Raw genomic sequence first — 47,509 nt, 5'->3', positions numbered from 1 at the left:
ACATTCTTCTACCGCTGTAAGTCGTTCATGTTTTGTAGAGATTATACTCTTCTGTACGATAACTAGGGAAGTTTCGTTCCTCTTAGTAAGTAACGCTTTTTGATTAGATCTTTCTACTTGAAACGTTACTTACTAAGGTGACACCCACATCACCGGCACGGCGGATTATCACGGTATCGCCAACCATCACACCCAGGCGCTCAACTTCATCAGCATTATGAAGCGTTGCATTGCTCACCGTTACACCGCCGACAAATACTGGCTCCAGCTTGGCAACCGGGGTAATTGCGCCGGTACGGCCAACCTGAAACTCAACATTGTTCAGCAAGGTCATTTCTTCCTGAGCAGGAAACTTATAGGCAATGGCCCAGCGAGGAGCCCGGGCAACAAAACCTAATTGCTCCTGAAGCTCGACATCGTCAATCTTGATCACCACGCCATCTATCTCATAAGGTAGTGCCTGACGCTTTTCGCCGATCGCCTGGTAATAGGCAATGACTTTGCTCAGGCTGTCCAGCCGCTGGATCTCCGGACACATTGGCAGGCCCCAGCCTTTCAGTTGCACCAGACGATCATACTGGCTCGGGGCCAGTTCAGCCCCTTCGACAACCCCGACAGAGTAGGCATAGAAGCTTAACGGGCGAGTAGCCGTAATTTTCGAGTCAAGCTGGCGCAAACTACCGGCTGCGGCATTTCTCGGATTGGCAAATGTCTTCTCGCCTTTCTTTAATGCCCTTTCATTCAGATCGTCAAAGCCTTTCTTCGGCATAAACACTTCGCCGCGTACTTCCAGGCGCGCTGGCCAGTTATCACCTTGAAGCTTTAGGGGGATAGAACGAATAGTTCGGACATTGGCTGTAATATTCTCGCCGGTGGTACCGTCACCGCGCGTGGCAGCCTGTACCAAGACACCGTTTTGGTACATCAGGCTCACCGCCAGGCCATCAAGCTTGGGTTCACAGCAATAGCTCAGTGACGGAGCAGAAAGCAGACGATCCAGCATGCGTTTTTCAAATGCCTGAAGATCTTCGTCGTTAAACGCATTATCCAGCGACAGCATCGGCAGTTCATGGGTTACCTGGGTAAAGCCATCCAACGGCGCTCCGCCTACACGCTGGCTCGGAGAATCAACTGTCATCAGCTCAGGATGCTCAGCTTCCAGAGCCAGCAACTGCTGCATCAAACGGTCATATTCGGCATCAGGGATTTCTGGGTTATCTTCGACATAATAGCGATAGCCATGATATGCAAGTTGTTCGCGCAACTCTGTCAGTTGCTGCTGAATGTCGTGACTCATTGTTCTTCCTATCGTATAAAAATCAGGCCCCTCGAAAGGGGCCTGATTATCTCTATTCATTACCCGTATTAAGCCCGAGTATAAAGCTTGGCTTTCTCTCGATATTCATTAATGCGGTGCGGGGTGATCATCGCTCGTTCATGATCAAGCACATCAGCCCCTAACTCGTCAGCAACACGCTGAACGGTCTGTAGCATCTGGTTAAAGTTATAATCCGGACGGCCAGGGCAAGGCAGCATCAAGTAAAAGGCTATTCCTGGTGTTTCAAAGCTCTCGCTACCACCTTCAGGGAAATGCGCCGGGTGAACCATGTTGGTTACCGAGAAAATGATCGGTCCGGTACCGGCAACATCGGCATGGCGGTGATACACCGAGTTTTCGCCATAATACAAATCGTTTTGCTCCAGGCTGTTAAACAGCTTGGTTCCGCGCAGGGTATCACCATTACGGGCATGGATATTCAATACCAGATAGTCAGGCTTAAGTTCTGGCTCTGGCTCTGGCTCTGGCTCTGGCTCTGGCTCAATAATGATTTGCTCTTCAACAACTGGCTCAACATTAACTGTCGGCTCTGCCACTTCTGGCTCTTGAGGGACGATCTCATCAACGGTTTGCTCGTGAAGAGGTTGCTCACTCGGCTGCACAACCGTCATTTCTTCCGGGTCGATCAAAGCCTGCTTAGGTAGCTCTGGTTCAGCCGTCGCCTGAACGTGCACCGGCGAAGCGGGCTGCGGCTGCAGAATCTCCGGCTCAGGGCTAACTGCCGGCTGAGGAGCAACGACAGGTTCCACGGGCTGTGACTCAGGCTCTCCGGTCAACGGGCGGTGATCAGCCTCCGGCCTTGTCGCTGCAGGCTGTACCTCAGGCTTGGCCGACATTTTGGGCAAGTCTAGAGCGGGTTCAGACGAGAAGTCACTGGTCGTCGACTCCATCAGCGGATCGGCTTCGATTTTAGCGCCAAAATGCAGTTCCGGCTCTTTCCGGCTTGCCTTTTCTGGTGCTTCACTATTCACAACCCGTACGCTACCGACACCATCTTGATCAAACCCGTCGGAATCAACATTGCTAGCATCATCTAGCTTGCCCAACGGCTTCTCACCAAACTTCGCGGGTTTTTCCTTACGACTACTCCACAAGCCATGCAACAGTAACGCTGCAATAGCTAGCGCGCCGACAATAATAAGAACCAGACGCAATTCCTGCATATGAATACTCTGAATTTACTCGTTACCCATAACGGGGCAAATGACAACCAATGTTTCATCAAGCCAATCTGGACACACAAGTCACACTAACTAACCTGATCACGCTAAACCAATTCCTTTAATTATCTTGCTTCGACAAGGCAGATAATTAAAGGAATTACTAGTAATGTACCAAATCTCAATTCAGAAAGAGAAGATGATTATCGTGATTCGTGCAAGATAGTGCTGCTGAGCACAAAATCGAGCAAAATACAGTCAGTTCCATGGCATTTTTCCACTTTACCGCCTAGGCAGGCCGCAAGGAAATTTGATTCCTTGCACCACACACCGTTAACATGCACCAACTATTCTTTTCCCGGTCAGTCGATCCCCCGAAAAAAGAAGCTCATGAAGGAGAGTAAGATGCAACAACCACCAGCCATTCAAAACCCTGCCAGTGGGGCCGGGTATTTCTTTAAGGGAATGTCGCTAGCGATGCAACCAGGTACCCGCCGCTTCGTCATTTTGCCGCTGCTGGTGAATATTATTCTATTCGGCAGCGCATTTAGTTTTGTGTTGAGCCAACTGAGTGACTGGATCAACGGTTGGATGGCCTATCTGCCGCAATGGCTCGACTGGCTGTCTTATTTGCTATGGCCACTACTTGCCGTTGCCGCTTTAGTCACCTTCTCCTATTTTTTCAGTACCATTGCCAACTGGATAGCCGCCCCATTCAACGGACTTCTGGCCGAACACCTCGAGGCCAAGTTGACCGGCGAGCCTGCCCCGGATGCCGGTTTAAAAGATATTCTCAAAGATCTGCCACGGATCATGAACCGAGAATGGATCAAATTGAAATACTACCTACCAAAAGCTATCGGCCTATTTATCCTGCTATGGATCCCCGCCATCGGCCAGACTGTCGGCCCGGTATTATGGTTCCTGTTCAGCGCCTGGATGATGAGCATCCAGTATGCCGACTATCCGTTTGACAATCACAAGGTGCCGTTCACCACGATGCGCGACGCGCTGAAAGAAAAACGCGGAAAATCCATCAGCTTTGGTAGCCTGGTCATGCTCTTTACCATGACACCGCTGCTCAACCTTGTGGTGATGCCTATTGCTGTTTGCGGTGCCACCGCCATGTGGGTTGATAACTACCGCACACAATACAAACTTCACTAATAGCTCGAAGAGCAAGGTTCGAAAACCGAGAAAGGCGAAAGGTGTTTACCTTTCGCTTTTTTATAGAGTCCTGATTTTATTAGCCCCTGTTTTCCCCGCTCTTCCCATTAACTTGATTCTCGCCCTCTTATATAACAATAAGATATAACAATTAATTACTTTCCAAATGCCAATCACGGTTTATGCTTTATCTGTCATTTGTTGAAACGTGTCACGAAGGAACGACAAGCATGAGCAAGATTTACGAAGATAATTCACTAACGATCGGAAACACCCCGCTAGTTCGTCTTAACCGTGTAAGTAAAGGTAACGTTCTGGCTAAAATTGAGGCTCGTAACCCTAGCTTCAGCGTAAAATGCCGTATCGGCGCAAACATGATTTGGGATGCCGAGAAGAAAGGCCTCTTAAAAGAAGGTGTAGAGCTAGTTGAACCAACTAGCGGTAATACAGGTATTGCCCTTGCTTTTGTTGCATCAGCTCGTGGCTACAAGCTGACTCTGACCATGCCAGAGAGCATGAGTCTGGAACGTCGCAAACTGCTTAAGGCGCTGGGTGCCAACCTAGTACTGACTGAAGCGCCGAAAGGTATGAAAGGTGCGATCGAAAAAGCAGAAGAGATTGTTGCTTCTGATCCGTCCAAGTACCTACTGCTTCAGCAGTTCAACAACCCGGCTAACCCGGAAATCCATGAAAAGACCACAGGTCCGGAAGTATGGGATGCCACTGATGGTGAAATTGATGTCTTTGTTTCGGGTGTGGGTACCGGTGGTACGCTTACCGGTGTTAGCCGCTACATCAAACAGCAGAAAGGCAAGGCCATCACGACGGTTGCAGTAGAGCCTTCCGAGTCTCCGGTTATTACCCAGACGCTGAGCGGCGATGAGGTACAACCGGCTCCGCACAAGATTCAGGGTATCGGTGCCGGCTTCATTCCAGGCAACCTGGATCTCGCTCTGATTGACGAAGTCGAACGCGTAAGTTCCGAGGATGCCATTGAAATGGCTCGCCGTCTGATGGAAGAAGAAGGCATTCTTGCCGGTATTTCTTCAGGTGCCGCCATTGTGGCCGCCAACCGCATCGCCGAGCGCCCGGAATTTGCAGAAAAAAACATTGTTGCAGTGCTACCAAGCTCAGGTGAGCGTTACCTGTCAACAGCACTCTTTGCAGGTATCTTTACGGATAAAGAAACCCAACAGTGATCACATTTTATAATGATAGATTGATAATTGCTGCCTAAAAGCCCCCCTTGAGGGGGCTTTTTTGTTGCATTTTGAACTTAGCTTTAATATAAATCCGTTGCGTTTTATTTTTAGCGTCGAAATAAAAGGTCAAAAAATCGACCTTTTTGGGGCTTGTAAACCAATAATGTCACAAAAAATTGACTTGGATTAAGCTAAAACGCCGAACTGTTGGGTAGTTTATACTCCCAGTTAGCAAGCATACGTTATCCACGTTAAGCTTACTTTCAGTTACGTTAATATTAAATAAATACTATATCTACATCGGGGTGAAAAAATGTATCAGAAGCAAGTTGAAATCACTGCAGAAAACGGTCTACACACTCGTCCGGCAGCTCAGTTCGTAAAAGAAGCAAAAACTTTCGATGCTGACATCACAGTGACTTCTAACGGTAAAAGCGCAAGCGCTAAGAGCCTGTTCAAACTACAAACTCTAGGTCTGGTTAAAGGCACAGTTGTGACAATCTCTGCAGAAGGTGCTCAGGCACAAGCAGCTGTTGATCACCTTGTAGCACTAATGGACACACTGCACTAATCTGCAGTTGTTTATTACTACTTCCCCTAGTTTTTAGTCAATTTAAGGTAAGGCTATGATTTCAGGTATCCTGGCATCTCCTGGTATTGCGTTTGGTAAAGCACTACTGCTGCAGGAAGAAGAGATTGTTCTCAACAAAGCTCCAATCGCTGCAGACCAAGTCGAAAATGAAATTCAGTGTTTCTTCGACGCTCGAAAAAAATCTTCTGAGCAACTAGAAGTAATCAAAGAAAAAGCACTTGCAACCTTCGGTGAAGAGAAGGAAGCCATCTTTGAAGGCCACATCATGTTGCTGGAAGATGAAGAGCTTGAAGAAGAAATCATAGCCTTCATTAAAGAAAACAATGCTTGTGCCGCTCTGGCTATCCATTCTGTGATCGAAGAGCAGGCTGCGACACTCGAATCTCTCGATGATGAGTACCTGAAAGAACGTGCGACGGATATCCGTGATATCGGTAGCCGTTTCGTTAAAAACGCACTGGGTATCAACATCGTTAACCTAAGCGCTATCAACGAAGAAGTCATCCTGGTTGCCAACGACCTGACACCTTCTGAAACTGCGCAAATCAACCTGGATTACGTACTGGGCTTCATTACTGATATCGGTGGCCGTACTTCGCACACCTCTATCATGGCACGTTCTCTGGAGCTACCTGCTATCGTAGGTACCAACGATATTACCGCTCAGGTGAAGAACGGCGACATGCTGATTCTTGATGCAATCAACAACCAGGTTGTTATCAATCCTAGCGAAGAAGAGCTAACCAAATTCAAAGCGATCCGTGACGCGCATATTGCAGAGAAAGAAGAGCTGGCGAAACTGAAAGATCTTCCGGCAATCACGCTTGACGGCAAGCAGGTTGAAGTCTGCGGCAACATCGGCACAGTGAAAGACTGTGACGGCATAAACCGCAACGGCGGTGAAGGCGTTGGTCTGTACCGTACTGAATTCCTGTTCATGGATCGCGATGCCCTTCCGACTGAAGAAGAGCAGTACCAGGCATATAAAGAAGTTGCCGAAGCCATGCACGGCGAGCCAGTGATCATCCGTACTATGGATATCGGTGGTGACAAAGATCTGCCGTACCTGGATCTACCAAAAGAAATGAACCCATTCCTGGGCTGGCGTGCCGTTCGCATCAGCCTGGATCGCCGTGAAATTCTACGTGACCAGCTACGCGGTATCCTGCGTGCCTCTGCTCACGGCAAGATCCGCATCATGTTCCCGATGATTATCTCTGTTGAGGAAATTCGTGAACTGAAAGCGGCAATCGAAGAATACAAAGCAGAGCTTCGTGCTGAAGGCCTGGCATTCGATGAAAATATTGAAATCGGTGTAATGGTTGAAACACCAGCTGCAGCAGCGATTGCTCACCACCTGGCCAAAGAAGTTGCCTTCTTTAGTATTGGTACTAACGACTTAACCCAGTATACTCTTGCAGTTGACCGTGGTAATGAGCTGATTTCTCACTTGTATAACCCGCTATCACCCGCTGTACTGAATGTGATTAAGCAAGTAATTGATGCTTCTCACAAAGAAGGTAAGTGGACAGGTATGTGTGGCGAGCTTGCTGGTGACGAACGTGCTACCCTATTGCTACTAGGTATGGGGCTGGACGAATTCAGCATGAGCGGGATTTCAATTCCACGCATTAAGAAAGTTATCCGAAACGCTAACTTTGCTGATGTTAAAGCTATGGCAGAACAAGCGCTTGCGATGCCAACAGCAGCTGAAATCGAAGCACACGTAGAAAAATTCATCGCAGAAAAGACCATCTGCTAATATAGCTGCAGATAGAATAACAACGCTTAGGAGCAACGATATGGGTCTGTTTGACAAATTGAAGAAGCTGGTTTCTGATGACAACAACGAAGCTGGTGCAATCGAGATTATTGCGCCACTTTCTGGTGAAATCGTAAACATCGAAGATGTGCCAGATGTTGTTTTCGCAGAGAAAATCGTTGGTGATGGTATCGCTATCAAACCTGCTGGCAACAAAATGGTTGCACCAGTAAACGGTACTATCGGCAAGATCTTTGAAACTAACCACGCTTTCTCTATTGAGTCCGACGATGGTATCGAACTATTCGTTCACTTCGGTATCGACACAGTTGAACTGAAAGGTGAAGGATTCACTCGTATCGCCGAGGAAGGCCAAACTGTTAAAGCTGGCGACACAGTCATCGAATTCGACCTAGCTCTTCTAGAAGAGAAAGCGAAATCAACTCTGACTCCTGTTGTTATCTCTAACATGGACGAAATCAAAGAGCTGAACAAACTTTCTGGCGCAACGACTGTGGGTGAAACTCCAGTACTACGCATCAAAAAGTAAGGCTATTTGGTCTTTGTAAAAAACGCAGCCCTTGGGCTGCGTTTTTTTATGTGTTAATCCTAGATAATCGTTCATAGTTCCTAGAAACTAGGATCTCGTCCCTTCTACAAACTTTCCAGCATCTCGGCCGACGGGGCGAAGAAATAAGCACCAGACACGGCTTTCGTAAACCGTAGCATCGTATCTGTCTTACCGTCCGTTTCGCCGTACATGCTCTCCAGCATCGCGTTAAAGTTGTGCTGAGTGTGGCAATAGGCAATAAACAACAGACCGTGATCACCGGTCACCGTACCATACGGCAGGCTGTGACGTACAATCTTCAGACCCTTGCCCTCTTCCTTGATGTCGACACGACCGACGTGAGAGTTGGCCGGTACATCGTCCAGCTCAATGGAGTCAGGCTTGGTACGGCCAATCACCTTTTCCTGAGCCTCGACGCCAAGACGGTGCCACGCCGGTAGATTGTGGACAAAGCGCTGGACCATCACAAAGCTACCGCCGGCAAAATCACCCTCTTTGATCAGTGCAACATCACTGCGCGACTCCAGGGTTTTCGGGTTTTCCGTGCCATCAATAAAGTCAGTCATGTCACGGGAATCCAGGTACTTGTAACCATAGGTCTCATCAAGCACTTCGACATCGCCAGCAATCGGCTGCAAAAACTGGCGCAGTACATAGAAATTCAAGTCATGGCGGCTGGAATTCACATGCAGAAGAAGATCGCCCCCGGTCGCCGGAGCCGTTACCTCACCCTCACCCAAGGGACGAAAATCGTCAAACTCAGCAGGAGTTCCCTTATCGAGGGATTGCCAGAAGGATTTGCCAAAAGCGACACTTGCACGCAAGTTTGCGTCTGCCTGCTGTTCATTCAACGTTGCCAGTCTCTGGTGAAGGCTCTGACACTGCTGAATAACCGCTCGCTTATCTCCTACAATCTTCATAACGACATACAGGGCAAAAGGGCCGGCTTCCGGCAAGATTGCAGGTTGTGCGATAGCCATATTATTCTCCTAATTAGCCAATATTCAAAAAACATTTGATTTTATCGCGCTTCTATAGCCCGAAATTGATCGTGGTCATTGCTCTCAATAAATCACATCCCCTCTTTACTTCACCACGTTAGTTCACCAAAATTGGCTCCGGACAAATAAACCAGCAGTTGCATATTGTGAAAAAGATTCTATCTCTGCTTATCTCCATATACCTGATGATACTGGCGATGCCTGCAGCGGCACTCGAAAGTGTCTCACTGCAATTGCGCTGGTTGCATCAGGCACAGTTTGCCGGGTTTTATATGGCAAAAGAAAAAGGCTTCTATCACGATGCCGGGCTGGATGTATCCATTAAAGCTGGCGGCAACAACAAAGTCCCTATCAAGGAAGTGCTAGAGAAAAAAGCGGATTTTGGTGTCGGCAATACCGAGGTGCTCGTCGCCTACGGTCACGGCTTTCCTCTCACAGCGCTTGCGGCCATTTTCCAGAACTCCCCGTCAGTTCTCGTCGCCAAAGCCAACCGTGATATTCAAACTATTCATGATTTAGTCGGTAAACGAGTGATGATGTTCTCGGGAACCGAGGATGCAGAGCTAATTGTACTACTATCTCGCAATAACATCGCGCTGTCTGATCTTGAACAGGTAACAACTTCCGCCAATATCGATGATTTACTCAACGATCAGGTTGACGTATTTAACGGCTACCTCACCAACGAACCGTTCTATTTGCAGGAACATGGTGAACAAGCACTGATATTCAGCCCAGCTGAATACGGGGTTAATTTTTATAGCGATGTGATCTTTACCCACCAGGACTTTGCCGACAGCAACCCCGAAACCGTTGAGCGCTTTCTCAACGCCAGCCTGCAGGGCTGGTATTATGCGCTCACCCATCTTGAGGAGACCCTCGATGTTATAGAGCAGCAATACCACCCTCAGAAATCCCGGGCAAACCTGGCTTACGAGCTGGAAACGGCAGCACAGCTGATCATGCCCGAGCTGATCGAAATTGGCCATATGAACCCCAACCGCTGGCAAACTATCGCCGACGAGCTGGCCAGGCTCAATATCATCCCCAGCACCACCATAGACAGCCACTTCCTCTATCCACTCCGAACTGAACTTACCTGGCAAGACATTAAACTGTGGATACAGCTGGGAGCACTGCTGCTGTTCGTCACATCACTGGCAACCGGGTACTTCTCTTATGTCAACCGCCAACTCAAACTGGAAATTTCTCGGCGGATAGAGGCAGAAAAGAAAGCCGAGGAGATGGCCAGAAAAGATACCCTGACCGGCATCGCCAACCGTTATGCCCTGATCGAAGAGCTACATCGCGTCGTCAACGGGATCAAACCGCGGCAAGCCAACCCGGCCCTGTTATTCATCGATCTTGATGATTTCAAGCGGGTCAATGATACCTACGGGCATCATGCCGGCGACCGGGTGCTGCAGCAGTTTTGTTTTCGAATTGGCGCTTTGCTCACTGACGAGCAAAGCTTTTTTGCCCGGCTCGCGGGTGATGAGTTTGTGATTTTGCTCAATACGACTTCCGAGAGCGATGCCAGAGAGCTGGTGAAAGAGATTTCATCGGTTGCCCGCAAAATATTTACCGTTGGCCCCCACAAAATCCAAATCGGTGCCAGCGTAGGCATCACCTTCTACCGCCAGGGTGATACCCCCGACTACTTCCTGTCCCGCGCAGACAATATTATGTACCAAAATAAAAGACGCTCCCAGAAGGAGCGCTTTGAAACTGTGTAGTTCAAACAGCCAGCAGCCGTCAAACCGATGTGACTTCTACCTGAAGCTTAACCTGTTCGTCGGCATCACCGTCAACCGTTTCAAACGATGCCGGTGAATTCAAACCAGTAGACAACGTCGGCGAGATCAGCGTCCGCCAAGCACCGTCATCGAGTCGCTCCTGCACCTTAAAGGCTATCTTGACTTCGTCAGCCGAGACTTCGAGCAACTCGGCACTGCCCACTAATTCACGCGGAGCACTGCTTTCATCCGTTGTGCCAAAAAAGACGGTTTCTTCGCCAGGCAACAAAGACAATGAGGTATTCACTGTTTGCGTATTGCCAGCGGTTGAGAATTCAAAGTTCACATCCAATAGCCAGTCAGCCATCGCCAAAGGGCTCAAGAAGGCGCTGAAAAGCACCAGGCCTTTGCTCCAATCATTCATTTGCTTTACCTCTCCAAGGGCTTATCCGCAAATGTATTCCTGACCCGGGTGCTCCGAGCTATATAAGCGCCTAACCACAGTGTCAGTAATAAGTTGACTGCCTGGGTCCAGCTGAAAGCACCATCACTAAGAGAAAGTTGATACACTTGCAAAGCACAATCTGTCATGTAGGCAGCGAGCAAGATGGTCTTACCGTACTGCCATAGTCTATTTATTAGTTTTTTATTTTTGTATCGTTGTCCGGTTAACCACATTAGCAGTAATGCCGGTAACCCTGTTGCCATTGCGAAATATAAGTTCTCCCGCAACGGATATAAAACCTCAAGGATTTGCGCCCCTTGCTCCCGGCTAGCACCTGCCATAATAAACACGACCCACGCCTTGGCGCTAAATGCCAGTGTCAGCCAGAGCATAGCTGAAGGTTTTAACAAACCGTGCTTGTCATATGCATCAATCGGATAGAGCAAACTGTTTCCCCATTCGCCTGTTATTTATATGCAATGGAGGCTCAGTCGATTGATTTCAACCATCAACAAAGTAGCACGTCATAATATTATGCAGACACGATAATTCATCTCGCCCCAATCACAACCCTACAGTGTTTAATTCTGTGCTTTAACGCACTTATCAATTGTTCATCTTGTAGCCAAGATCACGATTTTGGTAATAAAAGTCGTCGTTTCCTACACTTTATGACACTACCCCTAAGGTATTAGGATGAGGATGAGAACTATAAAAAGCCTTATCAAATATATAATTATCAACCTCTTATGGGTGTAAATACATTATTACAGAAAAAACACCACGTTATTCACATGTTGAAATATTCCTACATTATTAATATTTTTTTATATTTCTCCGGCTCTTTCAACCCCACACTAGCAAGGTATAATCACTTATAACCGACTGATTATCAGCCCCTCTACGGAACGACTATGAGCAAAACCACACAGCAAGCAGCACCGTCGCCGGAAACGCAGGCCGAGGCACTGAAGATTGCCCGCGCCACGCAAAAACCCGGTCAGACCAAAGAGCAGACCAAACTTATCGCCCAGGGGATCCAAAAGGGTATTGAGCAGTATAAAAAGCAACAGAAGGCAAAAGCCCGGGAAAGAGATAAACTGCGCAAAAAACAAGTGAAAAGCAAACAGGCCCAGCCAGAGCAAGAAGTAACGACGACTGTCGAATCCCAGGTTGTCTATAAACAGCATTGGCTACCTTGGGTGCTGCTTGTTCTCTCATGGGGAGGCTTCGCCGCTTACTTAATGCGATAAACCCAAGGAATACTGATAACTTCCGCTAGTCGGCGGTACACGCCTCAGACAAAGGACTGCAAGATGACTAAGTCACTACTCTTATTATTACCAAGCTTAATGCTCGCCGGATGCTCTAATGCCGGCAATGAGGCGCTGGTATTCTCAGACCGGAGTCTTGAGCCCTGCGGGGAAAAGCCAAACTGCGTATCGACCATCGAGACTCGGCCTGATTTCAATCTGTCCGTGTTCAGGCTTAACCGACAAGGGCAGAATAACTGGGAAGCTATCCAGCATATTGCACTGTCTCTTCCCGGCGCTAGCCTGGGAGAACAACGCGAGCACTACATCCGGGTAGAATGCCGCAGCAAAATCTTTGGTTTTGTCGATGATTTCGAAGTCAGGCTAAACGGTGAAGAGCTTATTGTTCGCTCAGAGTCCCGCACCGGCTATTCCGATTTCGGTGTCAACCGCGAACGGGCTGATCTATTTCGGACCCGACTGGCAGACGCAAAGTACCTAAAAAACTAGACCCAAGTAATATACCGGGCAATTAATCACAACTCGCACTTGATAATGGTTATCATTTAGATCTATATTAGAAATATTACTCTGAAGGAGATCTCATGGATAGGCCATCGTTTCTGGTATTTAGCTTTCTAGGCTCAATTAGCATGGTCACCTTACACCTGATTGATATCTGGCTGCTGGAATATAGCGACTCTCTTCTCTGGCACTTTCTGGTTGAATGGTTACCGCTGTATCTGGTTTGGATGGGTATGATGCTTATTGGCCTGGTCAGACGGACATCCCCCCCAACGCGCGGGTAATAAAAAGCCATGTCCTTCGACATGGCTTTTCAGTTAGTTAGCACTGACTTAAGCGTTCTTATCTTTACCTAAAGCCAGAATCCCTACAGACACTGCAGCAACTGCTGCAAATCCCGCCAGGATGATCACTGGCATTGCGGCATAACCCAGCGTGTGCCAGATAAGCGATTCTAATGCACTCATCGTATACCTACCTTTCTATTATTGCCGGATAATCAGGCCTTACTGCCAGCCTTCAACATCTTTCATGTCAGGAAGCTTGTGCGCAATCCCTTTATGACAATCTACACACGTCTTTTCACCTGAAGCCAGTGCCGTCGAGTGTTGTTTCACACTACGAGGCCCCTGCTCCGAAAAGTCCATGTATTCAAAGTTATGACAGTTACGGCATTCCTGAGAATCATTTTCTTTCATCCGGTGCCATTCTCGGTTCGCCAGATAGCCCCGGCGCTCCTTGAACTTCTCTTCGGTACTAATGGTCCCCATCGCAAATGCCACCAGCTCTTTTGAAGCCTGTACCTTGCGAACAATCTTATCGGTCCAGTTGTGTGGTACGTGACAGTCAGAACAGATTGCACGAACGCCAGAACGGTTGGCAAAGTGCACCGTCTCACGAATTTCTTTGACAATCGGCGCGTGACAGCCCGAACAAAACTCTTCGGTATTAGTCGCTTCCATCCCGGTGTTGAATGCACCCCAGAACAGTAGACCGCCCATAAAGCCCATGAACAGGACCAGACCAACTGCCACCTTGCTCGGTGATGTTAACCTGCGCCAAAATGCTTTTAATATATTCATCTATAGCCTCTCTTTAATTAATGGCTATAACTAGCGCAACGCATCAACACGTTGGAATTCATTTTCAACAAGTGGCTTGGCATCAGCCTGAGGCACATGGCACTGAAGACAGAAGTAACGGCGAGGCGACACATCTGATAGCACCTGCCCTTCACGAGTCTGATAGTGGGTCACACTGATCTTGGTCGCCCCCATTTCATTGGCATTTTTCCAGCTGTGACAAGCCAGACACTTGTTCGCATTCAGTGATACTTCGTAGTTACGAATGGTGTGCGGTACCAGCGGTGGCTGATAAACATAGTCGCTATCAATCGTACCCTGATCGCGCGGGAAGCGTTTCATCGCATCAGCAGCACGGGTCGCTTCGAGCTCACTGGCACCGCGCAGAGATTCCACTCCGCCAATACCGCCCGGGTTATGAAGTTCTTCTGCACTCTGAACGGCGCCGGCTACCAACATACCTACAGCCATGACCGCTAAAACTAGTCGTTTCATTGTATTCTCCGCCTAATGGCTAAATTCGAGTCAAGAGAGTGACTACCCATGAACCTGTCACGGGCAATCACGCTGATTTCATTCGATTATTTATATTTTGGTGATCTTGATTGGACACTTCTTGAAGTCGGTCTGCTTAGACAGCGGATCCGTGGCATCCAAAATCAGCTTGTTAATCAAAATACGAGCATCGAAGAAAGGTACGAATACCAGGCCAACAGGCGGACGGTTTCGACCTCGGGTCTCTACTCGACAACGAACTTCACCACGACGGTTTTGCAGCAGTACTTCGTCGCCACGACGCAGACCGCGAGCCTGGGCATCATCCGGGTGGATATAACACACGGCATCAGGCGCTGCTTTATACAATTCAGGAACACGGCGGGTCATCGTACCGGTGTGCCAGTGCTCCAGCACTCGGCCCGTACATAGCCACATGTCGTATTCTTTGTCCGGCACTTCCGGTGCAGGCTCAAACGGGGCAAAGATAATATTTGCCTTGCCGTCTGGCTTACCGTAGAAACGGTAGCCTTCGCCGGCAGGTACATACGGGTCAGAACCTTCGACAAAACGCCACTTGGTTTCCTTGCCATCGACAACCGGCCAGCGCAGACCACGCACCTCGTGGTATACATCATACGGTGCCAAATCGTGCCCATGATCGCGGCCGAAGGCTGCGTACTCTTCAAACAGGCCTTTCTGCAGATAGTAACCTTGTGCTTTGGCATCATCGTTTAGTTCCTGTGCTTCGGACAGCGGGAACTTGTCGACCTGACCATTGCGGAACAGCACTTCATACATGGTTTTGCCACGGTACTGTGGTGCTTTGGCCAGCAGCTCTTCACCCCACACTTCTTCAATCGTGAAGCGCTTGGAGAACTCCATCAGCTGCCACAGGTCAGATTTCGAATCACCCTGTGCTTCAACCTGCTGGTACCAAGCCTGAGTACGACGCTCGGCGTTACCGTAGGCACCTTCTTTCTCTACCCACATTGCTGTCGGCAGGATCAAATCAGCCGCCTGGGCCGTTGCCGTTGGGTACGGATCAGAACACACAATGAAGTTTTCCGGATTACGGTAGCCCGGCAGACGCTCTTCATTAATATTCGGACCAGCCTGCATGTTGTTGTTACACATCACCCAGTACGCGTTCATCTTGCCGTCTTTCAGCATACGGTCCTGCAGCACTGCGTGGTAACCCGGTTTTGGCGGAATGGTGCCTTCAGGCAGCTTCCAGATTTTCTCGGCGTAAGCACGGTGCTTAGGATTTTTTACTACCATGTCAGCTGGCAGACGGTGAGCAAACGTACCCACTTCACGCGCCGTACCACATGCCGATGGCTGGCCTGTCAACGAGAATGGGCCACAACCCGGTTTGGAGATCTTGCCGGTCAGCAGGTGAATGTTATAAACCAGGCTGTTCATCCAGACACCACGGGTGTGCTGGTTCATACCCATGGTCCATAGTGACATCACCTTGACATTAGGATCGGCATACTGCTTGGCCATTTCCAGCAGCTTCTCTTTTGAAACACCTGACATTTCAGAGGCTTTTTCAACGGTGTACTCGGCAACAGAGGCTTTGTACTCATCGAACGTCATTGGGTGCAGCTTGCCAGAGTTGGCGTTCTTGGCTTTCTGCTGCAGCGGGTGCTCGTCACGCAGGCCGTAGCCGATATCGGTCGTCGCACGCTTGAAGTGAGTGTGCTTGTTAACGAAATCCCAGTTCACGGCATCATTCTGAATGATGTAGTTGGCAATGAAGTTGGCAATCGCAAGGTCACTCTGCGGCTCGAAGATCATGCCGTTGTCTGCCAGTTCGAACGAACGGTGGTAGTAAGTGGACAGCACGTTTACTTTAACATGAGGATGGCTTAAACGGCGGTCAGTCAAACGCGTCCACAGTACCGGGTGCATTTCGGCCATATTCGAGCCCCAAAGCACGAACGCATCGGCATGCTCGAAATCATCGTAACAACCCATCGGCTCATCGATACCGAAGGTACGCATAAAGGCACCAACAGCAGAGGCCATACAGTGACGGGCATTCGGGTCAATGTTGTTTGAACGGAAACCGGCTTTCATCATTTTGGCAGCGGCGTAACCTTCCATTACCGTCCACTGGCCTGAACCGAACATACCTACACCTGACGGGCCATGCTTTTTCAGTGCCGCTTTCCATTTGTCAGCCATCACATCGAATGCCTGATCCCATGAAACTGGCTGGAAATCACCGTCTTTGTCGAACTTGCCGTTCTTCATTCGCAGCATCGGCGTCTGCAGACGGTCTTTACCGTACATGATCTTCGACAGGAAGTAGCCCTTGATACAGTTCAGACCCTTGTTGACCGGCGCTTCAGGATCACCCTGGGTAGCGACGACACGACCGTTCTGGGTACCAACCAGTACCGAACAACCTGTACCACAAAAACGACAAGGCGCTTTGTCCCATTTGATTTTGGTTTCATCAGAACTAACGATTAAGTTAGTTGCTGATGCTGGCAACGTAATACCAGCTACAGCTGCTGCCGAAGCAGCGGCGTTTGCCTTAACAAACGCACGTCTTGTCATTTTCATGAATCATCCTCAGATTGCGAATCAAAGTGTTCAATTTGGTGATACACTAAAAAAGTTGTTAATACATGTTCTAAGTTATTGATCTTATCGATGGTATCCGTCACGTATCCCTGGTTGGCGGTTTCCAGAACTACGATGACTTTTCCCTCTTCGCTTTCGCCGTGAATTTCGGTGTTTGGCAATTCAAGTATTTGAGCTTTTACGACTTCCAGGTATTCAGGCTTGACGTGAACCACCAAGCTCGAAATATGTACTTCTTCTTGCGCCATAAGCTATTTCTCTTCTCGTTCTTTTGTGAACATACTGATGGCTGACGCCGGACAGACCGGCAGACAGGCACCGCACCCATTACACACATCCGTATCAAGTTCCGGTATAGCCACGCCGCCGGCCTGGAGCTTGAATCGAATGGCCTGTACCTCGCACACATCACCGCAGCTTCTGCATTCAATTTTGTGTTGGGCCAGACAATCGGGAGTAATTTGCGCCCTGAGACCCCAGGGTTGTTCCGTTGTAGGGTGGAACAATGGCTCGGGACATGCATCGGCACACCGGGTACAGAACGTACATTCACCGCGTGTAAAGTCGACGGTAGGAAACCCGCCGTCGCCTTTGACAATAATCTGTGTTTCGCATGCGCTGATACATTTATTGCAGCGAGTACAGCTATCCACAAATGTATCTTCGTCAACAACCCATGGCATTCGCTGTAATGCAGGTGTGCGACGCCGAGAAAGTAAATTTCGGCGGGAACGATCAAACATTCGCTTTACCTTTCGTGAAGTAATATGAATAAAATACACATTACGGGTTGTTCTTCGACGCCGACAAACAGTCTTAACCCCTCAAAAACTGTTCACAAGTCGTCATCTTTTTACACAGCAAGTGTAAATCCCGTAAGAAATGCTTAAATACCTAGTTAGGGCTAAATAGGGGGTAAAATTGTCTTGGATCAAGAAACAGAAATGACAACCCTCACAATATTTACTACGACCATTACAACTATAGTTCAATAAACAACCTAACCAATTGATTTACAGTCAGCTGTCATTGGTAATAAATTAGAAAGGAATTTCAGTGCGAAATCGGCCGCTCAAGCCCGTCACCACCACCATTGCCCGTGCCATGCTGGCGATCCTGCTGCTGTCTGTAATGACCACCAGCTTTGCCCTCTTGACGCTGGCATCCAGCCTCAACGATGCCGAGGCCGTCAACGTATCCGGTTCACTCCGGATGCAGAGCTACCGTCTGGCCTATGACATCCAGACCGGCTCCTCGCAGTTCTCGGAACATCTCGACCAGTTCGAACAGTCACTGTTCTCGCCCTCGATGGCTGCCCTGGAGCATTGGACCGTCCCGACCGATATCAAAGTCCACTACTACAATCTCATCGGTCGCTGGGAAAACCTGCACCCCTTGCTCAATGATGGCGAAAAGCACCTTTTTCTCGACGAAGTTGCCAATTTTGTCGACAGGATCGACCGATTTGTCTTCGAGCTACAAGAATTTTCTGTTATCAAACTTCAGGTACTGTCCATCGCTGGCGGGATAGGACTCAGCCTGATCCTGATTGTCGCGCTGTTTACTATTCACTTCACCCAGCGAAAAGTCGTCTCACCGCTCAACCAGCTGGTCGGTGCCAGCAAACAAATTCAAAACGGCCACTTTGATATCAGCCTGGACGTAAAAAGTGATAACGAACTCGGCATTCTGGCGGGTACCTTTTCCAAAATGGCCGCCGATCTCGGCAAGCTGTACCGGGGACTTGAAAAGTCGGTGGATGAGAAAACCCGTCGCCTGCGCCATGCCAACGAATCGTTGCAGGTGCTCTATAACTGTTCCCAGGAACTCTCTGTCAGCCGCCTGTCATCACAGAATTTCTCGGCGATGCTCGATACCCTGATTGAAATCGAAGGGCTGACGGCAACCAAGCTGGTCATCGACGAAAACAACGGCATCAATACCGAGATAACAACGGGCAAACCATCAGAGCAACAGCAGTGGCACTACCAGGATCTGGAGCTGGACGGCCAAGTGCTCGGCCAGCTGTGGTGGCAATATACCCTGCCCTGCCCGGATAAAAACCTGATCGACAACATCGCCCGCACCCTTGCCCGGGGGATTTACTACAACCGGGCCCAGAAACAGGCTGAACAATTATTGCTAATGGAAGAACGGGCAACCATTGCCCGCGAGCTTCACGATTCACTGGCCCAGTCATTGTCTTATCTTAAAATTCAGATCACACTGCTTAAAAGGCAGCTAGGCAAGAACGAGACCGAGAGTGCCATGCAGATCATATCGGATATTGATAGCGGCCTGTCTGGTGCCTATACCCAGTTGCGGGAGTTACTCAGCACGTTCAGGCTGACAATCAAAGAAGCAAATTTTGGAGAAGCATTAGTTGAGATGCTCAAGCCGCTTGATGAGCAAACAGATGCTATGCTCATTGTAGACAACAACTTATCGTCGTTGAATTTGGATGCACACCATCAGGTACACTTGCTGCAGTTAATCAGGGAAGCTGTACTCAACGCAATCAAGCATGCACAAGCAGACGAGATCATCGTTTCCTGTAATCAGGACGGCGAACACGTTAACATCAAGATCAACGACGACGGAGAGGGCTTTGACCCTGCCAACGAAAAACTCAATCACTATGGTCTGGCGATAATGACAGAGCGGGCATCACGCCTGAATGGTGAACTGACAATTAATACAACCCAAGGCTCCGGCTGTGAGGTCGCCTTGAGCTTTTCGCTTGAGTCTTAAGGATTATAACTATGACATGTTGGAAGATAATGATTGTGGACGATCACCCGCTAATGCGACGGGGGATCAGCCAGTTACTTAGTTTTGAACCAGATTTTGAAATTGTAGGTGAAGCCAGCAACGGGGCCGATGCTGTTTTGCTAGCCAGCGAAAAAGAGCCCGATCTTATTCTGCTCGACCTGAACATGAAGGGGATGTCAGGGCTCGATACACTGAACGCCATGCGTGCCGAGGGGATCCACGCCAGCATTGTCGTTCTCACCGTGTCCGACAGCCGCTCGGATGTCAAGGCGCTGATCCAGGCCGGTGCCGACGGCTACCTGCTCAAAGATACCGAGCCAGAGCAGCTGATTGAACTGCTAAAACAAGCGCTGTGCGGCGGCAAGGCCTACAGTGATCTGGTACGAGAATACCTGGAAGACAACTCAGAGCAAGACTCGTTGTTAAACTCACTTACAGATCGGGAAATGCAAATATTGAAAGAAGTGGCAAAAGGGTATCGCAACAAGCAGATCGCCGACTCGTTGTATATTTCGGAAGCGACAGTCAAAGTGCATATGAAGAGCCTGCTGAAAAAGCTGCAAGTAAAATCACGTACGGCTGCCACAGTGCTGTACCTTGAGTATCAGGGCCAATAATGCTATTTCGGCGTGGTGTCGGACTTATCCTGTTACTGCTAGCAGGTTGTGAGACTACGCGCCCTCATGCCCATAGCGAGAGTATACGTATACGCTGGAATGCATCAGAACAGCTCGAGACTTGCACCGATAAGGGAACGGTAATCGGCTCAGAAGGGCATTGGTATTCATATTGGTTTATCAGCAACCGGGCACTGACAAAGGGTGCCCTGAACGATCTGAAAAACCAGGCCGTGCAGCGTGGTGCCAATACTGTGGATCTTTATCACCCACAAGCTTTCGGCACCTCGGTTACACTATTGGGCAATGCCTACGATTGCCCCTAGCCATAGCCAGCGGTTTCAGATTGTTAACTGAAAGTAAGACATGATAATAATCCGCAGAATAGCGGTTTATTATTAGCTGGAAACGGATGTAATGATGTCCTGCTCTCTCGCTTCAACCCATTGCAAGTCAAACGGTCCCCAGTCACTTAATTGGTAATAGCCATCATTATGGCGCTTACCATCTTGTACAAATGCTAACTCAATGCCAAAACCCGGCAGGGCTTTTAATACATCCTGAATAGTACGACGCGGCCAGCCAGTAATTTCAATGAGTTTAGGAACATTAGGGCGTTCAAGCTGTTCAACAAGAAGCGCTAAGTAAAGACGACGGGCAAAAACCGGATTCAATTCCATTGAGACCTCCATAATTTTGAGGCTTCATTATTCCGACTTTGGCGAATTGGATGTTGAGTTTGATCAAGGAGCTATTAGATTTATGGTCACTACAAGTACAATTCAGTGACCAAGTTCTCAAATATTGCGTAATTCCAGCCAGAAAACGGCGCCTTTGATTTGCTAACAAACTTTTTATTTTCAACAAGTTGTAACAAAATTGTTCCGACTTGGTTCGATTCATCCCGAACATAGCAGGAACGGCAAAGGCGCCATGGCTGTATCCCTATCCCACTAGAAGGAATATCCGGCCGACACCATAATGATCCAAGGATCGATGTCAGTTTTCACAGACTGCTGCGCACCGTCCGCCTTGAAGTTCACATCGGTACCGATATCGGCATACCAGACAGAGACGCCCAGGAACCAATCATCTTTTAGCTGATAATCAATACCGACGTTTGCCGCCAGGCCCCAGGAATCATCCAGTGACAAATCGCTCAGCTTGGCACTCTTGCCAGTCGAGTTGAATTCTTCGTTAAAGAAAGTCGTGTAGTTAAGACCTGCACCGACGTAAGGACGCCACTTGCTGGTGCTCTCCATAAAGTAATACTGAAGCATCAGCGTTGGCGGCAGGTGCTCGACTTCGGCAATATCGCCGATACCGTTCAGAGACACCTTATGACTAAACGGTGTCGCCGCAAGAAGTTCGACACTGATGTTGTCGGTAACCATATAACCAAATGTCAGGCCAAGCTGAATATTTGAATCAATACCAAACTCGCCCAGCGAACCCAGTACGTTATCACTGCTTTCATTAGGCATTACAGAGGCAGCACCTGCACGCACCAGAAAATCACCTTTCTTGTGGGCCAGCGCCTGAGGGGCAACAGATAAAGTAGCGAGTACAGCTAAAGCACAAACAGTCTTTTTCATTATTATTGACTCCATTCCTTTTGAATCCCGGCTGAGGGATATTGGGCTTTCTGTTAAGAACGGAGCAGAATGTAACCACTTTGAAACAACGGGTTATTGATTGAAATCAATTTACAAAAATTAACAACAACAATTAACTTTTGATACAGATCAATAACCCCAAAGAGGGATTTTTCCTAACACATTTTTCTCCGCAAAATGTTACTTTTGTGACACGTTATATGCATCATGCCTCGCAAAACCGCCACTGAATTAATGTATTCACAAGCATTCACAGCATCGATAAAACACTTATTTTTCAATAACAAATATCCATGAGCAGCTTAGTCTTATCGGCTCATGCGTTCTACACTCAATACCATCAACGCATTTGGTAATTGCCGCCTTAACTAATCGGTATTTGTTATGACCCAGGCATTTTGGTGCATCGTGATCTCAATTCTTTTTATTACTTTCTGTTGATACGCCAAAATCATCCATAGCTAGTTGCCATTGATACCTGTAACAAGGCCAGTCTTTAGATTTATCTGCTCTGCACGCGAGATGAATTCGTAACGCCTTAAAATTACCGTTACGTATAGAAGACAGCAACTTGGAGTCATCACGTAGGAACGTGACTAGCTGTGTATGATTGGGGCGAGTTTGAAGAGCAGGTTCGCAATGACGTACGGAAGTTTACCTTGAATGAATCAAGATAGGCAGTGAACGATATCCAATAGATGAAATAATACTAGAAAAACAGATCTCAATTGTGCATAGTTCTGCTTGATGAAACGATTTAAAGCCTCAGTCGCACACGCTGCGACACACAATAACCTATTGAACGTACCTTGGTAGCGGTCTAATCAAAGACCAAGTTATATCAAAATTTCATACATTCAATAAGTTAGAGGTTAAAATGACCCTTTCAGTATTCGCGTCACTTTTCATCGTGACGTTACTCGGTACAATGACGCCGGGACAATCCGTTATCATGGTATCACGCAACACACTAGCTGGTGGCAGGCTACATGGTGTAATAACCGCTTGCTCTCACGCTGTTGGGGTGGGGATATACGCGGCACTCTCACTAGCGGGGCTTGCACTAACCCTAAAGAGCTCTCCGGTATTCTTTAACTTAATATCATATGCTGGCGCAGGCTACCTAGCGTATTTAGGGTACTGTTCTTTACGTTCTATGGGTGGACTGTCTGATAGAATTACAGCAGGTAAGGAATGTACCCTATTTGAGTCAGCTCGTGACGGCTTCCTTATCTCTTTACTAAACCCAAAGATTATCATCTTCTTTTTAGCACTGTTCAGTCAATTCGTTGGATACGCTGACAACTTCACGGGACGTTTGATCATTGTCCTGTTGCCGGTAATCCTTGATGCTGTTTGGTATTCATTGATTGCTTGTTTCCTATCACTCCCTAACACAATGGAACGCTTACGCAAACACGCGGTACTCATTGATCGCTTGTCGGGTGTTGTGTTGATTGGTCTAGCTGTAAAAATTCTAACGGTTTAGGAGAGCAGTTATGTTTGCGAAAATCTGTTTTTACCTTGGCTGCCTATGTTTTTTGATTGGTATCGATATAGCAATATACAAATTGTAATTCACCGGACAATAATTAATTAATAGATACCGATAACCTACCCAAGGTTATCGGTGTTTTTCTAATGCCAAACCAGCTTTTGATATCTTCGTTTTGTGTTGCTGTGGCATGTTCACTAAATAGTTTTCACCAATCTTCATCTGACTGCTCACCGCCTGTAGACATTTGACCTACATCACGGTTATCTTCATGTTTAAAAGTCAGAACAACATTAGGATTATTTTAAGATGTCAAACTGTACAGTTACATACGGCATTAAGAACTGCGATACCATCAAAAAAATGAAAAAATGGTTGGAAGCAGAAAACATCGAATACCGCTTTCACGACTACCGCACAGACGGCCTGGACCAAGCGATGCTAGAAGCATTTGAGGCCCAGCTTGGCTGGGAGGCGATGGTGAACAAACGCGGTACAACCTACCGCCAGCTCAGTGACGAGCAAAAGGCCGGACTGAACCGTGAAACTGCTCTTACCCTGATGCTGGAGTACCCGGCGATGATCAAGCGCCCGCTGCTTGTTCACAATGAATCCTACCATCTGGGATTCAAGCCAGCCCAGTATCAGGAAATTTTCCAATCTTCACTTGCAGAAAAATAGTTAAGGATACAAGGATGTCAGATAGCCCGGTTATCGCCCTGGCGAAAGACTTTATCAGCCGAATTTCGGTCACCCCGGAAGATGCAGGCTGCCAGGACGTGATGATTGCACGTCTTGAAAAACTCGGCTTCAAGATCGAAACCATGGTCTTCGAAGACACCACCAACCTGTGGGCACGCCGAGGCACGGAAGCGCCACTGTTCGTCTTTGCCGGTCATACTGATGTTGTACCTGCCGGGCCGTCGGATCTCTGGCATACCCCGCCTTTCGAGCCGACAATCATTGATGGCTACCTTCACGGCCGCGGTGCTGCTGATATGAAGGGCTCACTGGCATGCATCGTCGTTGCGATCGAGCGGTTTCTTGCCGACAACCCGGACCACAAAGGGTCAATTGCCCTGCTGATCACCTCCGATGAGGAAGGGCCGTTTATCAACGGCACCACCCGGGTGATCGATACACTGGAAGCCCGCAACGAGAAAATAGACATGTGCATTGTCGGCGAGCCCTCCAGTACCCATGCCGTGGGTGACGTGGTCAAAAACGGCCGCCGAGGCTCGATCACCGGCGATGTGACACTCAAAGGTACCCAGGGCCATGTTGCCTATCCGCACCTTGCCGACAACCCGGTTCACCGTGCGATGCCGGCGCTGGCGGAGCTGGCTGCCACAACCTGGGACAACGGCAATGCCTATTTCCCGCCGACCAGCTTCCAGATCGCCAACCTGCATGCGGGTACCGGTGCCTCGAATGTCATTCCCGGCGAGTTTCACGTTCAGTTCAACTTCCGCTTCAGTACCGAGCTGACGGCAGACGACATCAAGCGCAAAGTGCACTCGGTGCTCGATGCCCACGGATTGGACTATGATCTGAAGTGGACTTTCAGCGGCCACCCATTCCTGACTGATCACGGTACGTTGCTGGAGGCAGTTGTCGACGCCATCGAAGAAGTTAACCACAAGAAACCAGAATTGCTTACCACCGGCGGCACCTCAGACGGACGATTTATCGCCCGGACAGGCGCGCAGGTTATCGAGCTTGGGCCATGCAATGCCACCATTCATAAAGTGAATGAGTGTGTCAAAGTGGCCGATCTCGAAAAGCTCACCGATATGTACCAAAAAGTGTTGGAAAAAGTACTTTAATGACTAACCCAACCCCAGCCCGGCCGCTTAGCGCCGGGCAACTTACCGGACAGGCCGACTCGCACCTTGTCGACCACCAGCAGCACTTGCTGCACCGGGATATGCTGCCGGCATTTCTCCGACTCCAGCAGGCGGCTAATCAGGCAGGCTTTGACTTGCAGATTGCCAGTGCCTTTCGCTCCTTTGAGCGTCAGCTGCTGATTTGGAACAACAAATTCAGTGGCTCCCGTCCTCTATTGGATAGCAACAGCCAGCCCCTTGATGCCAGCCAGCTTTCGGAGCTGGAGAAAATCCATGCCATCATGCGCTGGTCGGCCCTGCCCGGTGCCAGCCGTCATCATTGGGGAACCGATATCGATATCTATGCGGCGAACTGCCTGCCCGAGGGAACCCGGCTTCAGCTTGAGCCGTGGGAATACAACCAGGGCGGACATCAGGCGGCATTCAGTACCTGGCTTAATGAACACATTGCCCAATTCGGCTTCTATCTGCCCTATGCCGAAGACCGTAACGGGGTAGCCGTCGAGCCCTGGCACATCAGCTACTACCCCGTTAGCCGGCACTTGCTGCAACAGCTGACGCCAGAATTGCTTTACCACACACTTAACGCAAACCAAATAGCTGGAAAGTCGCAGATTTTGGCAAACCTTGGTAATCTTTATAGTAAGTACATAGAGAATATCTGTGAGGTCTAAATGGTGGAATGGCTACTCAACCCCTGGGTTATCAGCATCATCATCGTCAGCGTAATTGTCAGCAACATTGCGGCCTTGAAATACACCGCAAACATGAAGTTTGGCTACCGCGACAAAATCAAATACCTGCACGAGAAGCAAAAGCGCGAAGAGGCGCAGAAGGACGAAGAGAAAAAGGACGAGCAATCGTAAAGCCAGGCCGGTAAGAAATGAAATAGCTGAGCTGAGCAAAAGAAAGCTCCTCCCACTTTTAAAGGGGGAGGCCGGGAGGGGGTTCGTGTAACCCCACCCTAACCATCCCCTTAAAAAAGGGAGGGAACAAATTGCTAGGAACGAACCAGGTAGTCGGCGACACCCACCCACTTATAGCTGGTCAGCTCTTCCAGCCCCATCGGGCCACGAGCATGAAGCTTCTGGGTCGATACAGCAACCTCGGCCCCCAGACCAAACTGAGCACCATCGGTAAAGCGCGTCGAGGCATTAACATATACCGCGGCCGAGCCCGCCGCATTGACAAACCGTTCTGCCGCATTGATGTCATTGGTCAGGATCGCATCTGAGTGGCTGGCATTATGCTTGCGCATATGAGCAATGGCCTCATCAACGTCTTTGACTACTTTCACCCCGAGGGTAAAGCTCAGCCACTCGGTATCAAAGTCACCGTCCGCCACCTTACGCAGCTCTGCCGCCTTGCCTTCCAGTAATGCAAAGCTGGCTTCGTCGGCCACCAAAGCGACCTTATTGTGGTTCATACGCTCGGCAAGACGAGGTAGAAACGCCTCGGCAATGTCTTCGCTGACCAGCAGCGTATCCAGCGCATTACAGGCTGAAGGACGCTGTACTTTTGAGTTTTCCACCACATCCAGTGCCCGGGCCAAATCTGCTGTCTTGTCGACAAAGACATGGCTGATCCCGAAGCCACCGATGATCACGGGGATAGTGCTGTTTTCCTTGCACATCTTGTGCAGCCCGGCACCACCACGCGGGATAATCATATCGACATACTGATCGAGTTTGAGCAGCTTTGATACCAGCTCGCGATCCGGTTTTTCAATATACTGCACCGATGCCGCCGGCAGGCCTGCTTTCTCGAGGGCTACCTGGATCACTTTCACCAACTCCATATTAGAATGGAAGGTTTCTCGGCCGCCACGCAAGATACTGGCATTACCGGTTTTCAGACACAGCGCCGCAATATCAATCGTCACGTTCGGGCGCGCTTCGTAAATGACACCCACCACGCCCAGCGGTACACGGCGACGGCTCAGGCGCATGCCATTTTCCAGCACCCTGCTATCAAGCTCTGCACCTACCGGATCATCTAAGCTGATCACATTGCGCACATCACCGGCAATACCGGCCAGGCGCTCTGTGTTTAGCAGCAGGCGATCAACCAAGGCATCAGACATACCCGCTTCACGTGCCGCAGCAATATCCTTGGCATTTGCTGCCAGTATTGCATCACTATTGGCTTCCAGTTCGTCGGCAATGATCGCCAGCGCCTGATTTTTCTGCTTTGTCGCTGCAGTAGCAAGTTCGAAAGCTGCCTGTTGGGCAGCTTTACCCATAATCTCAAGATCCACACTCTTCCCCTATCATCAAAATATTGTCAGTACGTCGCCATACGCGATCAGATCACCACCAGATCATCGCGGTGTACGGCAACCGGACCGTATTCGTAGCCCAGGACCTGATAAATATCCTGACTGTGCTTTCCGGCAATTTTCGCCATATCTTTGCTTGAGTAACGACAGATACCACGTGCCAACAACACACCCTTGGTATTAAAAATCCGGGTAACTTCCCCGCGCTCAAACTGCCCTTTGACTTCCGTGATACCTTTAGACAGCAAGCTACTGCCACGCTGTTGTACTGCAATGGCTGCGCCGTCATCGATCACAATGTCCCCGGCCGGCGGAGGCCCTGCCAGGATCCAGCGCTTCCGGCTCTCCAGCGGCGATTCCAGCGGCAGAAAACGGGTTCCTACCGATTCCCCCCTGACCAGATCCGCGATCACATCAGGCCGGCTGCCTGCAGCAATAATCACTTCGATACCGGCCCGGCGGGCAACGTCGGCCGCCTGCAGCTTGGTCGCCATTCCGCCGGTACCCAGGCCACCCACACTACCGCCAGCTAACTTGTGCAGTGTTTCATCGATAGTATGGACTTCACGGATCAGCTCCGCATCCGGATTGTTGCGCGGATCGGCGGTAAACAGCCCCGGTTGATCGGTCAGCAGCAGCAACTTGTCTGCACTGGCCAGAATACCAACCAATGCCGACAGGTTGTCGTTATCACCGACTTTGATTTCAGTGGTTGCAACCGCATCATTTTCGTTGACGACAGGAATAATACCGTTATCCAGCAGCGCCACGATCATATCGCGGGCATTGAGGTAGCGCTCCCGGTCATCAAGATCGGCCCGTGTCAGCAGCATCTGCCCGACATGCAGGCCATAGATACCAAACAGACTCTCCCACTCCTGAATCAAACGACTCTGACCGACCGCCGCCAGCAGCTGCTTGCTCGCCATCGTTTTGGGGAGCTCGGGATACCCCAGGTGCTCACGCCCTGCTGCAATTGCACCAGACGTCACCATGATGACCTTGTGCCCCTGGCGGCGCAGCGATGCGCACTGTCGAACCAGTTCCACCATATGGGCCCGATCAAGCTGCAACGTTCCGCCGGTCAGTACGCTGGTGCCCAGCTTGACGACGATGGTCTGAGATTGTCTAACCGCCGGGGTCTCTGTTGAAGAGTGAGCACCCGCGAGGTTCTGCTCTGTAGCGTTCGAATGTTTAGTATCTGCCATTGGGATTAAACAATTGTGATGAATAAATTTATATTCAGATGTTTTATCAATCCCCTTGCTAGATCACAAGAAAAATGCGCTATAAAAGCGCATTATTCTTTCATCTGGCTACAGATAATCTGTTTGATGCACAATCAGGCAACCGTGCCCAGCTCTGCTTCTTCAAGCTCGCTAGCTGCAGTTACTGTCAGTTTGAACTCATCTTGCAGCAAACCTGTTAATTTCGGATAAAAGTCGTCGAGAGTCTGGAGTACGGCCTGCTCATGCTTGGCAGGTACGTTTTCTCTCTGCCATTCACCGCGACTGTCATAGCGGCCAAAGAAATAGTGGTATTCAAAACCTGTCTCAGTGGCCGTCAGGATCAGCCACCAGCCCCAGAACTCGCGCTCTTCCGGCTCTTTCTTGGCACTGATACAACTGGCAAGGCAGTCAAAAAAGAACTGGCCCTCAGAAGACTGTTGCTGGCGCAGATAGGGGCCCAGTGCAGTAAGCTTCGTCATCAAGCGCCCATGTGGCGGAAATGTTGTTGTAGTCGTCATAGCGTATCTCCATCCATAGTCAATAACACAATAACAGCATCCATCGGGTGCCAGACAGAAGCCTGGGCTCATCACGACCCAGCTTCTGCCACTCGTTATTCCATTTAAGCCATAAAGCCAAGAGATAGCAACATTTTATTTACAATAGCACGACTGAGAACGCAGTCCTCAGGCGAGTTTCTCTTTCAACCAGTCCACCACGGTTTCCAAGGCTCGGTGATAGCCGTCGTGAAGGGGTTTTTCCGGAAGCGTTATCGCCTTGCCGCCCCGGCTGGACATCGCAATAAGCTGGTTATCGAAGTCGGTACAAACAGGATCATTTTTCAGGCTGATCCCCAGCATCGGCACTTCAGTCTTACGGCGCCCCAGCAAACCCTGCTGCTTGAGCGACCAGGCGGGAAGGTGAGAAGTCAGGCTGGTCCGGGATACTCCCCTTTTACCCATTCGCGAGGCAATCATGTCGAGGTACATCCGCGGCATCGCATCTAGCCGCTTGGGATCAGCCAATACACTGTGTATTGCCCCGCCAAGGCTGATGCAGGTTTTCAATCGGGTTGGTTCAATAAACCCAAGGCGGATAGCAGCATTGCCCCCGAAGCGCAACCCCAGCATGGCAACACGGTTATGGTCGACCCAAGGCACATCGCGAATTTGCTGTAACAATGCCTGATGTAATCGACTGGTATCTTCCGTCAGTGCCCAGGCCGCGCTGTGACCGACAGACGGCATGTCCAAAGTAACCATCGCAAAGCCGGCCGGTCCGAGATAATCATGGTAGAGGCGCCACAAGTCTGACTGAAGGGTGTCCAGCCCGCCGCTGACAATCACGGTTGGCAGCAGTTTATCGGTGCAAGGCAGATGAATGAATGCCTGGAACGTCTTGCCTTCGTATTTGACATCGATCGTTTTCATTTTATGAGGCATATACTCCATGGCTTCACGATAGGTCTGGTTCGCCTGGAGCTCTGCCTGCGCCGCAAGTGTATCCCCTTTCAGGTGAGGGTAAGCCGCGATACTGTAGTACATACTGGCAGTCAGCAGCACCTGTCCCGCTTTGTCTTTCTTATCCGCCTTAACCAGCTCCCGGGCAGTCTTATGGTACATGGCGCCAGACTGACTCCACTCATAAATCCAGTTACCGGGCTTGTAGCCAACCACGGTATCGAGCAGCTCGTCATCGGTTCGCTGGGCCTCGGAGTTTGCCATCCGCGCAAGAATCGCCTCCATTTCTATCGGGTCGATTCCCTGCCATGCCCATTGCGGACGCCTTAAGATCCGATACCACCCTGCCTCACTGTCACCATCGATCGCGTTATGCATTGGCTTAGAGGCGACATGAGCCAGCTTAACCAGGCTAGAGGTCTCTTTCGAGGTTTGCCGTGGTGCAAACAGCTTTTCGGATAAGTTAGTTTTAGAGGGTTCAGACACGGTAAGCTCCATTGTTCGAATTCTTTCTATGCGCAACGACTCATTTGGCGCTCCTTTTCCTCAGGAGAAAACGCCTCCACCGAGAAGCAATCATCGGCATACGCAATGACATTGATACCCAAAGTATACCACCCATCAGTCAATTGCAGTGTGCGCGCAAAAACAAAAAGATGGCAAAACCTCCTCCAACCATTTACCTGCAAGTATCTGGCTCGGATGACAAAATCATGAATGCTACATTGAATTAATTCGCTTACTTTGACGCAACAATGAGAATAAATAAGGTGGAAACGTCACTTTTTGCCAGATCTCCGGCTGATTTCCTATCCTGAGCTATGCTGATAATACTGTTAGTATTTTATACGGTGGTTGGTGTATGAAAAAAATACTCGGTATAAGTCTGTTACTTCTTTCCAGCTCAGTACTTGCTTCAAACGGTGGTGGTAACGGCGGGTCTTTAGGCGGTAATCCTGGAGCAGCGTCCGGTGCCGTCAATGCCAAAATAGCCGTCTGTCTCGATGGCTCAGGCGAACAAATCCCAGGCTCTTACCAAACCAAACTAGACAGAAAGTGTAAGTTGACCGGTCACGATATGATCGACCTTATCAACTACAATAATTTCTATCGCAACAAGCCCAACGGCGAGTCTCTTTCTGACATAAGAGCTATGCGTTAACCGTCTTTCCATCAGGGCTGAATGCCCACGGTTGCGATCGCAAACAAAAAAGGAGCCTCCGCGGCTCCTTTTAGTCATTCATCGACCGGCAACTATTGCTTGGCAATCGGGTCTACAAACGTAACGGCCATGTCCCATGGCTGCTCAATCCATGTGTCCTGAGCAATATCCACTACGTAGTCATCAACCAGGTGCTTACCGGCAGGCTTGGCACAAACAGTGACAAACTTGGCTTTCGGATACATTGCGCGGATCATCTCGGCAGTACCGCCTGTATCTACCAGGTCATCCACAACAATGAAGCCTTCACCATCACCTTCGGCCTGCTTCAACACTTTCATTTCACGCTGGTGATCGTGGTCGTAGCTCGAGATACATACCGTATCAACGTGACGGATGCCAAGCTCACGGGCCAAAATCGCTGAAGGAACCAAACCACCGCGGCTAACAGCAATAATACCTTTCCACTGATCAGCAGGAAGCAGTTTCTCTGCCAGCTGACGAGTGTACATTTGCATGTTATCCCAGGTGATGATGAACTTATTACTCATATCCGATGAACCTCTGAATCAGCGATATTGTCGCTGGATATATTTATAAACTGTTATAAGAAGATAATTTTAGCGAGAAACAGGGCAGCAATAACCCATACGCTAATATTTACATCTCTTCCCTTGCCACTCATAACCTTAACAGCAGCATAAGTGATAAAGCCAAGGCCGATACCTTCAGCGATGGAGTATGTTAACGGCATTAACAGGCAAACGACAACCACAGGTGCCGCTTCTGTTAAGTCGCGCCAATCTACGCTGACCAAACCTGACATCATCAGAATGGCTACATAGAACAACGCACCGGCAGTCGCATAAGCTGGAACCATACCTGCCAATGGCGAAAAGAACAACGCCAGGAAGAACAATACGCCGACAGTCACTGCAGTTAACCCGGTACGGCCGCCCACAGCCACTCCTGACACGCTCTCGACAAATGATGTCGTATTCGACGTACCCAATACCGCGCCCACCGATGTTGCCGTACTATCAGCCAACAACGCGCGATTCAGACGCGGCAGTTTGCCGTCTTTATCCATCAGTTCTGCTTTGGTCGCCACGCCTACCAAGGTACCTGCGGTATCGAACAGGTCGACAAACAGGAAGGCAAACACAACAGAAATCAGGCCCACTTCAAGTGCACCGCTGAAATCCATCTGCATAAAGGTCGGTGCTATGCTTGGGGGTGCCGACACGACGCCACCATAGCTGATGTCACCAAACAGCACGCCCAGAGCCGTTACCGAAAGAATGGCAATCAGTACGGCAGCTTTATAACCTCGGTGTACAAGCGCAATGGTCAGGAAAAAGCCCAGAGAAGCCATCACAGCCGGGAAACTTGTCAGATCGCCAACATGAACCAGCGTCGCCGGGTTATCGACCACAATGCCCGAGCTCTGTAGGGCAATGAACGCCAGGAACAAACCAATACCCGCCGAGATACCGGTCCGCAAAGCCATTGGAATCGCATTGATGATCCACTCACGTACACGCAGCACACTCAGGGCAATAAAACACAGACCCGACAGGAATACCGCCGCCAGTGCAACCTGCCACGTGTGTCCCATGCCAAGAACTACCCCATAGGTAAAGAATGCATTCAAGCCCATCCCCGGAGCCTGAGCAACCGGATAGTTGGCGACAAAGCCCATAATGAAACAGCCGACCATTGCTGCCAGACAAGTAGCAACAAAGACTGCCCCCTGGTCCATCCCCGTGGTGGCCAGCATTGTCGGGTTTACAAAAATAATGTAGGCCATTGTCAGGAAGGTCGTCAGACCCGCCAACAGTTCGGTGCGAACATCCGTACCGTGCTCTGTCAGTTTGAATAGTTTCTCAAGCATTGCTCTCGGTTCCTTGGAGATAATATGCGCTAGTTAAAGTTAAAATAGAAAACGTTTGCGTGGTCTATTTTTGGGGGGCGATTATATGTCGCTTGGCAAGCAATTTCCAGAAAATAACGCAACTATCAGTAGCACACGGGTCTAACCGAATAAAAAAACAACCCATCCGACACCTTAAAACACAAAAATCATTATGATTCATTGGTTTAACATTATTGTATCATGTTGATCTTTTAACCGTTTCAATTTTTTCACTGGCACGCAAACGATAATATGCATCAAGATAATGATGAATTTCTTACCTAAGATGCAATGTAATCGAATACACCGCTATAACATTAAAAACTGCAAGGTTTGACGGCAAAAGATAAGGGATTTGATAGATAAAAAAACGCCACCCCAATAAGGAGTGGCGGAAGAATGTCTTGAATAGCCGAAAAGCGGATATTCCAAATTCTCAATAAAGGGGGGTGAACAATACTTGCTCGGGACACCATGCCTGAACCATTAGGACTCAGACACAACATCATAAATTAATAGCCGAAAGAGCTCGGGTACTGGAAGTTACCAGTGAACACAGAACGGTTATTCCAAAAGTTTGCAATTGAATCGAATGCTTTCATCTTTATCACCATAAATATTAAGTTATCAAAACACATAAAACGTTTAGTGCTCAGCCATCAGGGCTTTACTTAATCTCAGTTCCTTGGAGGCGATACCTCGGGCTCATCCTAGAGCGGTTTACTGTGTTATCTCGTCTTCACCAGAAGATGGGTAAACTATACTCTTACCGTAATAAACTTACAAGCATTTTCTTTAACTTCGTCACACTTTTTTATTTTGTGTGCGCAACGCCTCCTTTTTCTGTAATTTTATTACAGAATCGAACTGCACAATTTAAGCAATTCGCGACTAAAGTGTTACGACCGAGTTCTTGATTTGTTATGCCGCCGCAAAATACCCTAAGGGTTCTGGGGAAATAATAACGACAATAAAACAGGGACAGGTTATGGGCATCATACATAAGCTAAGAGCATTATCTATCAGCCGGCGACTTTATCTACTGGGGATCACCATCACGGTACTGTCCCTCATCCCTCTGCTTCTTTTCGCTTCCAATTACCAGTCAAGCATGCTGGAGCAGAAACGCCTTAAAACCCGCCACCTCGTCGAGTCTGCCCACAGTCTGTTTCACTATTATTACCAACAGGAACAACAAGGCGTGTTAAGTCGTGCCGATGCCCAACAGCAAGCCAAGCAGGCAATCGCCTCTCTCCGGTATGAAGAAAAAGACTATTTCTGGATCAACGACATGACACCTAACATGGTCATGCACCCCTTCAAGCCCTCATTGGACGGCAAGAACCTCTCAGGTTTTAAAGACCCGCACGGTAACCCGCTGTTTTTGAACATGGTCGCTGTGGTCAAGCAACAGGATGCCGGTTTTGTTGACTACTACTGGGAAAAACCCGGATCAGAAGTCCCGGTAGAGAAGATTTCCTATGTCAAAGGATTCCAGCCATGGGGATGGGTTATCGGCTCGGGCATCTATGTCGACGACGTCCAGGCCCAGTTTTATGCCGAAATGAAACAGCTCGGGCTGATCCTGCTGGGCTCGTTATCCATTATGTTTGTGATGGCATGGTCGATTGGCCGCTCCATCACCGCCCCTTGTGAAGAGACTCTCTCGGCCATGCAGGATATTGCCGAAGGCGATGGCGACCTGACACTCCGCCTTCCCAGCCATGGTAATGACGAGCTTAGCCGCCTTGCCCGAGCCTACAACACCTTCGCCGGCAGGATCAGCATTATGCTGAAGGACATCTCCCCTGTCAGCGAACAAATCAGCTCTACCTCCACCCAGCTCAATGCCGTCGCGACCCACACAGTCAACAGCGCAACAGAGTCGCATAAAGGCGTCGACAGCGTGACCGCCGCCATGCTTCAGCTTCATACCAGTAACCAGCAGGTATCGCAGTCGGCACGTCAGGCAGCAGAGGCCGCCATGGATGCCCACCAGCAGAGCAAAACCAGTATTTCTGTTGTCTCAAACTCATCTGCTGAGATGCATGCTCTGCTCAGCCTGTTAGATAATACCGATACCAGTGCCCAGGCACTGGCCAAAGACTCGCAAACCATCGGCTCGGTGCTCGACGTGATCCGGGGCATTGCCGACCAGACTAACCTGCTGGCGCTCAATGCCGCTATCGAAGCCGCCCGAGCCGGCGAACAGGGCCGAGGCTTTGCCGTGGTTGCCGACGAGGTACGTACCCTGGCGACCCGCACCCAGGCCAGCACCAACGAAATCGAAGAAATCATTGATAGCCTCCAGGCCCGGGCTATAGAGGTCAGTGAAGCCCTGGTGCAAACCCGAGAGCAATCTGCCAGCACCGCCAGGCATGCCGATGACGTTGCCCGGACGCTGACTACCATCGGCGAGCAGATCACCACTATCCGTGAGTTCAACCAGCATATTGCCGACGCCAGCACCCAGCAAACCCAGGCGGCCGAAGCGATCAACAGCAACCTTGCCCAGCTAACGGAACACAGCCAAAAAACCGTTCAGCAAGGAGAGCAAATATCAGCTGCCAGTGAGCAACTTCTTGCGAGCGGTCACAATCTTAATGCCCATATTTCGCAATTTAAGATTTAACTGTCCACGTTTCAGACACAGTGGTATCCTTGAAGCAATCGCGATAGTTTATTCTGCTAGATAAAATAGTTCATTGGCCAATATTCAGCTAGTGAATCGCTCAAGCCCAATAGTTTATAAGGGAGACTGCTGTGTCTGAAATCAGTCAACTGTCACCGCAACCTGTGTGGCAATTCTTCGATCAAATCTGTTCAATTCCCCACCCTTCAAAGCATGAAGAGCTACTCGCTCAGCACATCATCAAATTTGCCGAAGGTGAAGGGCTAGAAGTACGTCGTGATGCGGTCGGTAACGTCTTTATCAAAAAGCCTGCGACTCCGGGCATGGAAGACCGTAAAGGTGTTGTTCTGCAAGCCCACATTGATATGGTGCCGCAGAAAAATGAAGACACTGAACACGAATTCACAGAAGATCCGATTCTGCCTTACATTGACGGCGAATGGGTTACAGCCAAGGGCACGACCCTAGGTGCTGACAACGGCATGGGTATGGCCGCATGTCTGGCTGTGCTGGCTGCAAAAAATGTTGAGCACGGTCCGTTGGAAGTCCTGCTGACTATCGATGAAGAAGCCGGTATGACAGGTGCATTCGGCCTGGAAGAAGGTTGGCTGGAAGGCGACATCCTATTGAACACAGACTCTGAGCAAGAGGGTGAAGTGTACATGGGCTGTGCTGGCGGCGTCGACGGTTCAATCACGCTGGATATTGAGCGTGAGACAGTACCGGCTGAACATGCAGCAGTTAAACTGGTGATCAAAGGCCTGAAAGGCGGTCACTCTGGCTGTGACATTCACACCGGCCGTGGCAATGCCAACAAACTGCTGGGTCGCTTCCTGTTTGCCCACGCTGAAGAGCTTGGCTTGCGTCTGACTAGCCTGACCGGCGGTAGCCTGCGTAATGCAATCCCACGTGAAGCCTTTGCCCTGGCGACACTACCGGCTGCCAACGTTGACAAGCTAAACGAGCTATTCACCCACTACCAGTCAATTCTGACTGCTGAACTGGGCAAGGTCGAAACCGACATCAACCTGTTTGTCGAGCCTGCAGAACTGCCTGCTGACGTACTGACCGAAACAGCGCAGAAGCGTGTCTATGCGGTACTGAATGCCTGCCCGAACGGTGTGCTCCGCATGAGTGATGACATCGAAGGTGTGGTTGAGACCTCACTAAACGTCGGTGTTATTACCACCGACGCTGACAAAATCACTATTCTTTGTCTGATCCGCTCACTGATCGACTCTGGTCGCAGTAATGTAGAAGGCATGCTTAAGGCCGTTGCCGAGCTGGCCGGTGCCCAGTGCGAATTCTCTGGTGCCTACCCAGGCTGGAAACCAGATGCAGACTCAGAAGTGATGCACCTGTTCCGCGAAACGTACAAGAACATCTACGGCAGAACACCGAATATCATGGTGATCCACGCCGGCCTAGAGTGCGGTCTGTTCAAAGAACCGTACCCGAATATGGATATGATCTCCTTCGGCCCGACAATCAAGTTCCCGCACTCGCCAGACGAGAAAGTGAACATTGAAACGGTAGGTCTGTTCTGGGAACAGATGGTTGCTATCCTGAAGGCAATTCCGGTTAAGTAATGACAAGATCCGTTTAATAAAAGGCGAGTCTCTAGCAATAGAGGCTCGCTTTTTTGTCACTAAAAACCCTCGAAAGAGAGCTGCTGTGCCCTGAGCCCTTGTTCAAGCCCGACACTTAGCCCTATCAGCCTGATCTCCCTATCCTTCTGCCGGGTCAACGCCTCGTTGAGCAGGCCGACAAACTGGGCCTTATCCAGCTTGGGCTGGCTGTGCTCCACTGTTGTCTGCTGAAAATCGGCAAACTTAACCTTAATCCCCTGTTTGGCAATATTGAGTTCCGGCCGCACCTTCCTGAGACGTTTTTCCAGCTCGGGATACAACGCCTCGACAACCTGCCAACACTGCTCATAGCTGATGATATTCTTCGAAAAAGTCCGCTCGACACCTACCGACTTGCGCTCGCGCTCAACCACAATTTCACGATTATCGATCCCGTGCGCCCGCGACCACAGAGACTGACCAAATTTACCGAACTGCTGCAGCAGCAAATGCCGATCATACTCCTGGACATCCCTGCCGATATACAACCCCTTTTCATGTAGCTTCTGGATAGTGACCTTGCCAACCCCCGGGATCTTCTCCAGCTTCAGATTAGCAACAAAATCGGGGATATCGTCAGGCGTAACTACATACTGGCCATCGGGCTTGTTCAGATCCGATGCTATCTTGGCAATGAACTTGACAGGTGCGATGCCAGCTGACGCCGTCAGATCCAGCTCTTCCCTGATTGCCCGGCGGATATCCTGAGCAATCAGTGTCGCCGAACCATGCATCACCTCACATTCGGTAACATCCAGGTAGGCCTCATCCAGCGAAAGGGGCTCAATTTTATCAGTGTAGCGCTGAAAGATTGCCCGGATTTGCTTCGATACCTCGCGATATACTCCCATCCGCCCGGCAACAAGCGTCAGGTGCGGACACAACTTCATCGCCTGTGCTGTCGGCATAGCTGATCTGACTCCATACTGGCGAGCCAGATAGTTACAGGTACTCAGCACCCCACGCTGCTCCGAACGTCCCCCGATAGCTATCGGCTTATTCTTCAGATCCGGGTTATCACGCATCTCAACGGCGGCGAAAAAGCAATCCATATCGACATGGATAATTTTACGCTGCACTGTAGCAGTGGGGGCGGGTATGACATTTGGCTGCGGCATAGCTCTCTGAAATTAACGGCTTCAGTATTGAAATCTCTCACGCTGGATACATCCATTATACCACTGTTTTTTTATACAGTTGCCAGAATCTGAGACAAACGGCCAGGATTACTCCCGTCGCAGCACAATTATGCGCATCTTGTGTTGCCGCTGAGGGCGTAAAAATGCTATTACTCAATAAACAAAATCACAAGGATAGCTGTAACGACCTGCACTATCGGGTAAAGGAATAATAATGTCGGTATATAAAATCCTTGTCGTAGAAGACAGCAGAGCCTTTCGAAATTACCTCAACATCCAGCTAACACAGGCAGGTTTTGAGCCCGTATTTGCCGAAACTATTGCTCAGGCCAGAGAAATCCTTTCGGCGCAGAAAGACTTTCTCTGTACTGTACTCGACTACTGCCTCCCGGATGGTCAGGACGGGGAAATCATTGATCTCGTCTTGAGCCAAAACCTTAAGGTCATTGTGCTAACAGCGCAATTCAGCACGCAGATCCGCGATACCGTTCTGTCCAAGGGCGTTATCGACTACCTGCTGAAAGACAGTCCGGCTTCTGTCTCTTACCTCATTCCGCTATTGCAGCGACTTGAGGCCAATGATCAGCACAAAACCATGGTGGTGGAAGATTCTGCCACCGTCCGTCACCATTTGGTCAACCTGCTAAGGCGGCAAAACCTCGAGGTCATAGAAGCCTGCCACGGCCAGGAGGCAATTACGCAACTGGAACAACACCCTGACATCAGCCTGATCATCACCGATCATGACATGCCTGAAAAAGACGGGATCACTATGGTTCGGGAAATCCGCCAGCAGTACAGCCGTAACCAGCTTGCCATACTCGGCCTTTCAGGCAGTAACGACGATGCAATGACAGCCCTGTTTCTTAAAGCAGGCGCCAATGATTTCCTTAAAAAGCCATTTAATCAGGAAGAGCTCTACTGCCGCATTCACCATATCCTGAATATGAAGGATACCGCTGACAAACTGTATCGCATGGCCAACCAGGACTCACTGACCGGGCTTTGGAACCGGCGTTACTTCTTCAATCACAGCTGCAGCCAGGACCGTTGCGAATTTCGCAATATTGCCATGGTTGATATCGACTTTTTCAAAAAGGTCAATGATACATACGGCCATGATGCCGGAGATGAAGTGCTGATCCAGGTCAGTCAGCAACTGCAGCAACATTTTCCCGATGACATTGTCGCGCGCTTTGGCGGCGAAGAATTCTGCATTCTGAGCTGCGGAGACTTTGAGCTGTTCACCAGCCGGCTGGAGGCGTTACGGCAGTCCATCGATGGCTTGGATATTATCTATCAGAACTCAACGCTTAATGTCACAATCAGCATTGGCACCGTAAGTGGTAACCAGTCCCTTAGCGACCTGCTCAAGACTGCCGATAGCTATCTCTACCGGGCCAAGGAAAGTGGCAGGAACCAAATACAGGTTGCCCAGAGTATTTAGTTTACCGTCTGCCTGCCATAAAAAAGCCTGAGCATGCTCAGGCTTTTTCTAGTGGCTCGGGTGGATAGGAATCAGATGATCTGATTTTTCTTCCACTCTGCATGTCTTGCTTCACGTGCCTCGCGCTTTTTACGGGCGTCACACGGTTCCGGGCAATCACACTCTTTGGCAATCCCGATACCGTCAAGACCGCCACAGCTTCCGCTCACCGTTTTACGCTGGAAAATGTAGCCCACAGCCATGGCTACGATAACCAGCAAAAAGACAGCAAACGTGGTTAGATATACGACCATGATAACTCTCTACTTCTTCTGCAAATAAGGAACAAAGGCATCCGAGGTATACTCTTTGTAGCCCTGTTCGGTTTTAACAACCAGCAACACCGGCAAACTCTCTTGCTGTGCCAGCTCCAGTGACTTTTCTTCTCCCATCACAGAAAATGCTGTTGCCAGCGCATCAGCAGTCATGCTCGATGGATGGAGAACCGTTACCGATACAACCCGGTTAGTGATCGGTTTGCACGTCTTCGGATCGATCAGGTGCGAATAACGCACGCCGTCTTCCTCGAAGTAATTGCGATAATCACCCGATGTTGCCACAGCCATGTCACCCGGTTCAATGATTTCCTGTACCGCTCGGCTACCGTCATCAGTCGGTTTCTCGATAGCAATACGCCAAGGCTTGCCCTTAACGTTATTGCCCTGCATAGTGAGCTCTCCGCCAATTTCAACCATGTAATCAACAACATTCAGCTCATCGAAGTAACCGGCAACAACGTCTACCCCAAAGCCTTTGGCAATCGAAGACAGATCAACATACAGCTCTGGAATTTTTTTCGTCAGCGTATTGCCAGCGACCGACAAGTGCTCGATACCCACGATGTCACGGCGTGCAGCCAGCTCTTCATCCGTCGGCGTTTTTTCCGGACGTGCTTCCGGTCCGAAGCTCCATAGATTAACCACCGGGCCGACAGTCACATCAAGCGCACCATCCGTCAACTTGGCCAGGCGGATCGCCTCAGCAATAACCTTGGCAGTATCGGCAGACACTTCAAACGGCTGGTTGCTCTGATGCTGGTTGAACTGGCTAAGCTCAGAGTGCTTGCGGTAAGTCGACATTTGATCGTTGACCAGCTCGAGGCGGCGATCGATCTCTGTCTGTATGACGCTACTATCTGGTAGCCCCTCCTGCTTGATCAGTTTGATTGAGTAATAGGTTCCCATCGTCGATCCATTTAAGTGGATCAATTCACGCTGATCACTGCATGCCGACAGGGTGACAGCAAAGACAAACAGCATTATTGCCTTGCGTAGAAACATCTTCATTCAACAACTCTCGATTTCAACGGGTCACTTTTTATTAGGGTCATCGCTTCACCTGACTGGCGCAGCCGTTGTTATGACCACAATAAAAAACGTTTTCTATACTGTTTACGAAAAAAGGCTGACCCAAACCGGATCAGCCAATTTCTTCTAGCGGTGCAGCTTATTAGCCACCGAAGTCATCCAGCAGGATGTTTTCGTCTTCGACACCAAGATCTTTCAACATGCCGATAACGGCAGCGTTCATCATTGGTGGACCACACATGTAGTATTCACAATCTTCTGGTGCTTCGTGATCTTTCAGATAGTTCTCGTAGATCACGTTGTGGATGAAGCCTGTGTAACCATCCCAGTTATCTTCTGGCAGTGGATCAGACAGGGCAACATGCCACTCGAAGTTYTCGTTGTCCGCWGCCAGCGTATCGAAATCTTCAACATAGAACATTTCACGCTTAGAACGGGCACCGTACCAGTAAGTCATCTTACGCTTAGACTTAAGACGAAGTAGCTGATCGAAGATGTGAGAACGCATTGGTGCCATACCGGCACCACCACCGATGAATACCATTTCATTATCAGTCTCTTTCGCGAAGAACTCACCGAACGGACCGGAAATAGTACACTTGTCGCCAGCTTTCAGTGACCAGATGTATGAGGACATCACACCCGGTGGCACGTCAGGGTTGTTTGGCGGCGGCGTTGCAATACGTACGTTAAGCTTAATCAGGCCTTTCTCTTCCGGGTATGACGCCATAGAGTAAGCACGGATTGATGGCTCTTTAACGATTGACTCATAGCGGAACAGGTTGAACTTGTCCCAATCTTCACGGTATTCCTCAGGAATATCGAAGTCAGCGTATTTGATGTGATGCGGTTCAGCTTCAATCTGAATATAACCACCAGCACGGAAAGGTACTTCCTCGCCTTCTGGGATCTGCAGCACAAGCTCTTTGATGAAGGTCGCTTCGTTGTCGTTAGAAAGAACAGTACATTCCCACTTCTTAACACCGAAGATCTCTTCTGGCAGCTCGATATCCATGTCGGTTTTCACGTTAACCTGACAAGCAAGACGCTCGCCTTCACGTGCTTCACCTTTAGTGATGTGGTCAAGCTCRGTCGGCAGAATRTCACCGCCACCYGATTTCACCTTCACACGACACTGGCCACATGAGCCACCGCCACCACATGCAGATGATACAAAGATACCATTTGCAGAAAGAGCGCTAAGTAGTTTGTCACCGGCAGCCGTTTGAATTGCTTTTTCCGGATCACCATTTACTGAGATAGTAATGTCACCTGATGGTACCAGCTTAGATTTAGCGAACAGGATCACTAATACTAGAGCCAGGATAATCAGGGTGAACATAACTACGCCAAGAATAATATCCATTGATTATTCCTTATTTTCCTGATTACAGCTGAACACCGGAGAAGGACATGAAGCCCAACGCCATTAGACCAACGGTGATGAATGTAATACCCAGGCCACGCAGACCAGGAGGTACGTCAGAGTACTTCATCTTCTCGCGGATACCCGCAAGCGCTACGATTGCCAGCAACCAGCCGATACCGGAGCCAACACCGTAAACCACAGATTCAGCGAAGTTGTAATCACGCTGTACCATGAAAGATACGCCACCGAAGATGGCACAGTTAACTGTGATCAGCGGCAGGAAAATACCCAGTGCGTTGTATAGCGGCGGGAAGAAGCGGTCCAGAACCATTTCCAGGATCTGTACCAGTGCCGCGATTACACCGATAAAGGTAATAAAGTTCAGGAAGCTCAGGTCAACGCCTGAAACAATCGCACCGTCTTTCAACAGCAGGTTGTAAATCAGGTTGTTCGCAGGTACGGCGATAGCCAGTACAACGGTAACCGCAACACCCAGACCGAAAGACGTTTTAACCTTCTTGGAAACGGCCAGGAATGTACACATACCCAGGAAGAACGAAAGTGCCAGGTTCTCGATAAAGATCGAACGAACTAAAAGGCTTAGATAATGTTCCATGGTCCCCTTACTCCTTCGCTTCTACTTGTTCTGGACGGAAAATACGAATAGCCCAGATCATGAAACCGATCAGGAAGAACGCTGATGGTGCAAGCAGCATCATACCGTTTGGCTGGTACCAGCCACCTTCAGAGATCAGCGGTAGAACCTGAACACCGAATAGTTTGCCCGAACCCAGTAGTTCACGGAAGAAACCAACAGTGATAAGTACGAAACCGTAACCCAGGCCGTTACCAATACCGTCGATAAGAGATGGCAGCGGCGCAGACTTCATCGCATACGCTTCTGCACGCCCCATGACGATACAGTTGGTAATGATCAGACCAACGAATACAGACAGCTGCTTGGAGATGTCGTAAACAAAGGCTTTCAGTACCTGGTCAACCACGATTACCAGTGAAGCGATGATTGCCATCTGGGCAATGATACGCACACTGTTAGGAATGTGGTTACGGATCAGTGATACGAAAAAGTTAGAAAACGCCGTAACGAAAATTACCGCCAGCGTCATAACAAACGCTGTTTCTAGTTTGGTTGTTACTGCCAGAGCAGAACAAACACCAAGAACCTGAAGCGCGATTGGGTTGTTGTCAACAACCGGCGCTAACAGAATCTTTTTCATTTCTTTAGCATCAGCCATTGTTTAGGCCTCCCTCACGAACCTTAGTCAGGAATGGACCAAAGCCCATATCACCCAGCCAGAAGTCGAAGGTGTTCTGTACACCATTACCTGTCAAGGTTGCACCAGACAGACCATCTACACCGTATAGATCGCCGGCAGGAGCGCCACCTTTGACAACACGAATTGCTGGCTTGTTGTTCTCATCAAACAGCTTCTTGCCAACAAACTGAGCACGCCAGTTCGGGTTTTCTACTTCACCACCCAGCCCAGGTGTTTCKCCCTGCTCGTAGTAAGTAATACCCGATACGGTGTTGCCGTCTGTCTCGACTGCAACAAACGCGTACATCATTGACCACAGACCATTACCGTGAACAGGCAGGATCAGTTTTTCAGTGTTGTCGCTTGCATCTTTAACCAGGTAAATCGTGGCAATATTCGCGCGGCGAATGATTTTTGCCTTGTCCTGATCACCAGATAGCTTGATAGACTGGCTAGGATCTTTAGCCGCGGCACGCTGCTTGTATTCAGCAGGTRCGACGCCAGCTTCAGATTGCTCGACAAACTCACCRGTTTCAAGGTTAACCAGTTTTGGTTCGATGAACTGATGGTAAGCTTCGGTTACGTTAGTGCCTTCTTCAAGCAGGCCWGCAACTGAAAGGATATTGCGCTGAACATCCAGTACGGCATTTTTCTGCTGAAGCGGACGCAGGCTAACGGCTGCGGTTGATACCACGATAGAGCACACTAAGCTCAATGCGATAACAACAATCAGCGTTTTCTTAATGCTATCGTTATTACTTGACATGACGAGCTAGTCTCCGTTTGATGTTGCCCTGAACCACTAGGTTGTCAAATAGAGGTGCGAATAGGTTAGCGAATAGAATCGCCAGCATCATACCCTCTGGGTACGCCGGGTTAACTACACGTACCAGCACCGCCATAACACCGATGAGTGCGCCGTACCACCACTTACCTTTGTTGGTAAATGCCGCAGACACAGGATCGGTTGCCATGAACATCATACCGAATGCAAAACCACCCAGAACCAGGTGCCAGTGCCAAGGCATGCTGAACATTGCATTAGTGTCAGAACCAATGATGTTRAACAGAGTAGCCGTCGCAATCATACCAATCATGGTACCTGCGATGATGCGCCATGAAGCGATGCCCATGAACACGATCATTGCACCACCAAGGATGATAGCCAGCGTCGACACTTCACCGATTGAACCCGGGATGTTACCGATAAACGCATCCATCCAGCTGATTGCTTCGCCAGTCACSGTRTTGATCACACCAGCCTGGCCGCCGTTCGCCCACTGGCTCAGTGCCGTTGCACCCGAGAAGCCATCTGCCGCAGTCCAAACCAGATCACCAGAGATCTGAGCCGGATAGGCGAAGAATAGGAAGGCACGACCTGCAAGCGCAGGGTTCAGGAAGTTACGGCCTGTACCACCGAAGATTTCTTTCGCCACAACAACACCGAAGGTAATACCCAGTGCTGCCTGCCAAAGTGGTAGTGTTGGCGGAACGATAAGTGCGAACAGGATAGAAGTAACAAAGAAGCCTTCGTTAACTTCGTGCTTGCGCACCATACAGAAAAGCACTTCCCAGAAACCACCTACGGCAAAAACAACCGCGTAGATAGGCAGGAAGAACGTCGCACCCAGTAGCATTTTGCTACCCCAGCCAGCGTCTGCCGACAAGGTGCCACCCAGCATTTCTGTCAGCCAGTAGTGCCAGTCACCTRCGATAATCGCAGCCAGCTGCTCACCGGCGTACATGTGGTTGAGTGCAACAACAGCCTGGTGACCGGTATTGTACATCCCCCAGAACATGGCTGGGAAAACGGCAAACCACACCATGATCATGATGCGTTTCAGATCGATGCTATCACGCACGTGCGAGCCAGAACGCGTCACCTGACCCGGYGTATACATAAGAGTGGCAAACGCTTCATAAAGCGCAAACCATCTCTCGTGCTTGCCACCCGGCTCAAAGTGGTGCTCGACCTGCTCGAGTAAATTCTTGAGGCTCATGAATTACCCTTCCTTCTCAATTGTATCCAGGCACTCACGTAGAAGTGGGCCGAACTCATACTTACCTGGGCATACGAATGTACATAGAGCCAGATCTTCTTCGTCAAGCTCTAGTGCACCTAGCTGCTGTGCACTGTCAACATCACCKGCACACAGGTCACGAAGTAGCAATGTCGGTTCAATATCAAGCGGCATTACTCGCTCGTAGTTACCGATTGGCACCATTGAACGCTCACTACCATTCGTCGACGTTGTCATATTGAACAACTGGCCAGGGAAGAACTGGCTAAGGAACGAGCGAGTCACAGAGAACTTGTTCTTACCTGGTGCAATCCAGCCAAGAAGCTCTTTCTCGCGACCTTCACGAAGTGCAGTTACCTGTAGGTGGTAACGGCCAAGGTAGGCATGAGCACCAATCGCATGCAGACCATTCAGTACTGAGCCTGAAAGCACACGCAACTCACCTGGCATTAGCTCAGAGTCGGTGATCTGATCGACAGACGCACCAATTTGAGTACGTACCAGACGAGGGCTGTTTACAACAGGACCGGCAAGAGAAACAACGCGATCAGTGTATAGCTCACCRGTCAGGAACAGCTTACCGAATGCAATCACATCCTGGTAGTTGATGTGCCATGCCACGTTCTCCAGGTTTGCACCAAATAGCGTGTGGATATGGGTACCCACAAGRCCAGCAGGGTGTGGACCGTTGAATACATGCTCTTCGATATTGGCTTCGTTCGAACGAGGCAGGCTAGCACCAGATTTACAAACCATCACCTTGTCGCTAGTCAGACGAGACAGAAGCGTCAGACCGGCTACAAAAGCATCGCTTTGTTCATTGATGATAACTTCCGGGTTGGCCGCCAGAGGATTGGTATCAATAGCGGTGACAAAGATAGCCTGAGTTTGTGCATCTACCGCTGGAACCTTGCTGAAAGGACGTGTACGCAGAGCCGTCCACATACCTGACTCAACAAGCTGCTCGACAACTTTGCTGCGCTCTAGCTGAGCCAGCTGAGCTGCTTCGTAGCGGTTGAATRTTACTTGCTCGTCGCCTTCTACATCGATCACTACAGACTGTAGAACACGCTTCGCACCACGGTTAATTTCTGCAACCTTGCCGCTGGCTGGTGCAGTGAACTTAACGCCTGGGTTCTTCTTGTCTTCAAAAAGAACCTGGCCTTTTTTCACTACATCCCCTACGCGGGTATGCATTGTAGGACGCATACCAACATATTCTTCGCCAAGCAAGGCGACTCGTGTGATGGTCTTACCATCATGTATCGCCTGGGCAGGAGTCCCTGAAATTGGGATATCCAGACCCTTTTTTATTGTAATCATACGCACTT

Annotated in this window: 49 protein-coding genes and 1 pseudogene; 21 read left to right on the top strand and 29 right to left on the bottom strand. The window is 49.5% G+C overall.

All coding sequences use genetic code 11. The annotated features are described in order from the left end of the window. Nucleotides 1-109: 109 nt before the first annotated feature. Nucleotides 110-1,297: pseudogene (gene ligA / locus EIZ48_RS25550) on the bottom strand (NAD-dependent DNA ligase LigA); the annotation flags it as partial. A gap of 68 nt (nucleotides 1,298-1,365) precedes the next feature. Continuing rightward, nucleotides 1,366-2,502 carry a cell division protein ZipA gene (zipA, locus tag EIZ48_RS25545; RefSeq protein ID WP_160657932.1) on the bottom strand — a complete coding sequence of 379 codons (1,137 nt, stop codon included), beginning with the start codon at nucleotides 2,500-2,502 and terminating at the stop codon, nucleotides 1,366-1,368. A 402-nt stretch (nucleotides 2,503-2,904) separates the two neighbouring features. Between zipA and cysZ the strand changes: the two genes are divergently transcribed. The 5 genes from cysZ to crr all read left to right on the top strand — a co-directional run bounded on the left by cysZ (nucleotide 2,905) and on the right by crr (nucleotide 7,772). After that, nucleotides 2,905-3,666: a sulfate transporter CysZ gene (cysZ, locus tag EIZ48_RS25540; RefSeq protein ID WP_160657930.1), complete on the top strand. Its 762-nt coding sequence runs from the start codon at nucleotides 2,905-2,907 to the stop codon at nucleotides 3,664-3,666. Nucleotides 3,667-3,896: 230 nt separating this feature from the next. Next, nucleotides 3,897-4,865, top strand: a complete 969-nt coding sequence (gene cysK / locus EIZ48_RS25535) for a cysteine synthase A (RefSeq protein ID WP_160657928.1) — start codon at nucleotides 3,897-3,899, stop codon at nucleotides 4,863-4,865. Nucleotides 4,866-5,181: 316 nt separating this feature from the next. Next, complete coding sequence (locus tag EIZ48_RS25530; RefSeq protein WP_075763869.1) at nucleotides 5,182-5,439, top strand: HPr family phosphocarrier protein; 258 nt, start codon at nucleotides 5,182-5,184, stop codon at nucleotides 5,437-5,439. Between the two features lie 55 nt (nucleotides 5,440-5,494). Continuing rightward, nucleotides 5,495-7,222, top strand: coding sequence for a phosphoenolpyruvate-protein phosphotransferase PtsI (gene ptsI, locus EIZ48_RS25525; protein ID WP_160657925.1), 1,728 nt, complete (start codon nucleotides 5,495-5,497; stop codon nucleotides 7,220-7,222). Between the two features lie 40 nt (nucleotides 7,223-7,262). Then, entirely contained in the window at nucleotides 7,263-7,772 is a 510-nt protein-coding gene (crr, locus tag EIZ48_RS25520; protein WP_075763865.1) for a PTS glucose transporter subunit IIA, read from the top strand. Nucleotides 7,773-7,876: 104 nt separating this feature from the next. Here crr and EIZ48_RS25515 read toward each other — a convergent pair whose 3' ends face one another. Next, nucleotides 7,877-8,773, bottom strand: a complete 897-nt coding sequence (locus EIZ48_RS25515; RefSeq protein WP_160657923.1) for a Dyp-type peroxidase — start codon at nucleotides 8,771-8,773, stop codon at nucleotides 7,877-7,879. Between the two features lie 167 nt (nucleotides 8,774-8,940). Here EIZ48_RS25515 and EIZ48_RS25510 point away from each other — a divergent pair, with 167 nt between their 5' ends. After that, nucleotides 8,941-10,530 (top strand): ABC transporter substrate-binding protein, encoded by a 1,590-nt coding sequence (locus EIZ48_RS25510; RefSeq protein WP_160657921.1) that lies wholly within the window; start codon nucleotides 8,941-8,943, stop codon nucleotides 10,528-10,530. Nucleotides 10,531-10,549: 19 nt separating this feature from the next. On the opposite strand, the gene EIZ48_RS25505 is transcribed toward EIZ48_RS25510, so the two are convergent. Together EIZ48_RS25505 and EIZ48_RS25500 are read right to left on the bottom strand one after the other, a co-directional pair. Beyond that, the gene (locus EIZ48_RS25505; protein WP_160657920.1) at nucleotides 10,550-10,954 is read right to left on the bottom strand and encodes a hypothetical protein; all 405 of its coding nucleotides are present in this window, start codon (nucleotides 10,952-10,954) and stop codon (nucleotides 10,550-10,552) included. A gap of 5 nt (nucleotides 10,955-10,959) precedes the next feature. After that, nucleotides 10,960-11,421 carry a DUF2919 domain-containing protein gene (locus EIZ48_RS25500; protein ID WP_160657918.1) on the bottom strand — a complete coding sequence of 154 codons (462 nt, stop codon included), beginning with the start codon at nucleotides 11,419-11,421 and terminating at the stop codon, nucleotides 10,960-10,962. A gap of 468 nt (nucleotides 11,422-11,889) precedes the next feature. Here EIZ48_RS25500 and EIZ48_RS25495 point away from each other — a divergent pair, with 468 nt between their 5' ends. From EIZ48_RS25495 to EIZ48_RS25485, 3 genes are all read left to right on the top strand, one after another. After that, the gene (locus EIZ48_RS25495; protein WP_160657916.1) at nucleotides 11,890-12,228 is read left to right on the top strand and encodes a DUF2956 domain-containing protein; all 339 of its coding nucleotides are present in this window, start codon (nucleotides 11,890-11,892) and stop codon (nucleotides 12,226-12,228) included. Nucleotides 12,229-12,291: 63 nt separating this feature from the next. Then, a complete protein-coding gene (locus EIZ48_RS25490; RefSeq protein WP_160657914.1) occupies nucleotides 12,292-12,738 on the top strand; it encodes a DUF1499 domain-containing protein in 447 nt (148 codons plus the stop codon). Nucleotides 12,739-12,833: 95 nt separating this feature from the next. After that, nucleotides 12,834-13,037, top strand: coding sequence for a hypothetical protein (locus EIZ48_RS25485; RefSeq protein WP_160657912.1), 204 nt, complete (start codon nucleotides 12,834-12,836; stop codon nucleotides 13,035-13,037). Between the two features lie 48 nt (nucleotides 13,038-13,085). Here EIZ48_RS25485 and EIZ48_RS25480 read toward each other — a convergent pair whose 3' ends face one another. The 6 genes from EIZ48_RS25480 to napF form a co-directional block, all read right to left on the bottom strand. After that, nucleotides 13,086-13,220, bottom strand: coding sequence for a TIGR02808 family protein (locus EIZ48_RS25480; protein WP_075763849.1), 135 nt, complete (start codon nucleotides 13,218-13,220; stop codon nucleotides 13,086-13,088). 39 nt (nucleotides 13,221-13,259) lie between these two features. Next, nucleotides 13,260-13,835, bottom strand: coding sequence for a NapC/NirT family cytochrome c (locus EIZ48_RS25475; RefSeq protein WP_075763847.1), 576 nt, complete (start codon nucleotides 13,833-13,835; stop codon nucleotides 13,260-13,262). A gap of 30 nt (nucleotides 13,836-13,865) precedes the next feature. After that, the gene (locus EIZ48_RS25470) at nucleotides 13,866-14,330 is read right to left on the bottom strand and encodes a nitrate reductase cytochrome c-type subunit (RefSeq protein ID WP_075763845.1); all 465 of its coding nucleotides are present in this window, start codon (nucleotides 14,328-14,330) and stop codon (nucleotides 13,866-13,868) included. A gap of 90 nt (nucleotides 14,331-14,420) precedes the next feature. Then, nucleotides 14,421-16,907 carry a periplasmic nitrate reductase subunit alpha gene (gene napA, locus EIZ48_RS25465; protein WP_160657910.1) on the bottom strand — a complete coding sequence of 829 codons (2,487 nt, stop codon included), beginning with the start codon at nucleotides 16,905-16,907 and terminating at the stop codon, nucleotides 14,421-14,423. After that, nucleotides 16,904-17,176 carry a chaperone NapD gene (locus EIZ48_RS25460; protein WP_075763840.1) on the bottom strand — a complete coding sequence of 91 codons (273 nt, stop codon included), beginning with the start codon at nucleotides 17,174-17,176 and terminating at the stop codon, nucleotides 16,904-16,906. Before EIZ48_RS25460 ends, napA begins: the two co-directional genes overlap by 4 nt. A 3-nt stretch (nucleotides 17,177-17,179) precedes the next feature. Then, nucleotides 17,180-17,671 (bottom strand): ferredoxin-type protein NapF, encoded by a 492-nt coding sequence (napF, locus tag EIZ48_RS25455; protein ID WP_160657908.1) that lies wholly within the window; start codon nucleotides 17,669-17,671, stop codon nucleotides 17,180-17,182. Nucleotides 17,672-17,984: 313 nt separating this feature from the next. On the opposite strand from napF, the gene narQ reads away from it, so the two are divergent. From narQ to EIZ48_RS25440, 3 genes are read left to right on the top strand one after another with little or no spacing between them, the layout of a single operon-like run. After that, nucleotides 17,985-19,679 carry a nitrate/nitrite two-component system sensor histidine kinase NarQ gene (gene narQ / locus EIZ48_RS25450; RefSeq protein WP_160657906.1) on the top strand — a complete coding sequence of 565 codons (1,695 nt, stop codon included), beginning with the start codon at nucleotides 17,985-17,987 and terminating at the stop codon, nucleotides 19,677-19,679. Between the two features lie 11 nt (nucleotides 19,680-19,690). Continuing rightward, nucleotides 19,691-20,317, top strand: a complete 627-nt coding sequence (locus EIZ48_RS25445; RefSeq protein ID WP_160657904.1) for a response regulator — start codon at nucleotides 19,691-19,693, stop codon at nucleotides 20,315-20,317. Next, on the top strand, nucleotides 20,317-20,643 hold the full coding sequence (locus EIZ48_RS25440) for a DUF4156 domain-containing protein (RefSeq protein ID WP_160657901.1): 327 nt from the start codon (nucleotides 20,317-20,319) through the stop codon (nucleotides 20,641-20,643). The genes EIZ48_RS25445 and EIZ48_RS25440 overlap by 1 nt, the downstream gene beginning before the upstream one ends. A 72-nt stretch (nucleotides 20,644-20,715) precedes the next feature. Here the strand turns inward: EIZ48_RS25440 and EIZ48_RS25435 are convergent, their stop codons facing one another. Beyond that, entirely contained in the window at nucleotides 20,716-20,997 is a 282-nt protein-coding gene (locus EIZ48_RS25435) for a winged helix-turn-helix domain-containing protein (RefSeq protein WP_075763830.1), read from the bottom strand. Nucleotides 20,998-21,270: 273 nt separating this feature from the next. Further along, the gene (gene ompW / locus EIZ48_RS25430; protein ID WP_160657897.1) at nucleotides 21,271-21,912 is read right to left on the bottom strand and encodes an outer membrane protein OmpW; all 642 of its coding nucleotides are present in this window, start codon (nucleotides 21,910-21,912) and stop codon (nucleotides 21,271-21,273) included. Nucleotides 21,913-22,810: 898 nt separating this feature from the next. Between ompW and EIZ48_RS25425 the strand changes: the two genes are divergently transcribed. From EIZ48_RS25425 to EIZ48_RS25405, 5 genes are all read left to right on the top strand, one after another. Further along, complete coding sequence (locus tag EIZ48_RS25425) at nucleotides 22,811-23,422, top strand: LysE family translocator (protein ID WP_160657895.1); 612 nt, start codon at nucleotides 22,811-22,813, stop codon at nucleotides 23,420-23,422. A gap of 315 nt (nucleotides 23,423-23,737) precedes the next feature. Further along, nucleotides 23,738-24,109, top strand: a complete 372-nt coding sequence (locus EIZ48_RS25420; RefSeq protein WP_160657891.1) for an ArsC family reductase — start codon at nucleotides 23,738-23,740, stop codon at nucleotides 24,107-24,109. Between the two features lie 14 nt (nucleotides 24,110-24,123). Beyond that, nucleotides 24,124-25,254 carry a succinyl-diaminopimelate desuccinylase gene (dapE, locus tag EIZ48_RS25415; protein ID WP_075763817.1) on the top strand — a complete coding sequence of 377 codons (1,131 nt, stop codon included), beginning with the start codon at nucleotides 24,124-24,126 and terminating at the stop codon, nucleotides 25,252-25,254. Next, entirely contained in the window at nucleotides 25,254-25,949 is a 696-nt protein-coding gene (locus tag EIZ48_RS25410; RefSeq protein ID WP_160657888.1) for a M15 family metallopeptidase, read from the top strand. The genes dapE and EIZ48_RS25410 overlap by 1 nt, the downstream gene beginning before the upstream one ends. After that, on the top strand, nucleotides 25,950-26,141 hold the full coding sequence (locus tag EIZ48_RS25405) for a DUF2897 family protein (protein WP_160657884.1): 192 nt from the start codon (nucleotides 25,950-25,952) through the stop codon (nucleotides 26,139-26,141). It abuts the gene before it with no gap. 134 nt (nucleotides 26,142-26,275) lie between these two features. Here EIZ48_RS25405 and EIZ48_RS25400 read toward each other — a convergent pair whose 3' ends face one another. The 4 genes from EIZ48_RS25400 to frsA form a co-directional block, all read right to left on the bottom strand. After that, nucleotides 26,276-27,517: a glutamate-5-semialdehyde dehydrogenase gene (locus tag EIZ48_RS25400; RefSeq protein ID WP_192928736.1), complete on the bottom strand. Its 1,242-nt coding sequence runs from the start codon at nucleotides 27,515-27,517 to the stop codon at nucleotides 26,276-26,278. Nucleotides 27,518-27,579: 62 nt separating this feature from the next. Beyond that, complete coding sequence (proB, locus tag EIZ48_RS25395) at nucleotides 27,580-28,761, bottom strand: glutamate 5-kinase (RefSeq protein WP_160657878.1); 1,182 nt, start codon at nucleotides 28,759-28,761, stop codon at nucleotides 27,580-27,582. Nucleotides 28,762-28,895: 134 nt separating this feature from the next. After that, nucleotides 28,896-29,300, bottom strand: coding sequence for a sigma factor-binding protein Crl (crl, locus tag EIZ48_RS25390; RefSeq protein WP_160657875.1), 405 nt, complete (start codon nucleotides 29,298-29,300; stop codon nucleotides 28,896-28,898). Nucleotides 29,301-29,468: 168 nt separating this feature from the next. After that, the gene (gene frsA / locus EIZ48_RS25385) at nucleotides 29,469-30,728 is read right to left on the bottom strand and encodes an esterase FrsA (protein WP_160657872.1); all 1,260 of its coding nucleotides are present in this window, start codon (nucleotides 30,726-30,728) and stop codon (nucleotides 29,469-29,471) included. 376 nt (nucleotides 30,729-31,104) lie between these two features. Between frsA and EIZ48_RS25380 the strand changes: the two genes are divergently transcribed. Next, a complete protein-coding gene (locus EIZ48_RS25380; RefSeq protein ID WP_160657870.1) occupies nucleotides 31,105-31,404 on the top strand; it encodes a hypothetical protein in 300 nt (99 codons plus the stop codon). A 92-nt stretch (nucleotides 31,405-31,496) separates the two neighbouring features. Here EIZ48_RS25380 and gpt read toward each other — a convergent pair whose 3' ends face one another. The 3 genes from gpt to vcdP all read right to left on the bottom strand — a co-directional run bounded on the left by gpt (nucleotide 31,497) and on the right by vcdP (nucleotide 33,921). Next, the gene (gene gpt, locus EIZ48_RS25375) at nucleotides 31,497-31,955 is read right to left on the bottom strand and encodes a xanthine phosphoribosyltransferase (protein ID WP_075763786.1); all 459 of its coding nucleotides are present in this window, start codon (nucleotides 31,953-31,955) and stop codon (nucleotides 31,497-31,499) included. Between the two features lie 53 nt (nucleotides 31,956-32,008). After that, on the bottom strand, nucleotides 32,009-33,298 hold the full coding sequence (locus EIZ48_RS25370; protein ID WP_160657867.1) for an NCS2 family permease: 1,290 nt from the start codon (nucleotides 33,296-33,298) through the stop codon (nucleotides 32,009-32,011). A 533-nt stretch (nucleotides 33,299-33,831) separates the two neighbouring features. Then, the gene (vcdP, locus tag EIZ48_RS31230) at nucleotides 33,832-33,921 is read right to left on the bottom strand and encodes a small protein VcdP (protein ID WP_483875137.1); all 90 of its coding nucleotides are present in this window, start codon (nucleotides 33,919-33,921) and stop codon (nucleotides 33,832-33,834) included. Nucleotides 33,922-34,307: 386 nt separating this feature from the next. Here vcdP and EIZ48_RS25365 point away from each other — a divergent pair, with 386 nt between their 5' ends. Next, nucleotides 34,308-35,951 (top strand): methyl-accepting chemotaxis protein, encoded by a 1,644-nt coding sequence (locus tag EIZ48_RS25365; RefSeq protein WP_160657866.1) that lies wholly within the window; start codon nucleotides 34,308-34,310, stop codon nucleotides 35,949-35,951. 131 nt (nucleotides 35,952-36,082) lie between these two features. Beyond that, nucleotides 36,083-37,540, top strand: a complete 1,458-nt coding sequence (locus tag EIZ48_RS25360; protein ID WP_160657864.1) for a beta-Ala-His dipeptidase — start codon at nucleotides 36,083-36,085, stop codon at nucleotides 37,538-37,540. A gap of 59 nt (nucleotides 37,541-37,599) precedes the next feature. Here EIZ48_RS25360 and dinB read toward each other — a convergent pair whose 3' ends face one another. Further along, nucleotides 37,600-38,697 carry a DNA polymerase IV gene (dinB, locus tag EIZ48_RS25355; RefSeq protein ID WP_160657862.1) on the bottom strand — a complete coding sequence of 366 codons (1,098 nt, stop codon included), beginning with the start codon at nucleotides 38,695-38,697 and terminating at the stop codon, nucleotides 37,600-37,602. A gap of 235 nt (nucleotides 38,698-38,932) precedes the next feature. On the opposite strand from dinB, the gene EIZ48_RS25350 reads away from it, so the two are divergent. After that, nucleotides 38,933-40,165, top strand: a complete 1,233-nt coding sequence (locus EIZ48_RS25350) for a response regulator (RefSeq protein WP_160657858.1) — start codon at nucleotides 38,933-38,935, stop codon at nucleotides 40,163-40,165. A gap of 71 nt (nucleotides 40,166-40,236) precedes the next feature. On the opposite strand, the gene nqrM is transcribed toward EIZ48_RS25350, so the two are convergent. The 8 genes from nqrM to EIZ48_RS25310 form a co-directional block, all read right to left on the bottom strand. Next, the gene (nqrM, locus tag EIZ48_RS25345) at nucleotides 40,237-40,458 is read right to left on the bottom strand and encodes a (Na+)-NQR maturation NqrM (RefSeq protein WP_075763764.1); all 222 of its coding nucleotides are present in this window, start codon (nucleotides 40,456-40,458) and stop codon (nucleotides 40,237-40,239) included. A 9-nt stretch (nucleotides 40,459-40,467) separates the two neighbouring features. Then, complete coding sequence (locus tag EIZ48_RS25340) at nucleotides 40,468-41,463, bottom strand: FAD:protein FMN transferase (RefSeq protein WP_240153098.1); 996 nt, start codon at nucleotides 41,461-41,463, stop codon at nucleotides 40,468-40,470. A gap of 190 nt (nucleotides 41,464-41,653) precedes the next feature. Next, a complete protein-coding gene (gene nqrF, locus EIZ48_RS25335; RefSeq protein WP_075763760.1) occupies nucleotides 41,654-42,877 on the bottom strand; it encodes an NADH:ubiquinone reductase (Na(+)-transporting) subunit F in 1,224 nt (407 codons plus the stop codon). A 22-nt stretch (nucleotides 42,878-42,899) separates the two neighbouring features. Continuing rightward, nucleotides 42,900-43,496, bottom strand: a complete 597-nt coding sequence (nqrE, locus tag EIZ48_RS25330; protein ID WP_075763758.1) for an NADH:ubiquinone reductase (Na(+)-transporting) subunit E — start codon at nucleotides 43,494-43,496, stop codon at nucleotides 42,900-42,902. A 7-nt stretch (nucleotides 43,497-43,503) separates the two neighbouring features. Then, a complete protein-coding gene (locus EIZ48_RS25325; protein WP_075763756.1) occupies nucleotides 43,504-44,136 on the bottom strand; it encodes an NADH:ubiquinone reductase (Na(+)-transporting) subunit D in 633 nt (210 codons plus the stop codon). Then, nucleotides 44,129-44,923, bottom strand: a complete 795-nt coding sequence (locus EIZ48_RS25320; RefSeq protein ID WP_160657853.1) for a Na(+)-translocating NADH-quinone reductase subunit C — start codon at nucleotides 44,921-44,923, stop codon at nucleotides 44,129-44,131. Before EIZ48_RS25320 ends, EIZ48_RS25325 begins: the two co-directional genes overlap by 8 nt. Next, nucleotides 44,913-46,157: an NADH:ubiquinone reductase (Na(+)-transporting) subunit B gene (locus tag EIZ48_RS25315; protein ID WP_160657850.1), complete on the bottom strand. Its 1,245-nt coding sequence runs from the start codon at nucleotides 46,155-46,157 to the stop codon at nucleotides 44,913-44,915. The genes EIZ48_RS25320 and EIZ48_RS25315 overlap by 11 nt, the downstream gene beginning before the upstream one ends. A 3-nt stretch (nucleotides 46,158-46,160) precedes the next feature. Further along, nucleotides 46,161-47,501 (bottom strand): Na(+)-translocating NADH-quinone reductase subunit A, encoded by a 1,341-nt coding sequence (locus EIZ48_RS25310; protein ID WP_160657848.1) that lies wholly within the window; start codon nucleotides 47,499-47,501, stop codon nucleotides 46,161-46,163. Between the last annotated feature and the right edge of the window lie 8 nt (nucleotides 47,502-47,509).

The sequence above is a fragment of the Photobacterium alginatilyticum genome (assembly GCF_009910675.1).
In the GTDB taxonomy this organism is placed as follows: domain Bacteria; phylum Pseudomonadota; class Gammaproteobacteria; order Enterobacterales; family Vibrionaceae; genus Photobacterium; species Photobacterium alginatilyticum.
Note: the sequence above shows the minus strand (reverse complement) of the source record. Positions and strands in the feature narration are given on the sequence as shown.

What these genes read in the sequence shown, in the direction of transcription:
- nqrM (WP_075763764.1), bottom strand. Translation starts at nt 40,458, where the DNA reads ATGGTCGTATATCTAACCACGTTTGCTGTCTTTTTGCTGGTTATCGTA.
- EIZ48_RS25380 (WP_160657870.1), top strand. Translation starts at nt 31,105, where the DNA reads ATGAAAAAAATACTCGGTATAAGTCTGTTACTTCTTTCCAGCTCAGTA.
- EIZ48_RS25475 (WP_075763847.1), bottom strand. Translation starts at nt 13,835, where the DNA reads ATGAATATATTAAAAGCATTTTGGCGCAGGTTAACATCACCGAGCAAG.
- cysK (WP_160657928.1), top strand. Translation starts at nt 3,897, where the DNA reads ATGAGCAAGATTTACGAAGATAATTCACTAACGATCGGAAACACCCCG.
- vcdP (WP_483875137.1), bottom strand. Translation starts at nt 33,921, where the DNA reads ATGAAAGCATTCGATTCAATTGCAAACTTTTGGAATAACCGTTCTGTG.
- EIZ48_RS25515 (WP_160657923.1), bottom strand. Translation starts at nt 8,773, where the DNA reads ATGGCTATCGCACAACCTGCAATCTTGCCGGAAGCCGGCCCTTTTGCC.
- EIZ48_RS25445 (WP_160657904.1), top strand. Translation starts at nt 19,691, where the DNA reads ATGACATGTTGGAAGATAATGATTGTGGACGATCACCCGCTAATGCGA.
- EIZ48_RS25350 (WP_160657858.1), top strand. Translation starts at nt 38,933, where the DNA reads ATGTCGGTATATAAAATCCTTGTCGTAGAAGACAGCAGAGCCTTTCGA.
- dapE (WP_075763817.1), top strand. Translation starts at nt 24,124, where the DNA reads ATGTCAGATAGCCCGGTTATCGCCCTGGCGAAAGACTTTATCAGCCGA.
- EIZ48_RS25365 (WP_160657866.1), top strand. Translation starts at nt 34,308, where the DNA reads ATGGGCATCATACATAAGCTAAGAGCATTATCTATCAGCCGGCGACTT.
- proB (WP_160657878.1), bottom strand. Translation starts at nt 28,761, where the DNA reads ATGGCAGATACTAAACATTCGAACGCTACAGAGCAGAACCTCGCGGGT.
- EIZ48_RS25400 (WP_192928736.1), bottom strand. Translation starts at nt 27,517, where the DNA reads ATGGGTAAAGCTGCCCAACAGGCAGCTTTCGAACTTGCTACTGCAGCG.
- crl (WP_160657875.1), bottom strand. Translation starts at nt 29,300, where the DNA reads ATGACGACTACAACAACATTTCCGCCACATGGGCGCTTGATGACGAAG.
- EIZ48_RS25460 (WP_075763840.1), bottom strand. Translation starts at nt 17,176, where the DNA reads ATGGCGCAAGAAGAAGTACATATTTCGAGCTTGGTGGTTCACGTCAAG.
- crr (WP_075763865.1), top strand. Translation starts at nt 7,263, where the DNA reads ATGGGTCTGTTTGACAAATTGAAGAAGCTGGTTTCTGATGACAACAAC.
- EIZ48_RS25325 (WP_075763756.1), bottom strand. Translation starts at nt 44,136, where the DNA reads ATGGCTGATGCTAAAGAAATGAAAAAGATTCTGTTAGCGCCGGTTGTT.
- EIZ48_RS25470 (WP_075763845.1), bottom strand. Translation starts at nt 14,330, where the DNA reads ATGAAACGACTAGTTTTAGCGGTCATGGCTGTAGGTATGTTGGTAGCC.
- napA (WP_160657910.1), bottom strand. Translation starts at nt 16,907, where the DNA reads ATGAAAATGACAAGACGTGCGTTTGTTAAGGCAAACGCCGCTGCTTCG.
- cysZ (WP_160657930.1), top strand. Translation starts at nt 2,905, where the DNA reads ATGCAACAACCACCAGCCATTCAAAACCCTGCCAGTGGGGCCGGGTAT.
- ompW (WP_160657897.1), bottom strand. Translation starts at nt 21,912, where the DNA reads ATGAAAAAGACTGTTTGTGCTTTAGCTGTACTCGCTACTTTATCTGTT.
- EIZ48_RS25410 (WP_160657888.1), top strand. Translation starts at nt 25,254, where the DNA reads ATGACTAACCCAACCCCAGCCCGGCCGCTTAGCGCCGGGCAACTTACC.
- EIZ48_RS25495 (WP_160657916.1), top strand. Translation starts at nt 11,890, where the DNA reads ATGAGCAAAACCACACAGCAAGCAGCACCGTCGCCGGAAACGCAGGCC.
- EIZ48_RS25405 (WP_160657884.1), top strand. Translation starts at nt 25,950, where the DNA reads ATGGTGGAATGGCTACTCAACCCCTGGGTTATCAGCATCATCATCGTC.
- EIZ48_RS25530 (WP_075763869.1), top strand. Translation starts at nt 5,182, where the DNA reads ATGTATCAGAAGCAAGTTGAAATCACTGCAGAAAACGGTCTACACACT.
- EIZ48_RS25340 (WP_240153098.1), bottom strand. Translation starts at nt 41,463, where the DNA reads ATGCTGTTTGTCTTTGCTGTCACCCTGTCGGCATGCAGTGATCAGCGT.
- EIZ48_RS25440 (WP_160657901.1), top strand. Translation starts at nt 20,317, where the DNA reads ATGCTATTTCGGCGTGGTGTCGGACTTATCCTGTTACTGCTAGCAGGT.
- EIZ48_RS25420 (WP_160657891.1), top strand. Translation starts at nt 23,738, where the DNA reads ATGTCAAACTGTACAGTTACATACGGCATTAAGAACTGCGATACCATC.
- EIZ48_RS25370 (WP_160657867.1), bottom strand. Translation starts at nt 33,298, where the DNA reads ATGCTTGAGAAACTATTCAAACTGACAGAGCACGGTACGGATGTTCGC.
- gpt (WP_075763786.1), bottom strand. Translation starts at nt 31,955, where the DNA reads ATGAGTAATAAGTTCATCATCACCTGGGATAACATGCAAATGTACACT.
- EIZ48_RS25490 (WP_160657914.1), top strand. Translation starts at nt 12,292, where the DNA reads ATGACTAAGTCACTACTCTTATTATTACCAAGCTTAATGCTCGCCGGA.
- dinB (WP_160657862.1), bottom strand. Translation starts at nt 38,697, where the DNA reads ATGCCGCAGCCAAATGTCATACCCGCCCCCACTGCTACAGTGCAGCGT.
- napF (WP_160657908.1), bottom strand. Translation starts at nt 17,671, where the DNA reads ATGTTTGATCGTTCCCGCCGAAATTTACTTTCTCGGCGTCGCACACCT.
- EIZ48_RS25485 (WP_160657912.1), top strand. Translation starts at nt 12,834, where the DNA reads ATGGATAGGCCATCGTTTCTGGTATTTAGCTTTCTAGGCTCAATTAGC.
- EIZ48_RS25505 (WP_160657920.1), bottom strand. Translation starts at nt 10,954, where the DNA reads ATGAATGATTGGAGCAAAGGCCTGGTGCTTTTCAGCGCCTTCTTGAGC.
- zipA (WP_160657932.1), bottom strand. Translation starts at nt 2,502, where the DNA reads ATGCAGGAATTGCGTCTGGTTCTTATTATTGTCGGCGCGCTAGCTATT.
- ptsI (WP_160657925.1), top strand. Translation starts at nt 5,495, where the DNA reads ATGATTTCAGGTATCCTGGCATCTCCTGGTATTGCGTTTGGTAAAGCA.
- EIZ48_RS25480 (WP_075763849.1), bottom strand. Translation starts at nt 13,220, where the DNA reads ATGAGTGCATTAGAATCGCTTATCTGGCACACGCTGGGTTATGCCGCA.
- EIZ48_RS25435 (WP_075763830.1), bottom strand. Translation starts at nt 20,997, where the DNA reads ATGGAATTGAATCCGGTTTTTGCCCGTCGTCTTTACTTAGCGCTTCTT.
- nqrE (WP_075763758.1), bottom strand. Translation starts at nt 43,496, where the DNA reads ATGGAACATTATCTAAGCCTTTTAGTTCGTTCGATCTTTATCGAGAAC.
- EIZ48_RS25425 (WP_160657895.1), top strand. Translation starts at nt 22,811, where the DNA reads ATGACCCTTTCAGTATTCGCGTCACTTTTCATCGTGACGTTACTCGGT.